This is a genomic window from Sneathiella sp. (assembly GCF_036960985.1).
GTDB lineage: Bacteria > Pseudomonadota > Alphaproteobacteria > Sneathiellales > Sneathiellaceae > Sneathiella.
In genome coordinates this window covers 1-57,671 of the sequence record NZ_JBALWD010000007.1, presented here as the reverse complement: position 1 = coordinate 57,671, position 57,671 = coordinate 1, and the positions used below count along the sequence as shown (strand labels likewise).

Below are 57,671 nucleotides of genomic sequence, written 5' to 3'. Positions count from 1 at the left end.
CAGACGCCTGCCATCGGAATTGCTCTGATCTTCGGCACCCTCTATTAAGCCACAGCTCGTGCAAACGAAAACCGTAACCATTGCAAAAGGGTTATTGCGGCCAACCACTTCAGGAACTTTATTATTTTGAGCATCTGGTGAAGACATCAACCCTCGGCAGCTTTCTCTTGCCGTTGCCAAACAAAGCCTACGGCACATCCGGCGAACACCCAAGCAATAGCATGCAGGACAAGCGAGCTTGACGCGAAATGCGCTGCCAGTTCTGAGGGAACTTCACTGGTTAGCATCACTGGTTGAGGTGCGCCGATTAAATGCGGCAATCCGATAACACAAATGCCAAGAATAATTGCCCAAATTTTAGAAACGCGGAGTACAAGCCAAAGCCCTACCGCCGTTGCGACAACGGTGCCACCCCACCACATCTGCCGGGCTGTTAAATCTGCGGCGGCTGCGCCCGGAAGCTCCGGGCTTAAACCCAAGCTCGGTGCTAATCCTGTAGCGGTAAAACCCGCCAGCCCCCATATTAAGCCTGATCGAGGTGAAATCTTACCCTTTGCGAGGAACATCGCTGCAAGCAACATCAACGAGTATCCGATTGTCGTAATTATGGTCGCGATTGATGTGTAAAAGGTCCGCTCTAAACCGTTATCTGGCGCCCAGGCTTCTTCTTCGGTTTCGTTGATATCGCCATGCACTAAAATGACATTTGCGTTAATGACTTCAAATTGATGCGCAGCTGCGTGATGGGAGGCTTCGGAATTTTCATAAAATTCAGCGGCCAGTATGAGGGGCGTAGTCGTTACATGTTGAATAGCCGCTGTAGGCACACCTGCAAGGATGCCGGCCATGACACCGACCCACAAAAATCGCAAAAACATGCTTTAATCCCTAGTGACAAGGAAAAGACATAGTATGGCGTGAATCATGTGCCGCGTTGTGAAGAGTTGCGGATGGCGCAAAGCCTGTCAGGAAAACCAATCCAGCGCCCAAAAGAAAAACGAACGCCGCTATCGTGCGAACATTAATTTCTGCCGTTACCTGATTTTTAACAAGTGTACTCATTATATTCTCCTAAGCTGCTCCTGCGGCAGCCGATGGGCTCAAAAATTACACCGGCAGGTCTCCTGGCTTACGGGTTGCTGCTTTTGCTCTCCTTCCCAGCCAAAATAGCCAGTGGACAATGAACAATCGCTATCCGTCTACAGTCGCGAGGCGGCCTTGGTCTTAGCTCAATTTCCATCAAGCTGCACCAAGTTCCCTTTTCATACCGATGAGCAAAGTGCACAAAAGTAACCGATGTTGTCTAACTTCGAGCACTATAGCACTATTTGCGGTTTTCCTTGAAGGAAATTAGCGGCCGAATTAAAAAACGTGAAAATCTATCACGAAGCGCCCGCTTGCACTTGAGCACCCTTATCTAATAGCTAATTGTGATAGGTGTTTTTAAATTAGTTTCCAGTATTACGAAGATATTGCGACAATAATTTTCCACCGATCAGCCATGTGTTTTTCGCATTCGAAAATAATTTCAAAACCTGCTTCTTTAAGTAAATGTTCGTGATTGTGGGAAAAGCTATTTTCTTGCCCAAAAACATAGGAGTTGAATGTTGTAGATAAATCATGATCAGGCGATATTGGCTCAACCAATGCAATGCCAGTATGATACGGGCTTTCCCGTACAAAATTAAATACTTCTTTTACCGATTCCTCAGAAAAGTACTCAAGCACGCCGCCATAACTCATTACGAGGCAGTTCTTGCCCATATTTGACTTGATGCCTTCAACCGCATCGCCAGAAACAAATTTCAGTTTTGAATTTCCAGAATATGTCTTTCTATTTTCTTCAATAATTCCGCTATTAATGTCGATACCAATACCACGGTCAATACCTGGCAAGCTATTCGACAAATAATTCAATACTTGACCATCACCGCAACCAATTTCCAAAAGCGTTCTAAATTCTCTTCTGGAGTGCATCATGTTCTGAAGCTCAACTTCAAAAACCGCATGTTCGTCGCGAAACCATTCTTCGAATCGCCCATCAAAAGCACCATAAAATTTCGCACCCTGTTCGCCTTGCCAATACAGTGAATGAGCTTCCTGCAATTGACTCAAGTTTTGTTTTTTTGTCGCGTGAGCTACTCTTCCATCGATTATTTGTTTTTTTAGCCAAGTATTTTTCGTCGGATTAATGTCAGCCTTTATTTCACTCAGGATAGAAGGCGCAAGCAAGGGAATTACTCTACTGAGTTGATATTTAACAATATTTTTCAGTTTCATATTCAACGCACCTTTAATGGCGGCAATTTATTCAACTAAAAATTGCTTCAGGTTTTAGTTATCTGCCACAGAACAATATCTAATCACTAAACTATGATTCCAGAATTGAGAATTCCAAAATTTAACTTATGCTAATTAGGTCAATGTTAGATTTTCCTCCGAGAATTGTCTTAGTATCGAATAAATACGAATAATAATTTGTTAATTTAAAACAATTACCATGATTCTTCCAAATACTCGGGGTTGAATGGAGAAACAGTCGTAGCTCAAAACTAAAATCTAAATGATTTTAAATTGTGTAAGTGGCCTGTACTCGCAAATGTACCGGAAAAAAGGCGAAATAATATTATTTAATCTGGATGAAGCGATAAAGTGATTTGTGGAACATTTTTCAACCAATGCTTGAGAGCCCTTAATAATCGAAAGATACGAAGTCTTGTCAGAAGAGAAGAAAAATACTCGATCTCTAAAATCGAATAATTCAGTAGAATATAGCAATATTCTAGATGCATTTCGAAACATTGTAAAAATTTGCGGTGAAAATGTTGCTGTCAGAGCCGGTTCGAATACACTTACCTACGATGTGCTGGATCAGCGATCGTCTGCTTTAGCGGTTCTACTGAGAAAAAAGGGAGTGAAAAAGGGAGACTTTGTTGGTATTTCTTCCGAGCGGCGAGTTGAGATAGCTGTCGCTCTTCTCGGAATTCTGAAAGCCGGCGCAGCCTATGTGCCATTAGACGAATCCTACCCAGATTCACGCCTAACATTCATTGCAAAAGATACTGATATAAATCTAGTTCTCGGTCATAGTCTCGTTATGAACGAAATGGGTGTTGAAATTCTCGCATTTCAGGATTTTCCAACGGAAGTTCTTCCCGCTCCAAAAATAAAAAGCGATGAAGAAACCATTGCTTATATTATGTATACATCCGGATCAACCGGTGATCCAAAAGGCGTGATAATTCCAAATAGGGCAATATTGCGGCTTACAATTAGCCCAGATTTTGTTGACTTAAATCCAACTCATAAGATTCTCCAAAATTCACCAATAGCTTTTGACGCGTCGACGCTCGAAATTTGGGGTGCGCTTTTAAATGGTTGCGAATTGATCATACCAGAAAATACAGATCAATCACTCCGAGCTCTAGGCGACACCATTCGAGAGTATGGTGTAACAACCCTATGGCTAACAGCAGGCCTTTTCCATGCAATAGTGGACGAACGCCCAGAGGATCTTGGCACAATTCAACAATTGTTGACCGGTGGTGATGTTGTCTCCCCGATTCATGCCGCGAAGCTATTGAAACTTTTCCCATCTATCACGTTAACCAATGGATATGGCCCGACAGAGAATACAACTTTTACCTGTTGTCACCAAATTGTTGAAGGCGATTTGAAACCTGGAAAATCGATACCAATTGGCAAGCCGATAAACGGTACAGATGTTTTTATCTTAAACGAACATCTCGAGAAAGTTGAACCCGGCACTAAAGGGGAGCTTTGCGCTAGTGGCGATGGTTTAGCTCTTGGTTATTGGCAAAATCCGGGGCTAACAGCTTCTAAGTTCGTATTCGCTCCTTGGGACTCGAAACTCATACTCTATCGTACCGGTGACAATGTAAAAATGCGCACAGATGGATCAATAGAATTCATTGGACGTGTTGATACACAGGTCAAAATTCGAGGATTTCGCGTCGAACTCGGCGAAATTGAAAACGCTCTTGCCTCTTTTCCAGAAATTCTACAGTGCGCTGTCACTGCAGACTCAAAATCCGATCAGGCAAATAAAATCCTAAAAGCATATTTTTCTTCTGCTTCTTCGAAAATCGAAAATACGCAGCTGCGCAATTATCTCTCAACTCTTCTACCTTCATATGCAATTCCCAATTTGTATTATCAATTGGAAAAACTTCCATTAACACCGAACGGTAAAATTGACCGCAAAGAATTAAGGAGCACTACTAAAGAAAATATAACTAAAGGTGTGCAAAAAAACGTAAATAAAATCAAAACTACGGAGAATATGACATCACTTCTGACAAGGTTTTTTGAAGAAATACTGGACGCGGAAAATATTGATCTATCTTCAAATTTCTTTGATCTCGGCGCGACTTCACTTCACATTGCCAGAGTCCATGAAAAGCTGCAATCCACGTTGGGGAAAACATTCCCCATTACATCTTTTTTTGAATACACAACAATCAATGGATTAGCTCAGCATTTAGAAGAACCGGTTTCGACTAAAGAGGAATTTATTGCAGAACCAGTAAAAGCATCTCAAGCCAATAACGACCATATAGCTATTATAGGTATGGCCGGAAAATTCCCTGGCGCGCCCGATGTAGCGACATTTTGGCAAAACCTGCTCGATGGCAAAGAAACCATATCGCATTTTTCATCTGATGAATTGGATTTTGAAAACGGTAAATCGCCAATTGCCGATGATACTGATTTATTCGTTAAGGCAAGAGGCATTGTTGAAGGTTCGGATCTATTCGATGCACACCATTTTGGCATCCCTCCGAAAGAAGCGGAGCAGATGGACCCTCAGCACCGGATCTTGCTGGAATGCGCGCAAACCGCGTTAGAAGATGCAGGATACGATCCGGACCGATTTGACGGAAAAATTGGTATCTTTTCAGGCTCGAGCCAAAATTCTTACCTTCTATACAATTTGGTTTCCGACAGAAATTTTGCACAGCAACTGGCGGCTGGATACCCTGTAAACAATTTTCCGATCATGTTCGGGAATGACAAGGACTTTCTTCCGTCACGCATTGCTTACAAACTAAACTTAAAGGGCCCCGCAGTCGCTGTTCAATGCGCCTGCTCGACTTCATTGGTCGCTGTTGCGCAAGCTGCCGAAAGCCTGAAGTCAGGACATAGTGATATGGTTCTGGCAGGCGGCGTGTCTCTAACATTTCCACAAAAGCGCGATTATTTGTATACACCCGACGGCATGGCTTCATCAGATGGGCATTGCCGGACATTCGATGAAAAAGCAACCGGCACGGTTTTTGGGGAAGGTGCCGGTCTGGTCGTTCTAAGAAGGTTAAGCGACGCCATCGAAAATGGCGATAATATCATTGCCGTAATTAGAGGTTTTGCCATTAACAACGACGGTTCTGCTAAGGCGGGCTATGCCGCACCAAGCGTAAAAGGTCAGGTCGACGTTATCGTTGAGGCTCAAAAGGCTGCGGGGGTAACAGCTAGAAGTATTGGTTATATTGAAGCACATGGAACAGGTACTCCTCTAGGAGACCCCATTGAAGTCGCAGCTCTAAATGAAGCTTTTTCCCGTTCGACTAATGACGAGCAGTTCTGCGCTCTTGGCACTGCCAAAACAAATGTTGGACATCTGGATATTGCTGCCGGCGTTACAGGGTTAATTAAGGCGGCACTGACGGTAAAAAACGGAGAGATTCCACCTCTGCTCCATTACCATTCACCAAACAAAAATATCAATTTCCAGAAAAGCGCTTTTTTCCCAGTAAGCAATCGGCAGCATTGGCACACAGATAATCAGCCACGCCGCGCGGGTGTCAGCGCCTTTGGCGTGGGCGGAACAAATATTCATATGATATTGGAGCAGTCTCCAGAACCAAAGAAAATTGAAGATCAGGCGAAAAGCTGCAAAATAAAGGTTTTTCCCATTTCTGCTTCAAGCCCAGATGCAGTTAAAGATGCCATAAAAGACCTAGGGGCTTTCGTTAAGAAAAATAGCAGTTTTTCTATTGACGATATTGCGGAAGCCCTCAAATATCATCGACGTCAATATCCTCAACGCACCGTAATCAGTGCTGTATCTGCAGAGGATTTCACGCGTCAGTGTTTGGAATACAAGGGCAAAATTGCATCTGCCAAAAAATATTCAAAAATAGCATTTTTGTTTCCGGGGCAAGGTTCTCAACATGTTGATATGGGGAAAGATCTTTTTCAATCGGAAAAAGTCTTTTGTGATGCTTTAACAGAATGCGCAGCCCTGCTTGAACCACACCTAAATGAAAATTTGTTGGATATTATTTATCCTGACGACGCGGTGCGCGCGGCAATGGTGGATAAGCTTAAAAATACGCGTTATGCCCAGCCCGCTATTTTCTCCATCGGCTATGCCTTAGCAAAACAGTGGGCAAGCTGGGGCATTGAACCAGAATGTCTTGCCGGACATAGTATTGGAGAATTCGCTGCGGCCTGCCTCGCCGGAGTTTTTACGCTGGAAGAGGGGCTTAAATTAATTGCTTTACGCGGACAGTTGATGTCAGATTTGCCGGAAGGCGCAATGCTATCCGTTCGTGCTTCAGAAGAAGAACTAAAGCCCTTTTTGAACAAAGGGCTTGATCTAGCCGCAATTAATGGATCGAAAGCGTGCGTCCTTTCAGGCTCTTTTGAAGCTGCGGAAAAAGTAGAAAAAGAGCTAGAGGAAGCAGGGTTTCCCATAAAGCGTTTACACACCTCTCATGCCTTCCATTCATCTATGATGGAGCCAATTGTAGATGTCTTTGCACAAGAAGTTGGTACGCTCTCGTTAAATGCCCCGAAAATACCAATACTTTCTACTGTATCAGCTGAATGGTTAACGGATAAGCAAGCCTGTGATCCAAATTATTGGGCCTCTCACCTTCGCCAAACGGTTCGGTTCTATGATACCATTCGTAATTTCTGGGAAGCGCCAGAACATATTTTGGTGGAAGTTGGGCCTGGTCAAACATTGACTGCGCTCGCCAGTCAGAATCCTAACCGTAGAACTGCGCAACCGGTCATCGCAAGCCTGCCAAGCCCGACCGACGAAACACCCTCTGACCTTTTTGCACACTCCGCTTTCGGAAATCTATGGTGCCATGGGTTCAACGTTGATTGGTCAAAAATATCTCCTAGACGTGAGCGCACCCACATAAAGCTGCCGAGCTATCCCTACCAAAGAAAACGCTTTTGGGTCGAACCAAATATTGTAAGTGGTTCTTTAGGTGAAACGAACAGCACCCAGGAAATTACCCAAATCAGCAGTTTAGTCGTTGATTCAACGCAGAAAACTGACGTCGGCGCGACACTAAAAGACCTGTTGAGTGAATTGTCTGGATTGGATACTGCAGACCTAGACAGCTCTGCCTCATTCCTCGAACTTGGTTTTGATTCATTGCTCTTAACACAAGTTGGTAAGGAAATACGAGACACCTTTGGCGTAACGGTTACCTTGCGAGAGTTAATAGATGGATTCCAGTCACTCAACGATCTGATTGCCCATATAGAAGCAAATGCATCGTCCGAGAAAACAGCTCCGCTTGCCGGAAAAGATACTGACATAGATTCAACACCAGTTGTTGAGGGCGTCAAATTATCTCTCACTTCTCTTCCTACTTCTTCACTGAGCGCACCGGTTGTTGCAGGCGTTGAGCTTACCGCACGACAAACTTCCCATATTGAAAACCTTATCGGTCGTTATGTCGAAAAAACTTCAGAGTCAAAGAAATTAACCGCAGAGCACCGACCATACTATGCGGATCCACGAACAGCCTCAGGTTTTAACCGCCTATGGAAAGAAATGGTTTATCAGATAATTACCGTTAAATCTAAGGGCTCTCGGCTTCTGGATATCGACGGAAATGAGTATATCGATATTTTGAATGGTTTCGGCCCTGGTTTCCTGGGTCATTCACCGGATATTATTGTTGACGCCATAACTGAGCAACTAGGACATGGTTACGAGGTTGGTCCTCAGAGCCTTGTGGCCATGGAAGCCGCCCAACTTTTCTGCGAAGTCACTGGTAACGATAGAACTAGTTTTGTCAGCACAGGTTCGGAAGCTGTCCAGGCCGCCATGCGGATTGCTCGAACAATTACCGGACGCGATAAGATCGTTATGTTTGCACGTGATTATCATGGTAATTTTGACGAAGTTCTCGTCCGTGGAGTAAATACCAATGGGACATTGAAGTCCATACCGATGGCACCAGGCATTCCAAAAAAAGCAGCCGCGGACATGATTGTGCTTCCTTATGGTATGCCACAATCGTTGGAAATTATCCGGGAAATTGCGGACGATCTAGCAGCAGTAATTGTTGAACCTGTACAAAGCCGGCGGCCAGACTTTCAACCAAGACAATTCATTCGGGATGTCCGGCGGATTACGGAAAAATCTGGTAGTCTGTTCATCTTTGACGAAGTTGTCACCGGCTTTCGATTTGGTTTGAGAGGTGCCCAAGACTTCTATGGTGTCGATGCCGATTTGATTACGTACGGGAAGGTTGTTGGCGGCGGTATGCCTATTGGTGTGGTTTCCGGTAAATCGAAATACATGGATACCTTTGACGGCGGTCAATGGCAATATGGTGACGGTTCCTTCCCCGACAAACCGGTTACCTTTTTCGCTGGCACGTTTGTTCGCCATCCTCTTGCCATGGCAAGCGTCAAAGCTATGCTGACTTTCTTAAAAGACCAGCCCCCGTTTTTTTGGAAAGTACTCGGGGCGAAAGGAGACCGTCTTACCACAACTGTTGATAATTACTTTAAGGAACATGATTTACCGTTTAGTATGACCAATTGTGGTTCGCTGATGTATGTAAAAATTGAGGAAGGCAATACCTACGGTAGTTTGCTATTCGCTCACATGCGAGAGAAAGGGGTTTTTCTGTTAGAAGAATTCCCCAGCTATCTCACAGCGGCACACACAGACGAAGATATTGACTACGTGATAGCCGCGTTCAAGGAATCTGCTGACGAACTTATGGCAGCGGGATTTTTTGGCAACCAAGCGTTGGCAGATAACGTATATCCACCGCTACTATCTGGCCCAACTCCTACGCCAATTGGACAATCACCGCAGGTAGATCTTAGCGATCTAACTACCATCGAAATACCAACGACGGAATCGCAAAAAGAAATCTGGATGGCTACTCTGATTAATCCAGAAGCGTCAACTGCTTACAATGAATCAGTGCGTCTTCATCTCACAGGTAAGCTTAATGTTATCGCGCTCGTTGAAGCGGTCAAACAGGTTTTTAATCGCCACGATGCGCTGCGCAGCCGGTTTAGTACCGATGGTATGACTATGTTTATAGGCCCCGAAATAGACTTCGATGTACCAATTGTTGACTTGAGAAAATTTGGGAGTAAAGAAGCAACGCAGAAAATTGAAAGTATCTTGCTCAAGGAAGTTGACAAGCCTTTTGATCAAAAAGGTGAGCCATATATCAGAGCTCAAATTCTTGCTCTCAACGATACCCAGCATATACTAGTGATCACTGCGCATCACATCGTTTGTGACGGTTGGTCGATAGATGTCGTCATGCATGATATTGGTGATTTATATACGGCAATCAGTACCAATAAATCTGCCAATTTTGGACCATTGGAAAGCATTGTAGATTATGCTCGAGTTGAAAGACAATGGCAGGATAGTGAAGGATTTAAAAAAGCTGAAAATTTTTGGCTTACCCAATTCAGTGATTTTGTACCGACACTCAATTTTCCGACCGATCGACCGCATCCACCTTTAAAAACGACAAACGGTGCACGTATTGATGGTTTAATTAATCAAAAAATTGTCACAGCACTACGGGCTTCTAGCGCAAAATCTGGTGGCACATTTGTCAATATACTTTTTGCGGCCTTTAATCTTTATCTTTATCGTCTAACCGGACAGCATGATCTCGTTGTCGGGCTAACCTCAGCGGGGCAACCAGCTCGGGAAATGGAGAGAGTTGTTGGCCATTGTGTAAATTTGCTCCCCATTCGGAGCTATATTGACGATGAAATAAGGTTCAGTTCTTATATGAAATCCGTCAGAGGGAAAATGCTAGATGCTTTTGATCAGCAGCATTACACATATGGAACTCTCATTAAGAACTTAAAAACACTGCGTGACCCCTCGCGCGTTATGCTTACTCCCATATTATTCAACTTCGACAATGGTATTGATTTAAGTTCAATGAAATTTGAGGGGCTTTCTGTAGATTTTGCGTCAAATCCCCGCACCCATGAGCACTTCGAGATTTTCCTAAATATAATGGAAGACGAGAATAACGTAACTATGGAATGGAGTTACAATACAGACTTGTTTGATGCGTCTACAATCAAACATCACATGAAAAATTTCGAATCCTTACTGGCAGAAGTTTCTGAAAATCCGAACTTGCCTATAAGAGAATTGGCTTCTGTTGCAGATCCAAATGAAATCAGCACACTGGATTTCGGAAAAACTGAACCATCGAAATTTCCAAGCCAACTCGGCCTTCATCAATTATTTGAAGAAATGGTCGAGAAAATGCCCGCGGCTACCGCGATAACCTATTTGGCGCGCCGCACTAATAAAGAGCATGTGTTAGATTATCGCACACTAAATAGTCGAGCCAATCAGCTTGCACATCATTTGAAAGATAATGGCGTTGTTCCAGGTGATTTCGTCGCATTTTGTTTGGAGCGCACTCCCGATATTCTTGTCAGTATGTTGGGGATCTTAAAAACGGGCGCCGCATACGTCCCGCTTGACCCTGAATTTCCTTCTGAACGTATTGATTATATGATCAGAGACAGTGGCACGAAAGTGATTGTGACACATCGGTCTTTGCAGCCAAAGGCTTCGGATACAGGCCCAAAGACAATATCATTGGATTTCGATGAAATTATCTTGTCGCAAACAAGCACAGAAAACCTGAACGTTTCAATTAGCGAAGAGGCACTTGCTTACGTAATATATACATCGGGCTCAACTGGAAAGCCAAAAGGCGTCCAAATACGGCACCGCTCAGTTATCAATTTTCTGAATTCAATGGCGACTCTCCCTGGCTTCACCTCAGAAGATACTCTTCTTGCTGTAACCACTGTATCATTCGACATAGCGGTCCTTGAATTATTTTTACCGCTCTTTGCTGGTGGAAGCTTGGTGTTGGCTGATAAAGATGACACTTATGACGGTAACCGCCTCATAGATCTTATAGACGCTTACGATATCAACGTCATGCAAGCCACGCCCGCGACCTGGAGATTACTTCTTGATGCAGAGTGGCAAGGATCTTCAAATATGAAGATTTTATGCGGCGGCGAAGCTTTACCTCAAGAATTGGCTACCCGATTGGCACCAAATTGCAAATCCTTATGGAATATGTACGGACCAACAGAAACCACAATCTGGTCAACTGTTGCTGAAATAGGTATTGAAGATATTAAAGTAACCATCGGTCATCCAATTGAAAACACAGATATTTTTATTTTGGATAGTAATCACAATTCTGTCGCTATTGGCGTTCCCGGAGAGCTTTATATTGGCGGTGTAGGGTTGGCACTTGGATATTTGGGTAAACCTGAATTGACAAAACAACAATTTATACCTCATCCGTTTTCGAACAAGAAAGGCGCTCGTCTCTATCGTACAGGCGACTTGGCACGTTGGACGGCAGACGGACTACTTGAGTGCCTAGGTCGCGTTGACCGGCAGGTCAAAATTCGCGGTTACAGAATTGAGCTCGGAGAAATTGAAGCGTCCTTGGAAAGCTTCGATGAGATTCAACAAGCAGCTGTTGTGCGTCAAGAAGACGGCCTTGGGAATGAGCATCTGGTTGCTCATGTTGTCGCCTCTACATTGGATGAAAATTCGAATGCTGAATTACGGAAGAAACTGACACACATCCTACCGGAATACATGATACCTTCAGTTTTTCAGGAAATAGATGAAATACCACTTACACCGAACCGGAAAGTTGACTATCGCGTTCTTCCGAAAGTAGATTTTGGCGCAAAAATTGTTGACTCAACATCGGCAAATACAAAAATTGAAAAAGAATTAGCCGATATTTGGAAGAAAACCCTCAATGTAGAATCTATAGGTGTCAATGCAAATTTCTTTGAACTCGGCGGGCATTCGTTAATTGCCGTTAGAGTGTTTGGCTTAATTCGGCAGAAGTTTTCACTGGATTTGCCGATTTCTACCCTCTTTTTAAATCCAACAGTCCGCGAACTCGCGACGGTAATCGACTTGGGTATTGATCAGCAATCAAACTCAAAACCTGAAAAGAATAGGATCCTAACATCAGGCTATTTGCCAAATTCCAAAACGGAAACTAAAGCATCTACCGATAATTGGGATACAACAACTACAATTCATACTGGCGGAATTGAGAAGCCTATATTCTTCGTGGGCGGTATTGGCGGAAACGTAAACAATCTTCTTCAATTGGGCCAGCTGATTGGCGCTAATAGGCCTGTAATTGGCATACAGACACGAGGAATACTTGGCCACAAACCACATGATTCTATTGAAGAAGCCGCTGCCGATCACATTCGCTATATTCGTAATCATCAAAAAGAAGGAGCTTACCTTATCGCCGGTTATAGTGGCGGCGGTCTAATTGCGCTCGAAATTGCGCGCCAGTTAATACAATCTGGAGAACAGGTCGATTTTTTGGGAATTATTGATACATGGAGTCCGCAGTTTAAATCAAATTGCAAAATCAATGTTTATGATCGTTTGAAGCACGAGCTTTTGCGTCTTCGAAGAGACGATCTACATAAAACTCTATTTCGGATGGGGGCCATTGCCAGAAATAATATTCTAAACGTAAGATTAACTAAGTTACTTGCAAAAGCGTTTCCATATAGATATCGCCTAACACTTCTTGAATATTATACTAAAAATATATCCGACAAATACACTGGCGGGCCGTACGATGGTGTACTCACATTGTTTAAGAGCACACCGCAATCACTGAAAGACTTGCTAGTTGATACCCAAAATCCCAGTTATGGGTGGATTAAATTTGCTACAAAAGGCGTGAATTGTATTAAGATTCCCGGTGATCATCTTGACATGGTTGAGGGATCAAACGCTGCAAAACTTGCTGATGCAATTGAGAGTGAAATAAACAAGTCCGCTTAGTCTTATCTTGAAGAAAGGTTTTTCAAAATTTTTCAAGTAACCGTTGTCGATTCCAAAGGCTTTCGAAATAGGGGCTTGGGACCAAAAAAGCCGAACAATAGAATTGCGAAAATGAATTTTCCAAAAATAAATGCCAAATATGTGTTGAAATCAGATAAATGGGGCAAGATGGGAACGATTAACGACAAAGCATTTGTCAACATCTGCATTATTGCCACGACTAATCCACTTTTAGTAAAATAATAAACCCAAGCGCAAGTCGCCGCAATCCCAAGATAATGAAACCACAAAACCGACAGCGGAAGGTCGGGTATCACTGAACGCCCATATAGGACTATTGGAACCCACCAAAGGAACCAAAAAATAGCTAATATTTGACTTGAAACAAATACTGAAAACTGTTTTTGAAGTAATGTCAGGACAAGTCCCACCCATACAATTTCTTCAATAATGGAATTTAAAACGATACCTTTTAATAACCCAAAATTACCAAACAGAGAAAAAGTGAAGGGAATTTCTTTAAAACTTTCGCCCCTTAAAATATTACTAACAAACAAAACACCGATTGCAAAAACTGCGAGCCAGAAAAGTGCAAATAAATACCACCTTATGGGCACACGCCAAACCAGCATTGGTCGTAGCAAATCCAATACACCTGGGATACCCAATCGCAATAAAGTAAAAGAAAATGCAAGCAACAACAAAACGTAAAATCGACCCATGTTGTAGTATTGGTCAAAAAAGAAGCCGTTTGCCGCACAGTAGACAAAGGCGGCCTGAATTGTTACCGCACTTGCTAGAAACACCCAAATTCCATTGTCCGATTTTATTACTTGTTTAAGCTTTCTTAAAATCGTCATTTGTGGACTACCTTTACCTGCAAACAAATTCGGTTGGCCGTTAATCAGAGTATGAGCTCAGCCTTCAAGCCACATTAATCTTTTTGTGCTATCTTACCGTAAATTATACCTTATCATATTATTAATAACAAATTTGGTAGGTTATAAGACTAACTCCAAGAAGCAGTAGGGCTTAGAGATGTCAACAACCTATGATCGCACCGAACTGATTTCCAGCATTTCTTTTACCGATATTGAGCGAGACAATGGAAGTTTTTCAGAAGACAAGCTTGTTGAAGCTATGGACCTCTTTGAACAATACGGTTTTATCCGTCTGGTCAATGTCTTTTCCCACAAGAGAATGGCAAATCTTAATTCGCATTATCGTCATCGTTATCGCCATCTACTGCAGGGAACGAACAAAGATGACCTCCGCCCACTTTTTACGGTAGATGTAGAAGGCCCTTTCAACGACGAAACGTTTTATGCTAATCCTCACATACACTCTTTCGTTTGCAATATTTTAGGCCGCAAATGTATTTTGGGAGCTATGAGCTCAGTGGCTTCGTACCCTGGGGCCCCCGACCAACGCCTGCATCGTGACACCCAAGCTATCTTTGGGGATGGTCCCGACGACTATACAATTGATAAAAACGTACCCGTTTACGCGATGACTGTGCTGATTCCACTTGTAGATTGCACGTTGGAGACGGGCTGTACAAAAGTTTGGCCCAAGAGCCATCTTACACCCAACGATAGTGAAGCGTTAAGAATTGACAGTCTGGATCCAGAGGTTTTCGTCGGTTCTGCACTTATCACCAATTCAAAGCTTTTACACCGAGGTGGCGCTAACTTATCCGATCGACTTAGGCCTTTGCTTTACATGACATATCATCGTAGCTGGTTCCGCGATTTTTACGGATACGAAGATCGTCCGCCAGTTAATGTTACAAATTTTGAATATCGCAAAATTCCGGATAATCACAAGCACATGTTCAGTTGGACAAAAAATACCTACAAATACATTCGCTATAAGGCGATGGTAAAGCGGTTATTACCAAGGTTTGTAAAAAAGCAGGCCGGGAAAATTGTTCGGCGTTAAAAATGCCTTTTTTTTCCAGCAAATCGCATCAATCTATCAAAAGCGATAAATATTATAAGGCCTTTTATGACGTGGAGTTAAGAGTTAGAATCTATACTAAAACAAAATATAGCCAGTAAAATTACTCGGATTAAGGATCAAAAATATCGGAATTTTTGGGATATGGATGAAATAAAAAAAATTAACGCAATTTCTTCAAAGGCATTTTATGAAGAATATTTGATACCGAGAGTACCGGTTGTAATTCGAAATGTAGCGCCTTGGGCGGCACTAACCACGTGGTCTTTAGAAATGTTTCGTCAGCGTTTCGCCGATCGTACAATACCTTTACTCGGCGAACTAAAGAACATGGGTGAATTTATAAATGAAGTGGAATGTTCGACAGAGGAAAACCCGGTCCCTTATTTGAAGGAATTACCTCTTGCTGAGTATTTTCCTGAACTAATGAAAGACTTGGAACCAACAGCAACGGCGATGACACCTAATTGGCTAGCGAATAATTTGATTCCTAAGAAAATGGGAACACGCGATGGATTTTGTGAACTTTTTATAGGTGGACCAGGCAGCGGGTTCTTTATGCTCCACTATGATGCTCACTACGTGAATACCTTTATTACACAAATCCAGGGCGCAAAAGATTTCACGATAGTTGCTCCCGACGATACACCAAATGTCTACCCAAGGGAAGATCGGCCGAATATGTCTCAATTGAAAGATCTTTCAAATGTAAATCTGCAGCAATTCCCTTTATACGAGAACGCCAATCCCACGAACGTTCGTGTCGAGCCAGGTGAAACTATTTTTGTACCATGGGGCTACTGGCATGCGTCACGCATCGTAGCACCATCAATCGCAGTCGCGATTAGCACAGCAAATGCAGAAAACTGGGGTTTGTTTTTGGAAGACCGATCCTATTCAGAAAATACGATCAAGAAAATTGTTAAAAAATCAATCTTTAAGCTTGCTGGCGTTTCTGAAAAGATTTCTGCACCTTTCTCGCAATGATTTCCCAAAAATCGGATAAATAGTCCCCCTGACAACCAATAATTCGCATCCATCAAAAAGCTGGAAGTGCCTTCTACAGAACACTCCAATTTTGTTAGCACGCTTGCGAGTTGGAAATTTCCGGAGCCCTGTAGACAAGTCGAGAGTGAGATTACTATTAGGACGCAAATTTTATATGACGCGCTGCGTAATGCGACGGAAGGCTGTAAATATCGGACAAAGTGCTGGCGGATATAACGTCTTTGCTAGCCCCACAAATTTTGATAACGCCGTTTTGCATGAAATAGCTCATGTCTGTATTTTGATAAGCAATGTTTAGATCATGCATAACGATGATAACAGTGAGAGCTTTTTCCTCACATTGATTACGAATGAGGTCCATCACTTGATATTGGTGCTTTAGATCTAAAGCCGATGTCGGCTCATCTAGGAAGAGATATGCCTCTCTTTGATCCCAGATCTGGGAGAGCACTCTTGCGAATTGGACTCGTTGCTGCTCTCCCCCGGATAATGTTGGAAAAGAACGGTCTCGAAGATGCCAAGCATCCATCAGAACCAAGGTTTCCTGAGCAATCTCCATATCGATAACATTATTGTTATTCAGAGCATATGGATTCCTGCCCATGAGGACTATTTCTTGGGCTGTAAAAGGGAAACTCACAGGAGTATTCTGGGACAACACGGCCCGTCTTTTTGAAAGCTCTGCGAGAGAATAATCTTCCAGATTACGTTCCTTGAGCGAAATACATCCGCTGTCAGGTATGAGAGAGCCGGTCATACATTTCAATAACGTCGATTTTCCCGCGCCGTTAGGCCCCAAGATAGCGCTGACTTTTCCAACATTGAATGTCTCATTGATATCATCAAGTATTTTCTGCCGAGCGACCGTGTAACTGACATTGGTAACGGAGATCATATTCCAAATCTTCCAGAATATTGCTTAACGAGAAGCCAGAGGAAAAAGGGGCCGCCAATCAGGCTTGTCAAAATACCCACTGGCATTTCTGAGGGGGCAACAATTGTTCGGGCAAGAGTATCTGCGACCAAAAGCAGGGATGCTCCCAATATGGCTGAAGAAGGAATCAATAATCTATGATCAGGCCCCAACAGTAATCGCACCAGATGAGGAACAACTAGCCCGACGAAACCTATGATTCCACTGACGGCGATCCCAGCGCCTACCGTCAAGGCAGTCGCGATAATAATTCTCCGCTTCAGTTTATCCTCGTCAACACCCAAATATCGTGCCTCATTTTCCCCCAGTAATAGAAGGTTCAACTCACGGGCGCTTCGAATAAGAATAAAACTGGCGGGTAGTACAATGGTAGATGCGACGATGACAGACGGCCATAACGCACCGCCAAGGCTGCCCATTGTCCAGAAAGTCAACGCCCTTAGTTGTTCATCGTTGCTTAGAAACGTCAAAAACCCGACACCCGCGGCACAGAGCGCGTTGAGTGCAATACCGGTTAGCAGCAAATAAGTTACGGAAAATTTCCCGGTAAGCTTGGCAAAACGGAAAATAACAAGGCAGGCGATCGTTGCTCCCAGAAATGCGGCGACGCTCAAACTGTAAAGCCCCAGCAGGCCAGTCAGAGGACCAGCGAAAACAATGACAATTGCAACCGCGAGCGCGGAGCTGGTCGAAATACCTATCAAGCCAGGGTCTGCCAACGGATTTCGAAAAAGCCCCTGTAAAGCTGCACCTGAAACAGCAAGAGCAACGCCAACAATCAGGGCGAGCAGTATTCTTGGGAGCCGTATTGAAAAAAGGACTGCCTGTTGCTGTGCCGTGAGATCAGAAGTAATTAGCTTTGAAAATGCAATGGGCACGGCACCAATGGAAATGGCCAGAACTAAAGCCAATAAGAGCAAAAAGCTTAGGAGCAACAAGGCCGGGAATTTAACCCGTAAAAAAGGCAGCGAAACAGTTACCTGTTTGGTCAAGAGGCTCATAGGTCTTTAGTCCGACGATTAAGCTCCTTTGCGGCTTCAGCTGTACGCGGGCCAAATCCGAGCAGTAACAATGCGTCCATTGCAATTACCTTGCCTTGCTTTGCAGCCGGCGTCAGATTAAGGCCCGGTTTATTCAAAAGTGACATTTTACCACCTGCCTGCTCAAGACCTTGCGTTGTGACCAAAATGACATCGGGGGCAATTGCTATCGCTGATTCTGGAGACAATGGCTTGTATCCACGATATCCCTTTACGGCATTCTCAGCTCCGGAAAGCTCAATTACGCTGCTGGCGGCAGTACCCATGCCCGCAACCATTGGCGCTCCACCGCTATGCTGGAGGATAAACATGATGCGTTTTTTGTCTTTTTGCTCCGCGATTGCGTTGTCCAGCTGAGTAGAGGACAACTCTAGATCTGATATTAAAGCACTCGACTGCTCAGATTTATCCAATGCGGTGCCAATTATATTAATGCTCTCTTTTACATCAGACAGAGAACGCCCAGCTTGGATTTGCAATATACTGACCCCAGCTGTCTTTAACTGCGCCAGAACCGCAGGCGGTCCCGCTTCATCAGACAATATTACGATATCTGGTGTTAGTGATAAAATGCCTTCGGCCGACAACGTCCGCTGATAGCCGACTTTTGGAAGCTGCCCAGCTTGTTCCGGGAAGTAGCTTGTGGTGTCGGCCCCGACAAGAAGGTCACCGGCGCCAAGACCATAGATAATTTCCGTTAACGCGCCACCAACAGAAACGATGCGTTTTGGGCTTTCAGCTAGTGCCGCCGAGGATATAAGAACAAGTACCAGGCTAAACAGAACTTTGATCATTCCTGTATTTCCTTCTGCATAAGAATATTCGCTGCTTCAATCCCTTGAGATTGCAGATATGTCAGCACTTTGAGTAATTCTTCGATCGCAATACGCTTATCGCCAGCGACGATCAACTCATGGTCGGGTTTGTCTGTTAACGCGGTCCTAAGCGCAAATTTAAGCCCCTCAAAGCCACGGATAGCCTCACCATCAACAGCGTAGGAGCCCCTGCGGATTTCGAGCATGATGTGTCGAGGGGCATTAACCAAATTGACTTCATCTGCAACGCTAGACGGCAGTTTAAGGTCCAATGACTGGAATACAGCACCAGCGGTGAGAAGAAAAAACACGAGCAGAATAAAGAGAATGTCCAGCATTGGCGTTAAATCGGGTGCCAAGTCCCGTAACGTCCCACTATGTAAATCCTCCGTTTGCAACCTAATCATTTGCGCCGCACTCCCACATCAAAGTCAACGACGTCAGATGGCTGGTCTATTTTTTCCAACTCAAAGGATAGGGAGAGTCTATTCAATTCAAGGCAGAATTTTCCCAGTTTCAGCTCGCTAAACCCGCTAAAAAAATGGGCCATTATCAATGCCGGAAGTGCGATCAGCAAACCAACGGCCGTCGTCAGCATGGCCTCCCACAAACCATCCGCGATGAGAGCAGGGGATACTGGCCCCGTCTGCACGGCAATTACCTGAAAAGCAGCGATAATACCAAGGATTGTACCAAGAAGTCCAAGGATTGGGCTGATAGTTCCGATCATCCTCAGCAGCTTTAATCCACTGAAATATGGCCGATGCAACTCATTCAACATAATCCCGGCCAGTTCATCTCGCACGGCTTTTGATTGGTTTCTGTTTGCTCGCAGAACATCAGTGAGACGCGCAAGTTCAGCTTTCGATTTCACCATCGCCTTCAAAACAAAACCCAGTCTTTCAAATCCGATGGTAAGAGCAATTAGAGAGCAAGCGGCAAGCGGCCATCCCATGAGACCAAGCTGGGAGAACCAGCTCGGCAGCACCGGTAATTCAATACCATCAAGAGACATTAGTAACTTCCTTGGGAGATAATTTAGCGGCAATCTCGCGCCAGAGCTCCAGTTCAGGATCTCCAGGCTTGCGTTTGCCAAAGAATGTGACAATCAGTTCACCTGCGGAATCGAATATTTCAACGGCCGTCACAATGCCATCATCCGTTGGTTTACGCGTGACCCAGCTTCGCCCGATATCTTCTTCATTCAGATGCAAATTGAATTTGGGATCTAATACATTGTACCAGGAACCATGTTCCACTAGTTTTTTGACAGTCCCTGTATGTATCTGGATACATCCGCGATTACCGACAAAGACCATAATTTCACAGTCTGACGTCATCGCGAGTTCGAGTACCTTTCGGGCCGCGCTGTTGTCCAGTTCTAACGCCAGATGGGACCCGACATTCCGAAAGGCCTGCTCGCGATCGACTTTAAATTTCCTAAGCAATGGGAAGAAGTCGTGGGTATCTTTAAGTCCTTCCCAAGCCGCTCTGAATTTATCCCAATCAATTTCTGTATCCGGTTTTTCTGCCGCCTTTGGCACATAAGGCTCAACTTCAATTGTTGTTGTTTGTACAGCATTTCTATGCTTTGCAACCAGATCATCATAAGCCGCCTCATTAGATTTATTGGTTATATAAATTTTGTGGATTGCCTGCCCAGCTTTATCAAAAAACTGGAGGCTTTTTCGCAGACCGATTTTACTTGGTTCGCTTACGGCAAAACTGTACTTCCAATGAGACATGAACAGGCGAAGGTCAATGTCAGGGTTCACGAAAAGCCCCGTTTTCATGGGTCCATGTTGGAAAAAGCTCGGATTTTCATAGATACCCTTGCGCTCATGCACACAGTGTTCATTGCGGGTTAGTGCCATAACTTCGCCCAGCGTCACTATTTCTTTCAAAATAGCTTCCGGATCATCGGACAGCCGGATGGCGTCAGTGCCCACTTTCGCGGCCAACAATGCTCCTTCAGAAATGCCAATTTCAGCCGCGGCGTTACGAGCCCGAATTTCAGGTTGTTCCTCCTTCAAGAGAGAGAACTGTGTAATTATTTCCTCTGCGGACAGAGATGGTCTTATAGGTAGAGCTTCGTTCATCTGACTTTCCATCTAATTACTGTATGACAAAATTCACGGGCACACGGACCCAACTGACAATAGCCGCTCCATCCACACTTGAGGGCTCGAACTTCCATTTCTTAACTGCCGATATCGCGGCAAGGTCAAGCAACCGATGTCCTGAAGATTTGGCGACCTTTAATTCAGCCGGACTGCCGTTCGGAAGTACCTTTGCGTGCAGCGTTACAGTACCCTGCTGCCCGAGATCTAGCGCCCGCCGCGGATACATCGGCGCCGTTTGGTGCCTGTAATTCGCTTCGCTAACAACGGTTGATGCGTCTTGCCCGGTCATGCCACTATTTTCCGAAAAAGCGACCTCATCTTTATGAGTCTGCTCCACCTTTTTGGTGTCTGGCCAAGCTTTCGCTATTTCTTTTTTCTGGACTTGCTGTTCGGCTACAATTACTAGAGGTTTTTCGGGCTCAACAATCGGCTTTTGAGAAGTAGTCTTGGTTTGCAGAAGCGGCAACAAAATTGGTTTCTGACGCGGCATCGGAACTATGGCAGCAGTAACAATTTTCTCCGCCGCCTTTTGCTGAGTAATAACTGTTATCGATTTTAACGGAATAGGCGCCGGAGCAGCGGTTTCACTAACTGGCTCAATTTTCGGCATAACGGTTGGCTTCGCCAATGTCATTAAGTTAACCTGCAAGATAGGAATTTCAAACGTAGGGACATCTGCCGTATTGAGAGTAACTTGCGAGACCATGAACCCGTTTACACAGACGGCCAAGAGGAGGTAGACAAACCACCTCCCCCCGGCGTCTGTTCTGTGTTGTAGGGTTACTGCTACCATTTATAGGCGACCCTAATGTTATAGCTGCGCCCTTCTTCGAGCAGGCTGGCAAATCGCGTCGTATAGGCTTTATCCAGAATATTCGATATACCAAGATCTACTGTCAGGGTATCGAGGCTGACCTGTGTCGGTGCCCATTGATAGTAAACGTCATAAACTGAGTAACCAGCAGTCTCTGCATCACCACTACCAACTTTATCGTTTGCTGCGGCAAATCGACCGCGCACTCCGAAAATGCTATCAATTTCATTGGCCTGATATCCTAAATCCGCAATAAATGTCAGCGGAACATTGTTCGAAAGATATTCCCCGGTATCTCTGTTTTCAGCTTCGACATAGGACAGGCCTACTTTTGCAGTAACCGGGTGAAGCCGATACTCACCATCAATTTCAAACCCACTCAACCGAGCATTTGGAATATTGATAAATTCTGTTGTTCCGGCGGCAATATCGACATCTTGAGATATAAAATTATCGCCTTCACTTAGAAACCACGCCCCCTTAACTTGAACTTTGTCTTTTTTTGCAAGAACGCCATCGAAATTGAGCCCTGCCCCAATTTCAAACGTTGTTACTGTTTCTGGGCTGAGGTCGGGGTTTGGCACAAAGAAATTATCCGGAAAGACGAAGGGTATACCCGGAAAATGTTGGCCAGACGCATAAATCTCGGTCAGGTTTGGCGCCCGAAATGCATTTGCAATGCTACCAAAGAACATGATGTTCTCCGTCGGCAAATAGCTCACGGCAAGTTTGGGCGACACCTGATGTTCGTTTTGGGAATTTCCCGCATCGTCACTACTGCGATAAGAATCAAAGCGAGCCGCCGGAATGACGAGAAATTTTCCGGCGGATGTCTCAACCGAAATTTCATCTTGCAAGTAGAAACCGTAATTGGTCGCGTCGGCATTTGGAACACCTGGCCGGGTTCCCCCTCCCGTGATACTTCCTGTCTGTTGATCATGGTAAATCTCAAAGCCATAGGAAAGCATATGCCCTTGGGTATCGTTAATGGTCAACGCGGCTTGGTTATCAAGTGTAAACCCGAGTGTGCTCAGATCTCTATCTTGTATCCTTCCTGCATTGGTACCGGTCAGATCTTCTTCGCGAACATTGGTATCATTATAGTAAAGATGCAGCTTCGGGTTCAGCCAGCTATTGCTTGGATCCTCGAATTCGTACTTTAAGCCGAATTGGTTGTCTTTGACTTTCTTATCAACGATAGGATTTGAGGCGGAAACGAGGCCTGCGCCATTATTAGGTTCTTTTCCGCCGTTGTTGAGGCCTTGGTAGATAAACTTAACCGTGTTAAAATCGTTGAAATTATAACCGATCTTAAACGTTCCAGAGATCAGGTTATCCTCTGTCAGCAGCTCGTTGCCATCACCCTGATGGATATCACCAGAGTTACGGAGGGCGGCGATGCCAATTATGTCAAACTCTCCTGTTCGGCCATACGTCGATATGACCGGAGCGTATTCCTTGTTAGCAGTCCGGTATCCCATAGAAGTGTAGACACCAAAGTCTTCGCCCGGCTTTAACATATCCGCCGCATCTTTAGTCTCAAAGGCAACCACCCCCCCAACGGCACCACCGCCATATATCGATGATGAGGAGCCTTTGACAATCTCAATTCTATTGAGCAGGGATGGGTCCACAAAAAACCGACCGTCATGGGCTGATTCAAAGTTTTGGCGCCGCCCGTCCATTAAAGTAATGATCGCCTCATCGTCAAACCCACGAATGGAAACCGTCTGTCCGTTGCGTCGCGGGCCATTTTCAACTTCAACACCAGGAGTAAACACCAATAGGTCGCCCGTGTTTCCAGCTGTCGCGTTACCGGGCACATCCGGGTTTATATTTGATGTCATCGCCGGCACCTCAAAAGAGGATTGCGGTGTTCTGGTCGCGTAAACCGTTATTGAATCCAATGAAACAGAGGGAGGAACTTCTTTCTCCTGCCCAAATGCAAATGGAGAAAACATCGTCGTTGAGAGAAGAACACCCATGCAGGCGCTCGGCAGCATCTGTCGCATAACAAACAACTTTCTTTGAGACTAGTCGCGTTTGCTTGCTGCCTGGCTACCATTAAGAGGTTGGCTGGGTGGCGGGCTATTTGCTTACTTTGTTAAAATTAATTTCCCGTTTCCAGTGAGGCGTAGCTTATATTCTTCGCTTTCATGGGTGATCTTCAGTTCTCGGCTCTGCCGAAATAGCTCAGTACTGAGCAGCGTATTATCCACAAGGGAAATCATTCGCTTACTGCCCTGCCCGTTACCGCTATTATTCAACATTCGTTAATCATTCCACTAACTAAAAGAGATTCAAGAAGTGTGGCTTTTACTTAGGAATGATTATCAATTGCGGAAACTGAAGTCAAGCACTTTTGCGAATGACTATTAACAAAGTGTTGAATGATGGCAAATGACATCGTAGGCATATATGAGCAGGGCCCAGGTTTTAGAGTTATTATAATCCGTCCTCCCTCGCACACCCCCGCGACATTTTTGGATACAAGTGGATTAATGCGGCCAAGTCTGATCAACGTGTGTCAAAAAACCCTTGTTATCTGGACAATTTGGATTTTATCGAATGATTTAAAGTGAAGAGATGGCTGGGGTGGCAGGATTCGAACCTGCGCATGACGAGATCAAAACCCGTTGCCTTACCGCTTGGCGACACCCCAATAAGGAGCCTCTTTCTATCCAAGTCGTCGACCAAGCTCAAGTCAAATTTTCAAAAAAAACTAAAATCTGTATTTCTGCGAAAAAAAAAGCCCTAATCGAAGAAGAATTCGGTCAATCCTTTCCCCTTTCGTTAGACAGACATTGCCTTAACCCACCACTCGGGAAAGTCATATGCAATCTTGCTCGCCGCCGTATCTGCGTCAGCGCTCGTTTCAAACAACCCAAAACATGTTGCTCCGCTGCCGCTCATGCGAGCCAGGTCGCACCCGGCCTGCGCTTTAAGGACAGAAAGAACCTGAGAGATGTCAGGAGCGATGTTCAGTGCCACAGGCTGCAAATCATTTCTGCATACTTTTAGCGACGATATTAAACGATTAGCTGTTGAGAAGTCGGATTTCTCAACAATCGGCGTCTCATTTGGAATCGTAAGATTTTGAAAAACTTCTGGCGTCGAAACCTTTGAATTCGAATTGATCAGCAACATATTCAAATCTGGGAATTTCTCGACTTCCTGGATCTTTTCCCCGATTCCAGACATGAAAAGCGGCTTTTCCAGAAGGCACGCCGGGACATCGGCGCCGAGAGATACCCCAATATCCAGCAGCACGTCTTCACTCAATTTGCATTTCCACAGCCTTACCAAAAGATTGAGAGCCGTTGCGGCATCGGCAGAGCCGCCGCCAATTCCCGACGCCACCGGAAGGTTTTTAACGAGCTCAATCTCCGCACCAAGAGTACAGCCTGTGCGTTGCTGCAGTTTATGCGCGGCTTTTAAAACCAGATTATCTGATATGTCGCCGATGTCGCTTGAGAAAGGCCCCGATACAGATAAGGCCAGTTCCGTACTTTCACGGACTATGAGTTCATCCCCACCATCTGGAAATACGACGAGGCTTTCAAGAAGGTGATATCCGTCATCCCGCTTACCCGTCACATGCAAAAACAAATTGACCTTAGGCTTAGCTATTTTCTTTATCATTGATAACCCAAGTCATGTAGGCGCTGGCCGGCCCTAGTTTTCCGCTTTGATTTTGTTTGGTAGGCCTTTTTTGAGTTTCTGCTCAATTTCGCTGGCTTGCTCTTCTGTGGGTTCCAGCCAAAGAGCCCGCTGCCATTGATACCGGGCCTCGTCAGACCTTCCCACGCGCCAATACGCATCTCCAAGATGATCATTGATCGTTGGGTCTGCAGCTTGCAAGGAAACGGCTTTCTCAAGCTGCGCGACCGCATCTTCAAAATCTCCTAGACGATAATATAGCCACCCCAAACTATCGATTATGTATCCGTCCCGTGGACGTAACGAGACCGCCTTGATCAGCATATCTTTCGCTTGGTCCAAGTTTTCATCCCGGTCCACCCAGGAATACGCTAAATAATTTAAAACCTGCGGGTGATCCGGGCGAAGCTCAAGTGCCTTAAGGAGATCCGTTTCCGCCAGTGGCCATTGTTTCGACTGCTCGTAGGCGATACCTCTGGCGTAAAATAACGACCAGTGCCGATTTTCAAAAGCTGGCAACCGACTGACTGCACGTCCATATTGCAGTGCGGCTTCATTCCAATTCTTCGCATCCCGGTTCATATCAGCGAGCACAACAAGCGCCTCTATGTCATTTGGGTAGGCTTCAATCACTTCTTCCAGAATACGGGAGGCCTCGTTCTGATCACCTAACTTGTAGGTGGACCAGGCTTGCCGGGTTCTAGCATTCTTATAATACGCCGAGTTCTCATCAATCTGACTATAGAGATCCAAGGCCTCTGACCATCGATCACGATCTTCCGCAGCTTCAGCCAGCAAAATGCGGGCAACCGGAAAGTCCGGCTTCAGCATGAGTGTGAAATAAGTATACGTCGCAGCAATACCGACGGCACGCTCCCGACCAATAACTGATGCGGCGCTATAAAGCGCCTCGGCTGCGCCATCGACAGGTGAGCTTAACATTGGTTTTAGAGGCCGTCCGGCATCCAAATCTTCAATCAACAAATTTATGGTTGGGCTTAACGGGTATCGTAACAGATAGTCATCAAATAATTTGCGGGCTTCCTGCTCTCTGCCAGTCCGCACCAAATAAATGCCGTAAGCCTGAACGAGACGAACGGCCTGGCCAGCCGGGCTTTGCATGGCTTCAGCATACAGCTTATCTGCGAGATCCTGTTGACCGGACACATCCGCAAGCATAGCAGCGTGATATTGCTTTAGAGTATCGAAGCCGTCGAACTTATCCAGCGCGTCCAACTCGGCAACCGCGGCATTTACATCACCTGAACCAAGCGTAACCCATGACCTCAACAACGGTTTCACCAATACATTAAAACCAGTATTGCTCGTTTGCTTCAGATGCTCCTCGGCGACCGCAAAATTATTTTGGCGCACGGCATCAAGCGCTAGAACTAAATGCGGTGCGGAATTGTCGCCTTCTTCTTTTACGAGGGTCTTCGCCAGTTGGAGGGCTGTTTCTATATCCCCTTTGCCAAGCGCAGCCTGAAAAGCGCCCGTTAAGAGTATTATGTCGTCAGAATCTTGTAATAATGCATCCGAGAAAAACTTCGATGCGGCGTCGGCATTTTGCTCACGCATGGCGTGTCGGCCAGCTAGGTACTGTCCGGTGATGGAGGGCTGGAAGGCATCCGTTGTCCCTCCAGCATCCTGAAATACTTTTGGCAACGTATCTTGTTCGCTGGATTGACTGGGCCCTGCGCAGGCGCTTAGCGCTGCTGTCACAAAAAAACCACCGATAACTGTTTTTAGAACACTCACTCTTGTACCCGCCATTCCTGAACTAATAAGACTTTGATCTCTTCGCCAGATCATAACCGCCATAAGCTAACGTTTTATTTAGGGCAGATTGTATCAAGTTAAACAAAAATATGGTGTTTCGAATGATATTATCTACATATTCGGGTAATTCGGTCCGCCAGCACCCTCTGGAACGACCCAATTTATATTCTGTGAAGGGTCTTTGATATCACATGTTTTACAGTGAACACAGTTTTGCGCATTGATTTGCAATCGCGGATTCGACCCATCATCGTCCGTGAGGAATTCATAGACCCCTGCAGGGCAAAATCTTTGTTCCGGGCCCGCATATTCCGCATAATTAACAGCAACCGGTACTGCCGCATCTTTCAGCGTCAAATGGATAGGCTGATCTTCTTCATGATTGGTATTAGACAAGAAAACAGAGGACGGTTTATCGAATGTGTAAACCCCGTCATATTTTGGATAGGCAATTTTCTTGCTATCCTTGGCTTTTTTCAAAGCGGCATAATCTTCATGATGGTTGAAAGTCCAGGGCGTTTTACCTTTAAACAGTTTCAAATCCAGCCCGGTGTAAATTGTGCCTGCAAGCAAACCCCATTTAAACGCCGGGCGACTATTGCGCACGCGATATAATTCATCATAAACCCAAGAGGATTTGTAGAGTTCGGGGTACTGGCTCAGAGTTTTGGCCGGTGCTTCGGCGTTTTCCTGTATTGCGAAAACAATCGCTTCTGCGGCCATCATACCCGATTTCATGGCGGTATGTGTTCCCTTGATCTTGGGAACGTTCAAAAAGCCGGCGGAACATCCAATCAAAGCCCCGCCTGGAAAGGCCAGTTCAGGGACAGATTGAAACCCGCCTTCATTAATAGCACGGGCACCATATGAAATACGCTTACCGCCTTTGAGCATTTCCTGCATCATTGGATGCGTTTTGAATTTTTGAAATTCATCATAGGGTGACAAGTATGGATTTTCGTAATCCAGAGCCACAACATAGCCTACATAGGCTTGATTATTCTCGAAATGATAGACAAAAGATCCACCATAAGTATTTCTATCCAGCGGCCAGCCGAAGCTATGGAAGATTTGTCCTTCGTGATGCTGAGACGGATCAAGTTCCCAGAGTTCTTTGATGCCAATCCCAAAGGTCTGTGGATCACAATTTTCACGTAACCCAAATTTCTCGAATAATACTTTTGTCAGCGACCCTCTTACACCTTCTGCGAACAGGGTGTATTTAGCGTGGAGTTCCATGCCCGGTTCGTACGCCGATTTTTGTTCGCCATCGCGACCAACACCCATGTCCCCTGTTGCGACGCCTTTGACACTCCCATCGTCGTGATAGAGTATTTCAGCAGCAGCAAATCCGGGATATACTTCAACACCCAGCTCTTCGGCCTGCTCTGCGAGCCAACGGCAAAGATTTCCCAAGCTGATGATATAATTTCCGTGGTTACGCAATTGTCCCGGTAGCAGGAAATTAGGAAACTGCAGCTCGCTGGCTTCCGTCATGAAATAGAATTTTTCTGATTTCACTGGCGTATTAAGCGGCGCACCTTTTTCCTTCCAGTCTGGAATGAGCTCATCCAAAGCCCGGGTTTCAAAGACATTTCCCGAAAGAATATGAGCCCCTATTTCCGATCCCTTTTCAAGGACGCAGACGTTGATTTCTGTCCCTGTCTCCATGCTAAGCTGGCGCAATTTAATTGCCGCTGACAATCCTGCAGGACCACCGCCAACAATTACAACATCAAACTCCATAGATTCGCGTTCCATCTCGGCCTCTTCTTAATTTATTGCGAATTGGCCCCCCTAAATTTCTCTCATTTGCCAAAAAACAAAATAGATATCGGGTGACCAAATACTGTCGAATTTCTTTATGACACTATATTTTTTTTGCGGTGCGTCAATCCTGTTTCAACGGCGTTTTGGCAGTTTCCAGCCCTTCCCCAACGTTATCCGCCTGTTAGATTAGGGAACACACAAATATCAAAATCTGAAATGAGTTGTAATTTCAGGACAGACTTTGAATCAGAGCAAGGAATTTTCTCACATTCCCTATCTTCTATCGCAGTTCTTTTCTCTGTAATATCGGAGCGATGGAACAAACTTCCGAAATAAATGCGCTTATAAGATTTTACCTTGAAGCTGGTGTCGACGAGACAATTGGCACAGAACCTGTTGACCGGTTTAAGACTGTCGAGCGCGCCGCTGTCGCGCCCCTGCAACCGCCGCCCCGATCACCAAATACAAAACAAAAAACAACGCAACCTGTTCCTGTCGCCAACCTTACTGAAGGGATTCAGTCCGCTGTTGAAAGCGCCAAGCACTGTAAATCTATTGATCAATTGTTAGAGACGATTAAGGGCTTTGAGGGATGTTCCCTCAAAAAAATGGCGACAAGTACTGTCTTTGCCAGTGGCAATCCGGACTCCAATTTGATGATAATCGATCGTCCCCCTTCCGTTGACGAAGATCGCAGCGGTATTCCGTTTTCCGGTGAAGCCGGGGTACTTCTTGAAAAAATGTTGGCGGCAATCGGACTTGATGTAAATGAAGTTTACCGAACAAGTATCCTTCCGTGGCGGCCACCTGGTGGACGATTACCTACAGCCGAAGAGCTCGCCCTGTGCCTGCCTTTCATTGAACGACATATTGAATTGGCCAAGCCCGATTTTATCCTGCTTTGCGGTGAAGCCGCAGCTTATCTCCATCGGCAACAATCGGGTATTAACAAACTCCGTGGCCGCTGGACCGATTATCGACGAGCAGACGGCGTATCAGCGACCCTCGGCATTTTTCACCCCGCCTTTTTGCTTGACCATCCAACCTCAAAAAAGTACGCGTGGTCCGACTTGCAGTCTTTGAAGGCCGCTATGGAGAAAGTAAAATGACCATTCTTCGAACCCATTGTCTTGAGTTTTCCTCAGTTTAAAGTGTTGATCACCCTATGATTTTCCTTGAAAAAAGACTTGTCTCGCCATCTCGCATAGCATCCCGGATACATTTATTCCTGCTTGGCATCTGCTGTTTCCTATCATTCACGCATTGGGCGGCGGCGAATGACATTGCACCGGTTTTGTCGCTTGAAGACAGAGACAATTATTCTGAAGTCTTCATTTTGCAAGAGGCTGGAAAATGGAAACAGGCAGATAAAATTATAAAATCCATCTCGAACCCCAGCCTACTGGGCCATGTCAAATTCCAGCGCTATATGCATCCAACGAAATACCGGGCAAACTACGAAGAGCTGCATCTGTGGATGAAAGCCTATTACGATCATCCCGGGGCGCATCGATTGCACAAGTTGGCGAAAAGCCGCCGCAAACCGGGTTGGAAACCGTTACCGCCGCCATTGCAAAGTCGCTATTTGGGAGGAACAGGGCCCGGACAACCTGCTTATCTGTCGAGATCCTATAAGAGTTCACGGAAGAGATCCGTTCAGACCCGGAATGATGTGGCCCATGCCAAACGCGTTGTTCGCCGATACCTGTACGGAGACGAAGCGACGAATGCGGTAAAATATCTCGAGCAGAAAAAGATCAAAAAGCTGTTGGATCAAGTCGAATATGATCAGCTTCTTGAAAAGGTCGCCCAAAGATATTTTCTTTATGCAAAAGATGAAAAAGCAATCAAATATGCTGAAACTGCTTTGAAAAAATCCCGAAAGCACGTCCCGTTAGCGGATTGGACCGCTGGCCTTGCGGCCTGGCGGTTGGGCGATATTGAGAAAGCTGCCCGTCACTTTTTCCAATTGGCAGAAGCCAGTAGAATATCAGATTGGAACTACACGGCGGCAAACTGGTGGGCCTCTCGCGCTTATCTCAAGCTTGGAGATCCTGAAAAAGCCATTTACTACCTGCAGAGAACGGCTGAGCAACCGAGAACATTTTATGGCCTTTTGGCACTCCGCCAGTTAGGCGTGGAGAAGCCTTTCAATTGGGACCTCCCCGTGCTCAGTCAAACGGACCTTGAATGGCTGCTCAAAATCCCTTCGGCGAAACGGGCCGTTGCCCTCAGTGAAATCGGACAATTTGACCTGGCCGCACAGGAATTGAGATCGGCTTTTCCCAGCGCCAATCCGCGTCTGGCCCCGCTCCTCCTGACCTTATCTGAGAAAATTGGCACCCCATCGGTAGCCATGCGAATGGGATTGTATCTTTGGGAGTCAGAAAACATCACCTGGGATGCCGCAATATATCCACTCCCAAAATGGCAGCCGCAGGACGGTTTTAAAGTAGATCGCGCCTTGATTTACGCCTTTATGCGGCAAGAGTCTGGATTTTATGCACGGGCAAAAAGTGGTGTAGGCGCAAAAGGCCTGATGCAGCTCATGCCGTCCACTGCAAGCTATTTGTCCGGGGACAAATCTTTGCGAAACCGGAGCAACAAAAAACTATTTGATCCGGCCTATAATCTAGAATTGGGACAACAATATCTATCCTATTTGATGAATATCAAGGATGTGGATACAAACCTGTTTCATATGACAGCTGCCTATAACGGCGGGCCTGGAAATTTAAAAAAATGGAAGGCCAGAACACAGTTCATGGATGATCCATTGTTTTTTATTGAAGCGATGCCGAGCAAAGAAACTCGAAATTTTATAAAAAGAGTTCTCACAAATTTCTGGATATATCGCCATCGATTGGGGCAAGATCTTCCAGGACTGGATCAAATGGCCATCGGTGAATGGCCCCAATATATGCATCTGGACATAAACGAAGAAAAGGTTGCTGACAATGCCCGGAATTGACATGACACGAGATTTCATTGCGGTTCGAATTGCGGTTCTAACAGTTTCCGATACGCGCGGTCTTGCGGAAGATCGATCCGGTCAGACTCTCGTGGATCGAATTGAAGCGGCCGGTCATTCGGTTGCCGATCGCAAAATCATCAAAGACGAGATCCCGGATATACAAGCAATCGTCAAAGACTGGATTGAGAACGAGGAAGTCGATGTCGTCATCTCAACCGGCGGAACCGGAGTAACCGGCAGAGACGTCACGCCTGAAGCCTTTACCGCCCTATATGAAAAAGAGATTTCAGGGTTTGGCGAATTATTTCGCATGCTGAGCTATCAGAAAATTGGAACATCTACTATCCAATCCAGAGCGACGGCGGGGGTTGCAGGTGGCACCTATCTATTTGCTCTTCCCGGTTCAACGGGCGCCGTAAAAGATGCTTGGGATGATATTCTGGTCCATCAATTGGATTACAGGTTTATGCCTTGTAATTTTGTGGAGCTATTCGCCCGGCTGCAAGAAGGGCAGAAAAGGTCAAAATCGTAATTTTTTCCATTTGTTGTCGCTATCTGTGCAAACTGAAAATTAATCATTTGCGACTAAATTCTCATAAAGCAACGATCAACGATTTAGATAAAGCAGCTATATGACGAATTTTTTCACGACCGCTAAATACCGCCCCCATAGTCGCAAAGACCATCGGTATGAAATTCCAAAGCTTCATTTGAAAATTGGTGATCAGGATTTCGATACTTACGACTGGAGTTTGGGTGGTTTTCGAATTGATGATTATAGAGGGCGCCCACCCGTCGGTGAGCTGGTGACCATCAATTGCATGGCGTATGCACCGGATACTTCTGCGGATGTTAAAGCCACAGCAACTGTCACCCGGATTTTACTCGGTAGAAACCAAGTCGCATTTGCGTTCAACCAACTGGATGATAAATCCTTTGATTTGCTCGAAGTGGCGAGCATGAGACGACTGTCGAAGCTTGCTGAACGGTAAAACGAAGAAACGACGGCGTCTAAATCAGATCGCCGCCGTTGCACGCTACACACATAAAATAACTATGCTGTTATCCAGTACCCTTCCGGCGTCAGGCAGGAAACACCTGTCTGTGTATTGACCCGTCCACGATAACTGATGGTCTGTCTGTATTCTTTACAAAGATGACCGCTGGAATCTACCCCCTCTTTCGTCACGACGATGGTTCCATGACGGCCATTGTCATACCAACTTACAACCTCGCCAACGGGGGCATCCAAGGCTGAATAGACGGCTTGATGGTGTCGTTCCATTTGTCGATTTGTAAGATTGATGACAAACCGGACTTGGGCGAAGGGCCAGTAAAATCCTCTATAGGGGTAATAGCCGCGATACCGGGGAGCGTAGTATGGCTTCACATATACATATTTCGGTTTATAAAAATGCTTCTTGTAATAAGGGGTTTTATGATGGCCATAATAAACCGGATGGCGCGGCGCATAATATCTTTTTTTCCCAGGAGATTTATATATCGGCTGATGGGTTTTTAATTTCTTGTTGTGGGTATGGGCATTGCCCTGTTTCCAGGAAATTTTTGCTTTAGAGCTCGAAGATTTTCTCTCCTTATAGTTGGTATTTTGGTCCCCATGTGATTTCCCATGCGCCATAACTGCTGGCGTAGCTAGCCCACCGCAAAGTATAGTGACAACCAAATAGATCGCTATTTTTCTCATGTCGGCATCCCTTCAACACTTGTTACTAACTTATGAAACGATATCAGGCATACTATTCCGTCGAAGATATTTGTTCTTGTTTTGTTCTTATATCGTGATAAAATGTCTTCATGTATAATGATCAGGTCATTCCATTCGTAAAAAATCTGAGGCGAGGACGCGGATCGACAGCGAACCCGGATGGGCGCTTTGAAACAACGCAACGCGAGGCTATCTATGATGGATGGACGGATCCGGAAATTACGGGACAGCCACTCAAAACAACAGTAACCATCGAAACCCCGAAATCGATTATCAGCCGCAATAGCTCGCCAGATTTGCCTTTTGACAGATCCATCAATGCCTACAGGGGGTGTGAACATGGGTGCATCTATTGTTTTGCGCGCCCGACCCATTCCTATATGAACTTGTCTCCTGGACTGGATTTTGAAAGCCGATTATTCGCTAAACCGAATGCGGCTGAATTACTGGCGAAGGAAATTTCCAAACCGTCCTATAAATGCCGTCCCATTGCCCTTGGAACCAATACGGATCCGTATCAACCAATTGAGAGGGACTACGGGATTACCCGAGAGATTATCCAGGTGCTATCCGACGCCAGACACCCTTTTACTATCACGACAAAATCTGACCTTGTGCTGCGGGATATTGATCTTCTCGCCCCCCTCGCCCAGGGAAATTTGGTTTCTGTGGGCATATCCGTCACAACGCTTGACCGTCGTTTGGCCCGAACCATGGAACCCAGAGCAAGTGCGCCGGGCAAAAGATTGTCGGCGATACAGGAATTGGCGCGGGCAGGCATTCCAACCCTGGTCCAGATTGCCCCCATTATTCCCGGTCTCAATGATCCGGAACTGGAACATATTATGGAAGAAGCGCATCAAAGAGGCGCGACCAGTGCCATATATTTGCTTTTACGACTTCCGTATGAAGTTTCTGCCCTGTTCCAGCAATGGCTGCAGGAGAATTATCCGGACCGGGCCTCCCGTGTGATGAAGCTTGTGCGGTCAACCCGCGGCGGCAAAGACTATGATGCGGAATTTGGAACCCGCATGATCGGAAAAGGGCCTTATGCGGCGCTGATCAATCATCGCTTCAACCTTGCTTGCCGTCATCTTGGCTTTAGCAGGCAGAAATACGATCTGGCGACTGACCTGTTCAAACGGCCGATGCCCGCAACAAAACAAATGTCTCTCTTTTAACCGACCAGGTCTGCAGATCGATATTTGTGAAAACATGAAAATTCTTTATGCTTTAGCCGTCTTTCATAAATAAATGGCATGTAATGACTTTCCCCGATCTTTCTCTTGAGCAAGCAGAAGCTGGAATAGTAGCGGGCGTCGATGAGGTGGGTCGCGGCCCCTTTGCCGGTCCGGTAGTTGCCGCCGCAGTCATCTTGAATAATGACCATGTTCCGATCGGTATCCACGACAGCAAGAAACTGTCCAAGGCAATCCGCGAAAGACTTTTTACTGAAATCATGGATACAGCTCTCGTCGGGTTCGGCGAATCTACTGTCGAGGAAATTGACGAAATAAATATTCTGCAAGCTAGTTTGCTGGCGATGAGGCGTGCCGTTGCAGACTTAAAAACCAAACCTGATTTCGTTCTCGTGGATGGCAATAAGGATCCGAATTTCGGTATCAAGAGCCGAACAATTATCAAAGGAGATACGATTTCATTGTCAATTGCGGCCGCTTCTATTGTGGCAAAAGTAACACGAGATCGGAAAATGTGCGCCTTGGCTGAAGACTATCCGCACTATGGATGGGAGCGGAATGCCGGTTACGGGACAGCTGAACATCGCAAGGGATTGCGTGAATTCGGCGTGACACCACTACATAGGCGAAGCTTTGCGCCGATCCGCGCTCTTCTTCAATCCCGTTAAGTGAAACTTTAGAACTATTCCATAAGATACTGATTCAACAAATGTATTGACGCGGCGAATCGGTCAAATCAGTATTGTCACAACATAAATGATTTGAATGGTTCTTATGACTGACACAAAAAAGCTGCCGCTGAATAAAATCCTCAAAGGGGATTGCATTGAGTTAATGAACGCGTTGCCCGAAAAATCTGTTGATATGATTTTCGCCGACCCGCCATATAATATGCAATTGTCCGGAGAGCTTCGCCGGCCTGATGACAGCCATGTGGATGCCGTGACCGATCACTGGGATCAGTTCGATAACTTCAAAGCCTATGACGATTTTACACATGATTGGCTAAAGGCGGCGCGCCGGGTTTTGAAAGATAGCGGCACCCTTTGGGTCATTGGATCATACCATAACATTTTCCGGGTTGGGGCAACGTTACAGGATCTCGGGTACTGGATGCTGAATGATGTTATCTGGCGCAAGACCAATCCCATGCCGAATTTCCGCGGCACCCGATTTACCAATGCACATGAGACTCTCATCTGGTGTTCGAAAAGCCAGACATCCCGCAATATGACCTTTAATTATGACGCTTTGAAAGTCATGAATGACGATATTCAGATGCGTTCTGACTGGCACCTGCCCATTTGTAGCGGCGGTGAAAGGCTCAAAATCGACGGTGAAAAAGCCCACACAACGCAGAAACCGGAAGCATTGCTCTACCGGGTCCTGACAGCCGCATCAAACCCGGGCGATATCATCCTGGATCCGTTCTTCGGAACCGGAACAACCGGTGCAGTGGCCAAGAAATTGGGACGGCACTATATCGGCATGGAACGCGAAGACAAATATATTGCTGTTGCGAAAAGCCGCATCAAAAAAGCACAAGCTTTGTCACCGGCGGATTTGGAAGCGACAAGAAGCAAACGCCAAGAACCAAGAATTCCTTTTGGCTCTGTCGTTGAAAGAGGCTTATTATCTGCCGGTCAGGTGCTTTTTGACTCGCGCAAACGATACAAGGCAAAAGTCAGGCCGGATGGCAGTTTAGTTGCCTCAGACGTAACGGGCTCAATTCATAAGGTGGGCGCGCAGCTTCAGGGGGCGAGCACCTGCAATGGTTGGACATTCTGGCATTTTGACGCTGAAGGAAAATCTGTTTCCATAGACGTCCTTCGTCAACAAGTCCGGGCGGAAATGAACTAAAATACAAGCTGGTCGGGAGAAAATCATGATCAAATTGATTTGTGCAGTTATCGTCGGAGCAGTCATTGCGCTCCTGTCAACGAACATGTCCGAAGCTTCCGACGAATCACAGTTTCTCGGTATTGATCGTGACGGCAATCAACTCATTTCCCAGGAAGAGGCCATCAATTACAGGCGTAACCTGTTCAAAGAGTATGACCTTAATCAAGACAATACAGTCAATTTTGAAGAATATGTTCAGGCCAACCGGTTACGTCCGAGTACAGCGGTTGAAAATTCAGATGTTCCTGTGCCTGATGAATATCGCGAAATGGATCTGGATGGAGATACCAATATCTCCATGGATGAATCAGATCAAATGGGCATGAGCCGCTTTAATACGCTTGACGAAGACGGCGATGGTCAGGTGTCTAAAGACGAATTTCAGAGCCCCGGCCTTTAGGCGTTTATAATAAAGTTTTCTGGTCCTGTTGCACGGAATTCGCCACCTTGATCATCAATGTGGGTAACGCATAGTTCGAAAACTCTTCCGGTTTTACCCAAATTGTGTCTGGCATGGTTGCAAACATCTCTTTTGATACGGGCAGCCGCAAGGGCCTGAGATGAAGATGGAAATGCGTAAAAGTGTGCCGAACCAAATCTTTCTCAAAGAAAGATGATTTTGGAGACACGTAGTCAGAGAACCGGGCCAAAGCGGCGTCCGCCGTCACTTCTTCCGTTTGCCAGTGGGTTGACGGAAATTCCATCATACCGCCCAAAAGGCCTTTTTCACCGCGCCGTCTGAGCAAGACATTGCCGTCTTCCGATTCAAACCAGAGAATAAATGCCCGCCGTGTCGGCTTTACTTTTTTCGGCGCCTTGACTGGAAATTGCTCAATGTCCAATTTGCCATAAGAAGCACAAAAACTGGATATGGGACAGACGTCGCATTTCGGACGGCGCGGCGTACAAATCATGGCCCCGATATCCATCAGCGCTTGCGCATAATCCCCTGCACGCCGGGCCGGAGTTAATTTATCAGCCTTTTGGGTTAAGACTTTCTTTGCGCCGGGTAACGGCTCCTCAATGCGATAGACACGCGCCAATATGCGCTCGATATTTCCGTCAACGACCGCCTCCGGTATATCAAAGGCAATGGAAGATATAGCCGCCGCCGTATAGGGCCCGATGCCTGGAAGGCCAAGCAACTCTGCTCTTGAGCGCGGAAAAATGCCGGCGAAATTCTCCTGTACTGCAATTGCGCATTTATGCAGGTTGCGCGCACGCGCATAATAACCCAGTCCGGCCCAGGCAGTCAGAATACCATCGAGCGGGGCGGCCGCCATATGCCCTACTGTCGGCCAGGCATCCAGAAATTTTTCGAAATACGGGCCGACTGTGGCAACGGTTGTTTGCTGTAACATTATTTCGCTCAGCCATACGTGATACGGCTCGGCGCGAACGCCCGGGGTGCTCCGCCAGGGCAGTGTCCGGGCATGTATATCGTACCAAGAAAGCACCTGGTCTGAAAAACTAAGTTGTGGTTGCTTTTGATTGATCATAGTAAGTTTAGGTATATGGCCGAGATTTGACGGACAATCAATAGAGGGAAGAGAGCTAGATTGCGAAAGGTACGAAAAACCGCAGGTCCACGTGCGATCGGAAGCTTCGTTGGAAAGTCCGCCCGGGCGGCTCTTGTAAAACGTGGCTTCGCGCAAGCCGACATCCTGTCAAATTGGGCAACCATTGTCGGCCCTAGTCTCGCAAACCACTCCAGTCCGGAAAAGCTCAATTATTCAGGCAAAACGAATAAGGATGCAACATTGCGGGTTCGGGTTGCTTCTGGCTGGGCTCCGGAATTTACGCATTTTGAACCGTTGATTCTTGAAAGAATAAATAGTTTCTTCGGTTATCGAGCCGTTTTGAAGCTGAAATTAATCCAGGCCCCCATTCTCAGAACAATTGTTCCGAAGAAGTTGCCACCAATCCCATTAACGGAAAAGCAACAGCAATGGATTACGGATACTACCAGCAATGTCGCGGATTCTGAGCTAAAAGAACGGCTGGAGGCCTTGGCCGTCAGCATGCTTGGTTCACGCAACCGTGACCAGTCTTAAGACGTAAAAGGTTGGAATCTGGCCCTAAGCGCCTACAAAATACAAAAATAATCATTATCTAGCAAAAACAGCAAATGAATCGTTTGAGGAATTACCAATGAGAAGATATAATAGCACCACATATAGTATGGATGACCGTAAATTGAACCTGACACGTCGACATTTTGTAGCTGCTGGCAGCGCCCTCCCCATCGTAGCGGCGGCAACGACTGGCCTCTTCTCAGCCTCTACCGCTCAAGCGGCCGAGCCTGCCCTGTTGGAAACTGATCATGTTTTGGGCGATCGTAATGCCCCCATTGTCATAATCGAATACGCGTCCATGACCTGCCCCCATTGTGCACATTTTCATGAAACCGCCTTTCCGGGGTTGAAGGAAAACTATTTTGACACAGGCAAAGCAGCCCTTGCTTTTCGCCATTTCCCTTTTGACCGCTATGCCTTCCAGGCAGCTGTAATGGCCGAATGTGGAGGGCCAGAGAAGTTTTTTGCAATTACAGATATTCTGTTTAAGCGACAGGCTGAATGGACCCGCGCGGAAAATATTACCGAAGCACTCATTAAAATAGGCAAGCAATCTGGCATTAGCCAAAAGAAATTCGAAGCCTGTCTCGCCGACGAGAAATTAGGCGAATCAATTCTGACGCAACGCTTGGTCGGCTCAACTGATTACGGCGTTAATTCGACACCAACGTTATTCATCGAAGGCGAAATATACGAGGATGATCGATCCTTCACCGCGCTGGATGAATTTCTAAAATCTAAAATGTGATGTAATGATTATGGAGCAGCTGTGAAGTTTACACAATTACGACTGTCTGGTTTTAAATCATTTGTGGAACCTACAGAGCTCCTAATCAAGGACGGTCTCACCGGAATTGTCGGCCCGAATGGCTGCGGAAAATCCAACCTTGTTGAGGCCCTGACATGGGTTATGGGGGAAACGTCAGCCCGGAATATGCGGGGCGGCGCGATGGACGACGTCATCTTCGCCGGGACGACCTCTCGTCCAGCCCGCAACGCTGCCGAAGTCACACTCGGCCTCGACAATAACGAACGCAAGGCCCCCGCAAGCTATAACGATTCTGCGGAGCTTGACATAACGCGGCGTATTCGGCGCGAAAGCGGGTCGGATTACCGGATCAACGGGAAAATTGCGCGGGCGCGCGATGTCCAACTCCTGTTTGCAGATTTGGCGACTGGCGCACATTCCACAGCCATCGTCAGTCAGGGGCGCGTTGGCGCCCTTATCAATGCGAAACCAAAAGATCGTCGGCATCTTCTCGAGGAAGCTGCCGGAATCTCAGGTCTTCATTCACGCCGCCACGAGGCAGAACTCAGATTACGGTCGGCCGAAACAAACCTGGAACGGGTGGATGATGTAGCGGAGCAGCTGGAAGGCCAGCTCAATAGCCTCAAGAGGCAAGCGCGGCAAGCAAACCGGTATCGGAATATCTCCGGCCATATTCGTAAAGCTGAAGCCATGCTTCTCTATCGGAAATATAGCCAAGCAACCGAGAGAGCAGCAGACGCCAAATCAAAATTTAATGAAGCCCTTGCAGCCGTCAATGAATTGACGCGTCAGTCTGCCATTGCTGAAACCGCAACACTGAAGGCAAATGAAGCCTTGAAACCACTCCGCGATGCGGAAAGTGCGGCAGCGGCAGCGGTTCACCGGTTGACCCTTGCACGAGAGAACCTTGATGCAGAAGAAGAGCGGGCGAAACAAACCAGGAAGCAACTGGAAGATCGCAAGACGCAAATTTCCAGCGATATGATCCGGGAAAAAAACCTGGAAAAAGATGCTGCAGAAGCCGTCACCAATCTGGAAGAAGAAAAAGCGGTCCTCACTATCGAAAGCGAGAATGATACGCCCTCTATTGAGAAGTTGCAGGAGGAAGTAAATAGGCTTCAAGGTAATGTTCAAAAACTCCAGTCAGAATTTGATAAAAAGACAGAAGCCGCAGCGATCGAAACCGCAGAGAGAAATAGCCTAACCCAGCAAAGTAATGCGGCAGCAGCACAACTCGACCGCCTAACGATGCGCCTCGCGGAATTCGAAAAAGAAAAACTTGTTCTGGAAACCGCATTGAGTGCAATTGGCGACGGACCGCAATCAAATCATGCCTTGAATGAAGGTATCGCAGCGCTGGAGCAACTGACCAAGGAATTTGATGAGGCCGAAGCCGGGCGGCAAATTGCCGATCAATCGGAGCGGCAGCAACGGGATTTCCATAAACAAGCAGAGAATGAAGCCACTCGGCTGGAAGCGGAAGAACAAGCGCTTAAAAATTTGCTGGCAAATACCGAGAACGGTGAGTGGCCCGGCATAATTGAAGGCATGTCCGTTAGCAAAGGGTATGAGAATGCGCTTGGGGCAGCTTTAGGCGACGAATTGGAAGCACCTCTGGATGATGCGGCGTCCGCCTTCTGGAGTGAGAATGCCATTACGCCTGAGCAGACTTTTGCTGCCGAGGTCAAGACATTAGATAAATATGTAACTGGTCCATCAGCTCTGGGTCCCCGGTTATCGCAAATCGGCCTGGTAACAGCAGAACAGGCGCAGAAACTTCAGTCTTCGCTTAAAGCCGGTCAACGACTGGTTTCCAAGGACGGAGATCTGTGGCGCTGGGATGGCTTTATCCGGCGAGCTGGCGCCAAGACTGCCGCGGCTGCACGGCTGGAGCAGCGCAATCGGCTTGAAGAAATTCAGGCTGAACTTTCTCTCAAGCAAAAAGCAGTGGCAGAAACCCTCGTTAAACTCGAGGCGGCTGCGACCAATCTTTCAGCGGCGACAACAGCGGAAAAACAGCTACGGGCGCAACAAAGAGAGCAAGAACAAAGCTTGTCCAAGATGCGAGCACTTCACGCTGAGGAAATCCGCGTCGCAGCAGCGAAGCAATCTCGTCTGGCTTCCTTGGGCGAAAGTGAAAATGACCTTCGTCTTGAAACTGACAGTGTTAAAAAGGCACTCACGGAGCACAAGAGCCTTCTGCAAAAATTGCCAGACACTCAAGACAGCCGCGCCACTGTCGATGAGATTCGCGCCACCCTGCTAAACGCCCGAGAAGAATTGGCGACCCAAAGAAGCGAATCAGATCAAAAGCAACGGGAAGCGGCGGCACGGAGAGACCGCCTAAATACAATCGATCGCGAAATCGCCGGATGGATAGATCGCAATAACAATATGGCCGCTCATTTTGTCCAGCTCGAAATGCGATTTAAGGATACCCATCAGGAACTCCAGGAAATTCAAGACAAACCCGACGAGATTGCGGCGACACGAAATAATCTGATGGATGAGGTCGCACGAGCCGAAGGGGCTCGTACCAGCACCTCCGACAGGCTGGCGGAAGCTGAGTCAATATTGGCCGATTGCGACATAGCCCTACGCAAATGCCAGGAAGCGCTCGCAGCTTGCCGTGAAGAACGTGTCCGCCATCAGTCTGATATGGAACATTCTGCGCAAATCCTCGCTGGACTGTCAGAACAGATCCGCGAGAAGCTTGACTGCGCACCCGACGGAATTCGCGAAGCCGGAGATATCCAACACAATGAGGAAATCCCGCCCGTTGAGATCAGTGAACGCAAGCTTGAACGGTTGAAAAAGGAGCGCGATGGCATGGGCCCCGTCAATTTGCGGGCGGAAATCGAGGCAGATGAAGTAGAGGAGCAGCTGACGACACTGATCAAGGAACGAGAAGATCTGGAAGCTGCTATTGCCAGACTGCGTCAAGGCATTGCCAGCCTCAATAAAGAAGGACGGCAACGGCTCTTGGAAGCTTTTACAAAAGTTGATGAGCATTTCCGGCATCTTTTCAAGCAAGTGTTCGGTGGCGGCGAAGCTCATTTGACATTGACTGAATCCGACGACCCCCTGGCTGCCGGACTGGAAATCATGGCAAGCCCGCCCGGCAAGAAGCTCCAATTAATGTCTTTGCTATCCGGCGGTGAGCAAGCGTTGACAGCGGTTGCATTGCTTTTCGCGGTGTTTTTGACGAATCCTGCACCCATTTGTGTGCTCGATGAGGTGGACGCCCCGCTCGATGACGTTAATGTCGAGCGCCTCTGCCATTTGCTGGAGGGCATTGCCAAGAATTCCGATACCCGCTTCCTTGTGGTTACCCATCACCCCATAACCATGGCCCGCATGGATCGGCTTTTTGGTGTAACCATGGCAGAACGGGGCATTTCTCAACTTCTTTCCGTAGATTTAGAGAAAGCGAAAGAGATAACAGAGAGTGCTGCTTAGCTTAATACTTGCCTATTCTGTGGCCCATAAACAAACAATAAATACAATGTTGAAAAAGCGGCCTGTAAGGTCTTGACACTGGTTAGGTCAGACCGTATGTTTCCCGCGCTTTCTGTAGGGGGAGATCGTGGGTAAAGACCTATCCAAAAGGAGACGGAATTGACCAAAGCGACACCTCCTTCAAAAGAAGAATTTAAGGCTCGGCTTGCGAAAGCGCAAAAACAACAAGAAGAATCTTCTTGGGAAAATGCGGATTTAGAAGTTGAGCGATCCAGTGCGCATGGCCGGGCGTGGCGATTGTCAGTAGAAATTGTTGCGGCGATGGCGTTATGTGGCTGGTTTGGCTGGTTGCTCGACAAATGGTTGGACACAAAGCCTTGGTTGTTGTTGGCGTTTTTGATACTTGGTGCTGGTGTTGGGTTATACAACACGATAAAAGTAGCGAAGCAAATGAACGCCGGTAACTTTGATGAATAGGATACTGCCGGTTTTGGTAAGATCTTGATAGTTTTGAAACAGTAAAAGCGGGAACAGCAAAGTGTCGGCAGATCATAGCCCCCTCGCCCAGTTCGAGATTAAACGGTTGGTTCCGATGGAAATCGGCGGCCTCGACGTTTCTTTCACGAACGCCTCACTTTTCATGGTTGTTGCCATCGCGGCGATTACGTTGTTTCTGACTTTAAGCATGCGCGGTCGGTCAATGGTACCCACCAGAATGCAATCGATGGCAGAGCTCAGCTATGAATTTATTGCCAACATGATCAAAGACAATGTGGGTTCTGAAGGGCGGAAATACTTCCCCTTTATTTTCACGCTCTTCATGTTCGTGCTGTTCTGTAATCTGCTGGGTATGATCCCGTACACCTTTACGGTTACCAGTCAGATCATTGTGACATTTGCCCTTGCTGCTGTGGTGTTTGTCGGCGTTACAATCATTGGAATATTGAAACATGGGTTCAAATTTCTGACATTCTTTGTTCCCAGCGGCGTCCCGTTTGTATTGCTGATTATCTTGGTCCCGATTGAAGTAATCTCCTATTTTGTTCGCCCCATCAGTCTTTCTGTCCGGCTTTTTGCAAATATGCTTGCCGGTCATACGCTTCTGAAAGTGTTTGGCGGATTTGTAGTTGGACTGGGTATCTACCTCGGGTGGTTGCCGCTCGGGTTTATAGTGGTTCTGACAGGCCTGGAATTCCTTGTCGCCTTCTTGCAGGCGTATGTGTTTGCCATCTTGTCATGTCTGTATCTTAATGATGCGCTTCATTTGCATCACTGAGTAATTGTTTATTTTCAACGTTAAAGTTGTTCTTGTTTTAGAAGGAAGAATATCATGGAATTAGAAGCCGCAAAAATGATCGGTGCCGGCCTTGCTACTATCGCCCTCGCAGGTGTGGGTGTTGGAATTGGTAATATCTTTGGCTCATATGTCTCCGGCTCATTGCGCAATCCAGCTGCTGCACCAAAAGTATTTGGTAACGTTTTGCTCGGCTTCGCATTGACAGAAGCTGTTGCACTGTTTGCGTTGGTTATCGCCTTCTTGATCCTGTTCGGTTAATCGACACTTTTTCGTCGATCGATATCTGAACCCCTGGATTTGAGGACCGGTTATGCCGCAACTTACAATAGCAGATTTTCCGCCCCAGCTTATTTGGCTCGCGATTACTTTCGTCGTCTTGTATTTCTTGATGGCAAGAGTGGCTATTCCACGCATTTCTGATGTATTGGAAAACCGTCAAAATCGCATTGCCACTGACTTGGAGGAAGCGAGAAAGCTAAGCGACGATGCAGATAGTGCAAAAGCGGAATACGAAGCCGCTCTTGCCGATGCACGAAGCAAAGCACACGGCATCGTTGCTGAACTGAAAGCCACCATGGCCAAAGAACAGGATGCCAGCAAAGCCGAACTTGATGCAAAACTTGCCGTCAAGGCGAAAGAGGCAGAAGCCGGTATCAATGCCGCAAAAGACGCCGCACTTAGCCATGTTCGGGATATTGCTTCCGAGACTGCAAAAATTGCTGTTTCAAAACTCGTCTCGATCGATGTATCTGATGCAGATGCAAATGCCGCCGTCGCGTCTAGCATGAAGGGAACCGCATAATGTTCCAAGATCCCGCCTTTTGGGTGGCCATTGCCTTCCTTGGTTTCATTGCTCTTATCACATACCTCAAGGTCCCTGCTATGGTGACCAAGCAATTAGATGAGAGAGCTGTCAAAATCAAAGCGGACCTTGACGAAGCACGGAAACTCCGTGAAGACGCCCAGGCTTTGTTCGCCGATTTCCAACGCCGGCAGCGTGAGGCCCTTACTACGGCGGATGAAATCGTCGCACGGGCGAAAGAAGATGCGGAAATTCTCAAGAAAGAAAGCATCGCTGAGCTCGAAGTTTCTCTGAAACGCCGTCAGGAATTAGCTGAATCTAAAATTCGTCAAGCTGAAGAAAAAGCTGTATCTGAGGTCCAGAGCATAGCCGTTGATGTTGCCATCGCGGCTGCATCCAAGCTTATGCAAGATGGTCTCAAGGATCAAAAATCCGATGCGTTAGTTGACCAGTCCATAAAAGATTTGGGATCGCAGCTAAATTAATCGAAACGAATTCGAATATTAACGGCCTCGCTCTTGCGAGGCTTTTTTTATGCGTAAAAAAGCCCCGCTAAAACTAGCGGGGCTTAAGTTTGCAGCATTTCCAGGGAGGTTAGGAGGCTGCAGAAAGAGTTTGAGAATCTTCTTCTGGAATCCAACGTAGGATGGGGTTACGTGCGGCACCCGTTTCATCGAGCCGACGACGGGGTGCGAAAAGAGGCGCCTGCGCAAAATACGCGTCCTCTCCATTATGGGCCTTGTTCAGTAAATGACGCATCGCCCCGATAAACTGGTCAAGAGTCTCACGAGATTCACTTTCCGTCGGTTCAATCAACATTGCGCCATGAACAACCAATGGGAAATACATCGTCATCGGATGATACCCTTCGTCGATCATCGCTTTTGCCAAATCGAGAGTTGTCACGCCAGTATCTTTTAAACTGCTGTCGTCGAACAAAGCTTCATGCATACAGATACCATCAAACGGAGAATGCAGCATGTCATTCAAACCAACACGAATATAGTTGGCATTGAGGACAGCATCTTCGGCTATCTGGCGCAATCCATCTGCACCATGGCTTTGCATATAAGCCAAGGCCCGAATAAACATTCCCATTTGCCCATGGTATGTTTTCATCCGGCCAAAACTCTTTGAGGCTTCTCCTTCAACATGTTCAACAAAATCAAATCCATTCTCTCCATGTGTCACAAACGGTATTGGAGCAAAAGCCGCCAAAGCTTCTGACAAAACAACCGGCCCGGAGCCCGGACCGCCTCCGCCATGAGGCGTTGAGAAGGTTTTATGAAGGTTTATATGCATTGCATCTACGCCAAGATCACCAGGACGTACACGCCCCAAAATGGCATTCAGGTTCGCGCCATCACAATAGAAGTAGGCACCGACTTCATGCACCATATCCGCGATCTTTTTCACATCAGTTTCGAAAAGCCCACAAGTATTTGGATTGGTCAGCATAACACCAGCAACGTCCGGTCCTAACTTCTCGGCGAACGCCTCCATGTCCATCCGGCCATCTTCTCGCGCCGGCACAGACTCAACTTTATACCCGCAGAGCGCCGCGGTCGCTGGGTTCGTACCATGCGCCGATTCAGGAACGAGTATCCGCTTGCGGGCCTCTCCTTTCGCTTCGTGGGCAGCCCGAATGGCCATAACACCACACAGCTCACCATGGGCACCCGCTGCCGGGGACATGGCCACGGCAGGCATTCCCGTGATGGTCTTCAGCCAATGGGCCAGATCATCAATCAGTTCGAGCGCGCCTTGGACAGTACTTACCGGCTGCATCGGGTGAAGATCACCCAATCCGGCTAACCGGGCCACTTTTTCATTAATCCGTGGGTTATGTTTCATTGTACAAGATCCAAGCGGATAGAAACCAGAATCGATAGAGTAATTCTGCCGACTCAACCTCACGAAATGACGAAGTACTTGTGGTTCCGATAAATCAGGAAGTCCGATCGGTTTGTTTCGAGCAGTATTTCCCAATCTGCTTTTCACCTGTTTTGGCTCAGCCATATCAACGCCAAGTCGCCCTGGAACACCTTGTTCGAAGATTAGTGGTGTTTCCAGATCTAATGCCTTGTTACCAGTAAAAGTATCCGTTGCCGAATTATCCTGCTCAGTAGTATTCGGACGTGTCGGTCTGCCTTGATTGTTCAGCATCAGAGAATCTCCTTCAACGCAGAGATGAGTTTTTCTATGTCACTGGCAGCGCAGGTTTCCGTGACAGCGACCAATAGTAAATTATCGACATCGGCATTGGGAAGAAGCCTTGCGACCGGCACGCCTCCCAAAATGCCTTTGTCCGCCAGTTTCTCGACAACATCGCTCGCATTGGCAGACAACCGGAGTGTAAACTCGTTGAAAAAGGTATCATTAATAACTTCCACACCCTCCAACGCATCAAGCAATTCTGCGGCTGCCACTGCTTCACCATGATTAATCTCCGCCAGTTTTGCAAAACCGGTTTCGCCCAGCAAGCTCATATGGACAGTAAATGCCAAGGAGCACAAACCTGCATTCGTACATATATTGCTTGTCGCCTTTTCTCGTCTGATATGTTGCTCCCGAGTGGACAGCGTCAGAACAAATCCACGCTTTCCATCCTGATCGACAGTTTCCCCGCATAACCTGCCGGGCATTTGACGGACATATTTCTGACGCGTTGCCAGCAAACCAACATAAGGTCCGCCAAAAGACAGAGGAACACCGATTGACTGTCCCTCGCCTGCAACAATATCAGCCCCCATTTCACCAGGAGACATCATAGCACCCAAGGAGACAACTTCATTGACGACGACGACAAGCAGAGCGCCCGCGGCGTGGCATTTCTCAGCTAGGGCCGTTAAATCTTGCACCCGGCCAAAAAAGTCCGGGTTCTGCACGACAACACAAGCAATGTCTTTTCCAATATGAGCCTCGAAGTCTTCGGGGCCTTCTAAAACAGGCGAAAGTTCCATCGCTTCAAATTCTGTAAACTGCAAGGTTGTTCGAGTTACATCACGATAATGAGGGTGCAAATTGCCTGACAAAATCGCTTTTTTACGCCGCGTTACGCGGCAGGCCATTAAGACTGATTCAGCACAAGACGTCGCACCATCATACATTGACGCGTTCGCCACTTCCATTCCGGTGATGAGAGCCACCTGCGTTTGGAATTCGAACAAGGCCTGAAGCGTTCCTTGACTAATTTCCGGCTGATAAGGTGTATAAGCCGTTAAAAACTCAGACCGCTGGATAACGTGATCCGCGACGGACGGGACGTGATGTTGATAAGCGCCAGCACCCAAAAAGCACGGGGCTGAATAAGGCGATAGATTCTTACCTGCAAGCGTACGGAAGTTTTTCTCAACATCCATTTCACTGGCATGTAATGGTAAATCCAGCAGTCCATTTAAACGCGCTTCCGCAGGTATATCAACGAAGAGATCATCTACAGAACCAACGCCAATTTCTCCCAGCATTTTTACCCGTTCTTCAGCGGTATGCGGCATATACCTCATCAATCGAGTCCTTCAATATATGTTTTATAGGCGTTTTCATCCATCAGTCCGTCAATTTCCGTCGGATCAGAAACCTCGATTTTTGCGAACCATCCGCCGCCATTTGGATCCTCGTTGACAAGTGTTGGCGCATCCTCCAATTCGCTATTGACGGCGACAACAGTACCGCTCACGGGTGAGTATACTTCCGACGCAGCTTTCACACTTTCAACGACAGCTAATTCGTCTCCCTTGCTTAAATCACTCCCGACTTCCGGGACTTCAACAAAGACGACATCGCCCAACTGCTCCTGTGCATAGTCGCTGACGCCAATCGTCGCCACTTTGCCCTCTAGTAAAATCCATTCGTGATCTTCAGTATATTTAAGTGCCATAATTCCATTACTCCAGTGCTAGTTAATCTCTGTAATATCGTTGTTCGATAAATGGCATTTTGACGACTTTTGCAAGTCGTGCTTTGCCGCGGACAATCAGGTTAATTTCTGTACCAATGGCGGCAAAACCAAGCGGGACATACCCCATAGCTATCGGCATCTGCAACGACGGAGAAAATCCACCCGATGTTACTTCGCCAATAATATTGCCGTCCAAGTCAGCTATTTCAGTATGCTCTCGTGCCGGAGCTCGACCTTCGGGAACGAGGCCAACACGTTTCATTTCCGGTTTGTTGGCGATTTCCGCTTGCATGACAGCCGCACCCGGAAAGCCACCTTCCAGCCGCCGACGTTTGCTAATAGCCCAGATCAGTCCTGCGGAAATAGGCGTCGTGCTTTCGGTCAAATCATGTCCGTATAGACAAAGGCCGGCCTCGAGCCGCAACGAATCCCGGGCTCCGAGTCCCACTGCAGATACACCATCATGGTCCAGCAATTTACGTGTCAATTGAACAGCCTGCTCATTGGGAATGGAAATTTCATAACCGTCCTCCCCCGTGTATCCCGAGCGCGTCACGAAACATGGAACACCGTCAATGTTAATTTCTTGATAGCTCATAAAGGACATAGAGGCGACTTCTGGCGCCATACTGGATAATATTTCTGCGGCTTTGGGTCCTTGAAGAGCAATGAGCGCTCGATCTTTCAGTTCCGTCACGGTGGCTTTCCCGGCGAGACCGTCTGTTAACAACTTGATGTCTTGCTCTTTACAGGCCGCATTTACCACAACGAAAAGATCATGCTCTCGCCGAGTGACGATGAGGTCATCAAGTATGCCGCCTTCTTCATTCGTCAAGAAGCTATAGCGCATATCGCCGGCCCCTAATGCCTGAATATCTCCAGGAATCAAGGCTTCGAGTGCGGCAGCTGGATTTTCGCCCGTAATGACCACTTGCCCCATATGAGAGACATCAAACAGGCCCGCAGATTCTCGAGTCGCAAGATGTTCTTTCAATATACCGTCAGGATATTGGACCGGCATATCATAACCAGCAAACGGGACCATTTTGGCGCCGAGTTCCACATGTAAATCGTAAAGGATTGTTTTTTCAGTCGCCGAAGTATCACTCATAATTCAATCTCAGTTCAGGTCAAGGGTTGCTACGCACCGGCATTTCCTATGCTGGCAGCAGCCCCCTCTGTCCTATAACCTGAGAGATTTGACGAAAGACGACTAACATTTGTAGTGCCGTCCTACGCTTACCCCTTCGGTGAAACCGCAACCGCGATTTGCTTTCCAGAGTTTCATCCCCCTGCGGTCCGGTTGCCTGAGAGTTTCCGGGGTGGTTGCTCCTTCGGCGACAGTTTATGCACTGTCTCTCCCGCTGGGATCGTCTGAATGTATCAAGGATAATAGAGATCGAATACTAAGAGTCAACTACCTTGAAATTCGCCTTTAAATAACCGGTGGCGTTATATCTTTCCGGAGAAAGTCAGTTGACTGACGACCTCTGCTTCAACTTCAGTTGCTCTTCCGTAAGCTGGAACCCCAGGATAATAACATAATCACCGCCCGTTTTAATTCCCGTAAGCGGAATCCGTTGCTCCATTTCTTCCTGGACCGCGCCCCGTCGCTTACCTTCTGCTATCTCAATAGGACTGTAGAAAATTTCCTTTGCAATGATTTCTCCTGTTTTTTCTGCAATTGCGATAAAGAACGGAAACTCTTCGATCTGGCTTTCCGCTGCGGGCCCCTTGATTGCGCCTATCCGCAGGATGAGCTCCACGACAACAGCGGTTTCATCATCTACATACTGACAAAGACCGCTCACCGGCGCTAAAACGCCTTCAAAACGAACATCTACCAGGTCGCGCCCCTCACCTTCTCGGAAAATCGTTATGCTATCTGTACCAGGCAAGACCTCCAATCGGGGGCACGGTAAAGGAGGTTTCGACTTGCCGAAAACATCAAAGACACTGGTCTCAACCGACCCGCTGCATGAAATTATAGAAAGAGACATGACTGAAATAATTAGCCATCGACATTTTCGGAAAATTTTGAGCATGAAAAAATATGTCACCAAGAAAGATCTTCACTAAATTTTGTTGTGGGTACCATCGCAAAGCGGATTTGATCCACTCTTTTTACAGCCGCAAAAATATATGGTTTTTGCCGTGTCAGATGAAAAGGGAAAAGGCTTAAAATCAGTCGTGCTGTGGGATCCATCGCAAAATGGTTGCTTGGTACTTAGTCCGCATGAGCACCAAAAGTACTTTTTTCCCTCTTCCACATCAACTTTAAAAGGGGCCTTTTGCGCTATCTTCGGCTCGGTCATAATAAAATTCCTCGTCCCAAACTGGCATTCTGCCTTAAACTATTGTAATACTCCGGCAAATCTAAGATGTACCGTTGTATTTAGCAAGCGACGGTATTTAAGTAATTGTCTACTTGATCAGCTCCGACACCTTTTGAACCAAGTAGTAAAAGCAGAGAGCACCTTATGGAACGAGCTAAACGAACTTTACTACTCGCTGCCCCAAGGGGCTTTTGCGCGGGGGTCGATCGTGCCATTCAGATTGTCGAGCGTGCTTTGGAAAAATACGGCGCGCCTGTTTATGTACGGCATGAAATTGTTCATAATCGTTTCGTCGTCGAGAGCTTGGAGCACAAAGGGGCTGTTTTTGTAGATGAACTCTCAGATGTTCCCAAAGACGTCCCGGTCATTTTTTCTGCACATGGTGTCGCAAAATCTGTCCCGCAAGAGGCTGAAGGCCGCCAAATGTTCTATATCGATGCGACGTGCCCGTTAGTGAGCAAAGTCCACCGTGAGGCAGAACGTCATGAAAAAGATAATCTAGAAGTAATATTGATTGGTCATCGCGGCCATCCAGAAGTCATCGGCACAATGGGCCAATTGAAAGAAGGCAAAATTACCCTGGTAGAAACCGCTGAAGAAGCTGCGGCTTTCACGCCAAGGCAAAAAGATAAAGGGTTGGCATATCTGACACAAACGACGCTTTCCGTAGATGAAACCAAAGATATTGTCGATATATTGAAAGCCCGATTTCCGGAAATTCAGAGCCCTAAAAAAGAAGATATCTGTTACGCGACGACAAACAGACAAGCGGCAGTAAAAGTGCTTGCCCAAAAATGTGATGGCTTGCTCGTTATCGGTGCACCGAATTCTTCAAATTCCATGCGGCTTGTTGAAGTCGGCCAAAAATCTGGCTGTTCGACAGTTGCTCTTGTCCAAAGAGCGACCGATATTCCTTGGAACAAACTGGTGGACTGTGAAACCGTTGGAATTACCGCAGGCGCGTCCGCACCGGAAACGCTTGTTGAAGAAGTCGTCGCCGCTTTCGCTGAGCGATACACCATTCAGGTGGAAGAAATAGTGACGCAAAAAGAACAAGTCGTTTTTAAAATGCCACGCGTTCTGGAGAACTAAATGGCGGTCTATACTGAAATTTCCGATGAAGATTTGGACGGTTTGCTCGATCAATATGATATTGGTCAAGCTTTGTCTTGCAAGGGAATTGCTGAAGGCGTGGAAAACTCGAATTACCTGCTGCATACGGAAAAAGGCTTCTATATCCTGACTTTATATGAAAAGCGGGTTCATAAGGAAGATCTACCGTTTTTTCTTGGTCTTATGCAACATTTGGCCTCAAGTGGTTTTATGTCCCCAAAGCCCATCCAGGCGAAAAATGGAGAATTCCTACAAGAGGCCGCGGACCGACCTGCCGCAATCATTGAATTTCTTGATGGTCGTTCCGTCAAGCGAGCCTCCCCACAACATTGCGGACTGTTAGGCTCTGCCTTAGCGCAATTGCATACAGCTGGTAGTGATTTTAAGCTTTCACGTAAAAATACGCTTTCGATAGAAAGTTGGCGGCCGTTATTTGACGGCTGCCAATCCGAAAATCCGGTTGAACTAACACCACAATTACTTTTAGAAATAGAATGCGAACTGCAATATCTTGAAGAAAATTGGCCGTCAGATCTTCCGAGCGGCGTTATTCACGCTGATTTGTTTCCTGACAATATCTTCTTTCTCAATGACAATGTCAGCGGTGTCATTGACTACTACTTCGCCTGTAATGATTTTTTCGCTTTCGATCTTGCCATCTGCCTGAACGCCTGGTGTTTTGAAACTGACGGCAGTTTCAATATTACTAAGGCCCGTAAACTGCTCAATGGCTATCGATCTATCCGCCCGTTCTCCAAAGAAGAACTAAGTTACCTACCGCTTCTATGCCGCGGTGCCTCGATCCGTTTTTTCCTGACACGTTTATATGATTGGCTGAACCAAGTGGATGGCGCGTTGGTGAAACCAAAAGATCCTTTTGAATATTTGAAGAAATCTCAGTTTCACAGACTGGTAAAGACGGTTTCAGCCTACGGTTTGGATTAGTAATTTTCCAGGTGACAAGACTCAGTCAAAAAGTGAATCGATTTCATCTTGCGAAATCTCGTGCCCCTCGGGCCGTGGACCATTAAGTTCTATATCATCATCGAGTTGCACTGCCTGCTTGACGATGTCAACTTCTTCCAGTTCGCCTTCCCCGCCAAGAATGCCGATCATGGCGCCGACCCGTTCTTCAACAAAGGCCAGAGTACCAACAACTTTAGAAATACGCTGTCCTGTGATGTCCTGGAAACTACAGGCTTCGTATATTTTCAAAATTGCGCCATTAATGCCTTCAACGATTTCCGCTTCTTCCGGTGTACTCGCGTTCACCTCCAGGCTTTCGTTTTTATTCTCAATGGTTTCAACCGCCTCAAGGATAGAATTTGTTGCAGTTTCCGTATCAATTACAACGGCGCCCAATTGATCAGACATCGCATTCAACTTCTGGCCGGAAGCTGAGGATTGAAGGGAGGCAATTTCTCGCTTCGTCTCCAAAATTACTTCGGACAGCTGTTGTAGCTCCTGTCGTAAATTAACAAATTCACCTATTTCCATAGAGCCATCTTCCGCCGGAGCCTCCTCAACATACTCTTCTTCTGCACCGAGCTGTTTTCGAAACGCCTTGATTTCCGCCATAATTTCTTCGTAATGATGCGCGCTCAGCCCTCCTTCAGAAACAGTTGGGATTGGTTGGTTTCCGTTGGAAAATTGTTTTATTTCTGCAGAGAATTTTTTCTTTTGCATCCGTTTTACTCAAACCTCACAAATCGATTAGAAATTATTATGTGTCGCACTTGTCAGGCCACTATTGACGAAAGGAACTAATTTTCAGTTAAACATATATATATAGTTCAAGAATTGCCGCGCCGGAAAAGGCATGCTATTAGCCGACACGGGCATTCAGACAAAATCTTCCATCCTTCTTCAAGTCGCTATTTCCAAAGGAATTATTATGAGTAACGATGCTGTTATAATTTACACCGATGGCGCGTGCTCAGGAAATCCGGGGCCCGGTGGCTGGGGGGCCCTTTTAACCCACAAGGACAGATCCAAAGAATTATGCGGCGGTGAAACAGAAACCACCAATAACCGAATGGAGCTTATGGCCGCCATTCAGGCGTTAAATTCACTTAAGAATAGCTCAAATGTCGAACTCCATACGGATAGTACGTATGTGAAGGATGGAATCACGAAATGGATGACCAATTGGAAACGCAACGGCTGGAAAACGGCGGCTAAGAAACCTGTCAAGAACAAGGATCTCTGGCTCCTGCTGGATGACGCCATTGGCCGCCATGAAATTGTCTGGAAATGGGTCAAAGGTCATGCGGGTAACCCCGGAAACGAGAAGGCGGATCAGCTCGCGAACACAGGGATGGAAAAGTTCAAGCCCTCGGGCAGCAGAGGTTACTTATAACCCGCAAGCCGTTTATCTATGAACTGCAGATCCTCAGACCCAAGTTGCGTAATAAGGCTCTCTTTACGGACAAGAGCCCATTCGCGCCCCTGACGTGCGGCAAGGCTATACCATATTACTGCTTCCTTTAAATCAGTATCTACGCCATGGCCATATTCGTAGAAAGTACCCAGGTTAAGCTGGGCTGTAGCATCTCCGCTTTTCGCGGCTTTTTGGTAAAATTCGAACGCCTTTGAATAATTCTGCGCCACCCCTTCGCCACGTTCAAGAAAACTGGCATAGGCAACCTGACAACGGGTTTCCCCTTCGTTAGCGCATCGCTTGAAATGAGTGAGAGCCCCGATAGAATCCCCGCTATCCAAGATACGGACGCCTTCGTGGAAATCATTCGGTTGGGCGTAACTGATAGAGCCGAGAGGCATCATGAGGAAGAACAAACAAATGAAGTATTTCATATTCTGCTCCGTTAAATAAAAAAGGGGAAAGTTATACCCTTCCCCCTTTGAAAGTGTCTTTTAAAGCTGACCGAGCAAAGTTTCTGCATCAGAAACTTCAAATCCACCAGTTTCTTCCAGATTGAGCTGCGTTACAGTGCCGTCATCGACAACCATGGAGTAACGGCGCGACCGAATTCCAAGGCCAGCACCAGAGGCGTCAAACTCGACATTCATTGCTTTCGTAAAGGCGGCATCGGGATCAGCAACCATCTTGACACTTCCCGCATTATGATCTTTACCCCATGCACCCATAACAAAAGGATCATTAACAGAAAGGCAAACGATCTCATCAACACCCTTGCCGGACAGGTTCGACGCATTATCGACAAATCCGGGAAGATGTTTGGCGGAACAAGTTGGTGTATAGGCACCAGGAACCGCAAACAATGCCACTTTCTTTCCACCGAATAAATCAGCTACGGACATTTTAGTCGGTCCTGTTTCGGTCATCATCATCAAATCGACATTTGGAAGTTTATCGCCAACTTGTATCGTCATATCTACATTCCTATGATTGGTTTTCAAGATTAGAAAAATTAAGTGCCTATAACATAATCATGTGGGCAGAAATAAAAAGCCTTCAATTCAATATCAGCCACTTCTCTAATTTATAGCCAACATACCTTCACTGGCAAAATCCTGATCAAACACTGTTACCGTGACCGTTTGACCTTTCAGGTGGTCTTTTTTCGTCGGAAAATCCGCCTCAACGTCAAAAATCGCGGAGCGCCCATCCGAGGAAATACGGCTGGAAAGGACAGCGAAAAAAACACCTTCTTTTCCTTCCAGCGCTATTTTCGGATCCTTGAAAGTGCCATTGGCCACAGCAGTTACGGAAAATTGCGTTTCTCCGGTCAACTTGGCGGTAACCAGTGAGATGGTTGAAAGATCATCTCCAACTGTATGGGGGATAAGATCGACAAATTCTTCAATAATCGGTGCTTGCAACGAAAGTTCACCAGTATCCGCCGGCAGGCTCAGAGAAAATTCATGTTGATAGGGAATACAAACTTGCTCGCAAATGCCATAGAAAAGTTTAAGCTTCAAGTCGAGGGGCTGGGACGAATCTTCGATATCTACTGTAATCGGATACACGACTTCATCATGATAACCCCAGGTCGTCAGGCCAAAAACGTCAAACTGTTCCGGCGCCGGCCAATGGATGGTGCTTTGCTTAAAATTCATCGATCCAGACCAATCAAATTGAGGCGGGATCCCGGCGTCCCCTGGGCTGCGCCAATAGATTTTCCAGCCCTTCTGTAACTGAACCTGCAACCCGATACGAATGGATTCATGGCCTTTGACCCCGTCTACTTCAGAAATCAATCGGATCTTCGACTGTTCTGTCTCTTCCCAGTCAGTGGCTGATCCCGCCCGTGCCGTGTGTGTGGCAAAAGCAAAAAAAGCCAACAGATATAAAGGACTTTGAAAAAGTATCGCTGATTTCATCAATTTATGCTCGCCGCTAAAAAAAAGACATTTTCATTCTATATAAAGCAATATTAAGAGATTATGTGTCACAATCTCATCAACAATAGTTCAACTTGTGGGAATTCCTGTAAAGCGGGTGTATATTTAGAGTATGACAGAAGAATCCATAGAAACAGGATATTTGGATGGAAAATTGTTGGTTGCCATGCCAACCATGTCTGATCCTCGCTTCGAGCGAGCGGTCATTCTGCTCTGTGCGCATTCGGAATCAGGCGCCATGGGCATTCTCCTAAACAAGACCCTGGATGCCCTTTCTTTCGCGGAGCTGCTGGAACAGCTCGATATTCCGGAAGTTGGCGACGCCAGCCAAATCAAAGTTCATTTTGGCGGCCCCGTTGATACGGAACGCGGGTTTGTCGTTCATTCAACAGATTTGCTTCATGAAACGACATTGGTTATCGGTGAGGACATGGCCCTCACCGCGACCATTGATATGCTAAAATCCATTGCCAAAGGCACCGGACCGGACAACAGCTTTCTGGCGCTTGGCTACGCGGGGTGGGGCCCTGGGCAGTTGGAACAGGAAATTCAGCAAAATGGTTGGCTTGTTGTTTCCTCTGACAGGGACATTGTATTTGGGGCTGCGTTAGACCAGAAATGGCAGGCCGCCGTCACCAAACTTGGCGTCGATCCGGCGTTGCTCTCCGGAGATATCGGACACGCGTAATTCACGTCCGCGTTGGTGCGATCGTATCCCCGTTCAAAAAAGCGTAGAGTAAATG

At 46.7% G+C, this 57,671-nt stretch carries 52 protein-coding genes, 1 tRNA gene and 3 riboswitches (1 of these 56 running past the window's edge); of the genes, 23 read left to right on the top strand and 30 right to left on the bottom strand.

The window, feature by feature from the left end:
* The 4 genes from V7723_RS05665 to V7723_RS05650 form a co-directional block, all read right to left on the bottom strand.
* Positions 1 to 147, bottom strand: the 5' portion of a protein-coding gene (locus V7723_RS05665) for a DUF1636 domain-containing protein (protein ID WP_335683468.1). The gene continues 282 nt to the left of window position 1, outside the view; the window shows 147 of its 429 coding nt (coding positions 1-147); its start codon is at positions 145 to 147; its stop codon lies beyond the left edge, outside the window.
* On the bottom strand, positions 147 to 878 hold the full coding sequence (locus tag V7723_RS05660) for a CbtA family protein (protein ID WP_335683467.1): 732 nt from the start codon (positions 876 to 878) through the stop codon (positions 147 to 149). The genes V7723_RS05665 and V7723_RS05660 overlap by 1 nt, the downstream gene beginning before the upstream one ends.
* A gap of 10 nt (positions 879 to 888) precedes the next feature.
* Positions 889 to 1,062, bottom strand: a complete 174-nt coding sequence (locus V7723_RS05655; protein ID WP_335683466.1) for a CbtB domain-containing protein — start codon at positions 1,060 to 1,062, stop codon at positions 889 to 891.
* A 35-nt stretch (positions 1,063 to 1,097) separates the two neighbouring features.
* Positions 1,098 to 1,313, bottom strand: a riboswitch (cobalamin riboswitch).
* A gap of 148 nt (positions 1,314 to 1,461) precedes the next feature.
* Positions 1,462 to 2,280 carry a class I SAM-dependent methyltransferase gene (locus tag V7723_RS05650; RefSeq protein ID WP_335683465.1) on the bottom strand — a complete coding sequence of 273 codons (819 nt, stop codon included), beginning with the start codon at positions 2,278 to 2,280 and terminating at the stop codon, positions 1,462 to 1,464.
* A gap of 436 nt (positions 2,281 to 2,716) precedes the next feature.
* Here V7723_RS05650 and V7723_RS05645 point away from each other — a divergent pair, with 436 nt between their 5' ends.
* On the top strand, positions 2,717 to 13,147 hold the full coding sequence (locus tag V7723_RS05645) for a non-ribosomal peptide synthetase/type I polyketide synthase (RefSeq protein ID WP_335683464.1): 10,431 nt from the start codon (positions 2,717 to 2,719) through the stop codon (positions 13,145 to 13,147).
* Between the two features lie 32 nt (positions 13,148 to 13,179).
* Here V7723_RS05645 and V7723_RS05640 read toward each other — a convergent pair whose 3' ends face one another.
* Complete coding sequence (locus tag V7723_RS05640) at positions 13,180 to 14,007, bottom strand: CPBP family glutamic-type intramembrane protease (protein WP_335683463.1); 828 nt, start codon at positions 14,005 to 14,007, stop codon at positions 13,180 to 13,182.
* A 178-nt stretch (positions 14,008 to 14,185) separates the two neighbouring features.
* Here V7723_RS05640 and V7723_RS05635 point away from each other — a divergent pair, with 178 nt between their 5' ends.
* Complete coding sequence (locus tag V7723_RS05635) at positions 14,186 to 15,088, top strand: phytanoyl-CoA dioxygenase family protein (protein ID WP_335683462.1); 903 nt, start codon at positions 14,186 to 14,188, stop codon at positions 15,086 to 15,088.
* Positions 15,089 to 15,250: 162 nt separating this feature from the next.
* Positions 15,251 to 16,093: a cupin-like domain-containing protein gene (locus V7723_RS05630; RefSeq protein ID WP_335683461.1), complete on the top strand. Its 843-nt coding sequence runs from the start codon at positions 15,251 to 15,253 to the stop codon at positions 16,091 to 16,093.
* A 157-nt stretch (positions 16,094 to 16,250) separates the two neighbouring features.
* Here the strand turns inward: V7723_RS05630 and V7723_RS05625 are convergent, their stop codons facing one another.
* The 13 genes from V7723_RS05625 to V7723_RS05565 form a co-directional block, all read right to left on the bottom strand.
* Positions 16,251 to 17,009 carry a heme ABC transporter ATP-binding protein gene (locus V7723_RS05625; RefSeq protein ID WP_335683460.1) on the bottom strand — a complete coding sequence of 253 codons (759 nt, stop codon included), beginning with the start codon at positions 17,007 to 17,009 and terminating at the stop codon, positions 16,251 to 16,253.
* On the bottom strand, positions 17,006 to 18,049 hold the full coding sequence (locus V7723_RS05620; protein ID WP_335683459.1) for a FecCD family ABC transporter permease: 1,044 nt from the start codon (positions 18,047 to 18,049) through the stop codon (positions 17,006 to 17,008). The genes V7723_RS05625 and V7723_RS05620 overlap by 4 nt, the downstream gene beginning before the upstream one ends.
* Entirely contained in the window at positions 18,046 to 18,882 is an 837-nt protein-coding gene (locus tag V7723_RS05615; protein ID WP_335683458.1) for a heme/hemin ABC transporter substrate-binding protein, read from the bottom strand. Before V7723_RS05615 ends, V7723_RS05620 begins: the two co-directional genes overlap by 4 nt.
* Positions 18,879 to 19,310, bottom strand: coding sequence for an ExbD/TolR family protein (locus V7723_RS05610; protein ID WP_335683457.1), 432 nt, complete (start codon positions 19,308 to 19,310; stop codon positions 18,879 to 18,881). The genes V7723_RS05615 and V7723_RS05610 overlap by 4 nt, the downstream gene beginning before the upstream one ends.
* Positions 19,307 to 19,918 carry a MotA/TolQ/ExbB proton channel family protein gene (locus V7723_RS05605; protein WP_335683456.1) on the bottom strand — a complete coding sequence of 204 codons (612 nt, stop codon included), beginning with the start codon at positions 19,916 to 19,918 and terminating at the stop codon, positions 19,307 to 19,309. Before V7723_RS05605 ends, V7723_RS05610 begins: the two co-directional genes overlap by 4 nt.
* Positions 19,908 to 21,002 (bottom strand): hemin-degrading factor, encoded by a 1,095-nt coding sequence (locus V7723_RS05600; RefSeq protein WP_335683455.1) that lies wholly within the window; start codon positions 21,000 to 21,002, stop codon positions 19,908 to 19,910. Before V7723_RS05600 ends, V7723_RS05605 begins: the two co-directional genes overlap by 11 nt.
* Positions 21,003 to 21,018: 16 nt before the next feature.
* Complete coding sequence (locus V7723_RS05595) at positions 21,019 to 21,819, bottom strand: energy transducer TonB (RefSeq protein ID WP_335683454.1); 801 nt, start codon at positions 21,817 to 21,819, stop codon at positions 21,019 to 21,021.
* A complete protein-coding gene (locus V7723_RS05590; protein WP_335683453.1) occupies positions 21,813 to 23,852 on the bottom strand; it encodes a TonB-dependent hemoglobin/transferrin/lactoferrin family receptor in 2,040 nt (679 codons plus the stop codon). The genes V7723_RS05595 and V7723_RS05590 overlap by 7 nt, the downstream gene beginning before the upstream one ends.
* 84 nt (positions 23,853 to 23,936) lie before the next feature.
* The gene (gene hemP / locus V7723_RS05585; RefSeq protein ID WP_335683452.1) at positions 23,937 to 24,110 is read right to left on the bottom strand and encodes a hemin uptake protein HemP; all 174 of its coding nucleotides are present in this window, start codon (positions 24,108 to 24,110) and stop codon (positions 23,937 to 23,939) included.
* A 317-nt stretch (positions 24,111 to 24,427) separates the two neighbouring features.
* Positions 24,428 to 24,502, bottom strand: a tRNA-Gln gene (locus V7723_RS05580).
* 131 nt (positions 24,503 to 24,633) lie between these two features.
* A complete protein-coding gene (locus V7723_RS05575) occupies positions 24,634 to 25,482 on the bottom strand; it encodes a 4-(cytidine 5'-diphospho)-2-C-methyl-D-erythritol kinase (protein ID WP_335683451.1) in 849 nt (282 codons plus the stop codon).
* Positions 25,483 to 25,515: 33 nt separating this feature from the next.
* Positions 25,516 to 27,258 (bottom strand): tetratricopeptide repeat protein, encoded by a 1,743-nt coding sequence (locus tag V7723_RS05570; protein ID WP_335683450.1) that lies wholly within the window; start codon positions 27,256 to 27,258, stop codon positions 25,516 to 25,518.
* Between the two features lie 132 nt (positions 27,259 to 27,390).
* Positions 27,391 to 29,040: an electron transfer flavoprotein-ubiquinone oxidoreductase gene (locus tag V7723_RS05565; protein WP_335683449.1), complete on the bottom strand. Its 1,650-nt coding sequence runs from the start codon at positions 29,038 to 29,040 to the stop codon at positions 27,391 to 27,393.
* A 323-nt stretch (positions 29,041 to 29,363) separates the two neighbouring features.
* Here V7723_RS05565 and V7723_RS05560 point away from each other — a divergent pair, with 323 nt between their 5' ends.
* The 4 genes from V7723_RS05560 to V7723_RS05545 all read left to right on the top strand — a co-directional run bounded on the left by V7723_RS05560 (position 29,364) and on the right by V7723_RS05545 (position 33,015).
* On the top strand, positions 29,364 to 30,158 hold the full coding sequence (locus tag V7723_RS05560; RefSeq protein ID WP_335683448.1) for a uracil-DNA glycosylase: 795 nt from the start codon (positions 29,364 to 29,366) through the stop codon (positions 30,156 to 30,158).
* A gap of 56 nt (positions 30,159 to 30,214) precedes the next feature.
* The gene (locus tag V7723_RS05555; protein ID WP_335683447.1) at positions 30,215 to 32,020 is read left to right on the top strand and encodes a lytic transglycosylase domain-containing protein; all 1,806 of its coding nucleotides are present in this window, start codon (positions 30,215 to 30,217) and stop codon (positions 32,018 to 32,020) included.
* The gene (gene moaB, locus V7723_RS05550; protein WP_335683446.1) at positions 32,007 to 32,555 is read left to right on the top strand and encodes a molybdenum cofactor biosynthesis protein B; all 549 of its coding nucleotides are present in this window, start codon (positions 32,007 to 32,009) and stop codon (positions 32,553 to 32,555) included. Before V7723_RS05555 ends, moaB begins: the two co-directional genes overlap by 14 nt.
* Positions 32,556 to 32,655: 100 nt before the next feature.
* On the top strand, positions 32,656 to 33,015 hold the full coding sequence (locus V7723_RS05545) for a PilZ domain-containing protein (RefSeq protein ID WP_335683445.1): 360 nt from the start codon (positions 32,656 to 32,658) through the stop codon (positions 33,013 to 33,015).
* A gap of 62 nt (positions 33,016 to 33,077) precedes the next feature.
* Here the strand turns inward: V7723_RS05545 and V7723_RS05540 are convergent, their stop codons facing one another.
* Positions 33,078 to 33,728, bottom strand: coding sequence for a hypothetical protein (locus V7723_RS05540; RefSeq protein ID WP_335683444.1), 651 nt, complete (start codon positions 33,726 to 33,728; stop codon positions 33,078 to 33,080).
* A gap of 110 nt (positions 33,729 to 33,838) precedes the next feature.
* Here V7723_RS05540 and V7723_RS05535 point away from each other — a divergent pair, with 110 nt between their 5' ends.
* The 4 genes from V7723_RS05535 to V7723_RS05520 all read left to right on the top strand — a co-directional run bounded on the left by V7723_RS05535 (position 33,839) and on the right by V7723_RS05520 (position 37,250).
* A complete protein-coding gene (locus tag V7723_RS05535) occupies positions 33,839 to 34,930 on the top strand; it encodes a PA0069 family radical SAM protein (protein WP_335683443.1) in 1,092 nt (363 codons plus the stop codon).
* Positions 34,931 to 35,013: 83 nt separating this feature from the next.
* Complete coding sequence (locus V7723_RS05530) at positions 35,014 to 35,616, top strand: ribonuclease HII (protein ID WP_335683442.1); 603 nt, start codon at positions 35,014 to 35,016, stop codon at positions 35,614 to 35,616.
* 106 nt (positions 35,617 to 35,722) lie between these two features.
* Positions 35,723 to 36,808, top strand: coding sequence for a site-specific DNA-methyltransferase (locus tag V7723_RS05525; protein WP_335683441.1), 1,086 nt, complete (start codon positions 35,723 to 35,725; stop codon positions 36,806 to 36,808).
* A gap of 25 nt (positions 36,809 to 36,833) precedes the next feature.
* Positions 36,834 to 37,250 (top strand): EF-hand domain-containing protein, encoded by a 417-nt coding sequence (locus V7723_RS05520; RefSeq protein WP_335683440.1) that lies wholly within the window; start codon positions 36,834 to 36,836, stop codon positions 37,248 to 37,250.
* Positions 37,251 to 37,254: 4 nt separating this feature from the next.
* Here the strand turns inward: V7723_RS05520 and mutY are convergent, their stop codons facing one another.
* Positions 37,255 to 38,349: an A/G-specific adenine glycosylase gene (gene mutY, locus V7723_RS05515; RefSeq protein WP_335683439.1), complete on the bottom strand. Its 1,095-nt coding sequence runs from the start codon at positions 38,347 to 38,349 to the stop codon at positions 37,255 to 37,257.
* Between the two features lie 60 nt (positions 38,350 to 38,409).
* Here mutY and V7723_RS05510 point away from each other — a divergent pair, with 60 nt between their 5' ends.
* The 8 genes from V7723_RS05510 (at position 38,410) to V7723_RS05475 (ending at position 45,737) form a co-directional block, all read left to right on the top strand.
* Positions 38,410 to 38,904 carry a DUF721 domain-containing protein gene (locus V7723_RS05510; protein ID WP_335683438.1) on the top strand — a complete coding sequence of 165 codons (495 nt, stop codon included), beginning with the start codon at positions 38,410 to 38,412 and terminating at the stop codon, positions 38,902 to 38,904.
* 97 nt (positions 38,905 to 39,001) lie between these two features.
* Positions 39,002 to 39,673 carry a DsbA family protein gene (locus V7723_RS05505; RefSeq protein WP_335683437.1) on the top strand — a complete coding sequence of 224 codons (672 nt, stop codon included), beginning with the start codon at positions 39,002 to 39,004 and terminating at the stop codon, positions 39,671 to 39,673.
* Positions 39,674 to 39,694: 21 nt separating this feature from the next.
* The gene (smc, locus tag V7723_RS05500) at positions 39,695 to 43,153 is read left to right on the top strand and encodes a chromosome segregation protein SMC (RefSeq protein ID WP_335683436.1); all 3,459 of its coding nucleotides are present in this window, start codon (positions 39,695 to 39,697) and stop codon (positions 43,151 to 43,153) included.
* 159 nt (positions 43,154 to 43,312) lie between these two features.
* On the top strand, positions 43,313 to 43,630 hold the full coding sequence (locus V7723_RS05495; RefSeq protein ID WP_335683435.1) for an AtpZ/AtpI family protein: 318 nt from the start codon (positions 43,313 to 43,315) through the stop codon (positions 43,628 to 43,630).
* A 61-nt stretch (positions 43,631 to 43,691) separates the two neighbouring features.
* The gene (locus tag V7723_RS05490; RefSeq protein ID WP_335683434.1) at positions 43,692 to 44,429 is read left to right on the top strand and encodes a F0F1 ATP synthase subunit A; all 738 of its coding nucleotides are present in this window, start codon (positions 43,692 to 43,694) and stop codon (positions 44,427 to 44,429) included.
* Positions 44,430 to 44,483: 54 nt separating this feature from the next.
* Positions 44,484 to 44,708: a F0F1 ATP synthase subunit C gene (locus V7723_RS05485; RefSeq protein WP_161313699.1), complete on the top strand. Its 225-nt coding sequence runs from the start codon at positions 44,484 to 44,486 to the stop codon at positions 44,706 to 44,708.
* A 52-nt stretch (positions 44,709 to 44,760) separates the two neighbouring features.
* Positions 44,761 to 45,252, top strand: coding sequence for a F0F1 ATP synthase subunit B family protein (locus V7723_RS05480; protein WP_335683433.1), 492 nt, complete (start codon positions 44,761 to 44,763; stop codon positions 45,250 to 45,252).
* Positions 45,252 to 45,737, top strand: a complete 486-nt coding sequence (locus V7723_RS05475) for a F0F1 ATP synthase subunit B family protein (protein WP_335683432.1) — start codon at positions 45,252 to 45,254, stop codon at positions 45,735 to 45,737. Before V7723_RS05480 ends, V7723_RS05475 begins: the two co-directional genes overlap by 1 nt.
* A 109-nt stretch (positions 45,738 to 45,846) precedes the next feature.
* Here the strand turns inward: V7723_RS05475 and gcvPB are convergent, their stop codons facing one another.
* The 6 genes from gcvPB to V7723_RS19755 form a co-directional block, all read right to left on the bottom strand.
* Positions 45,847 to 47,421 carry an aminomethyl-transferring glycine dehydrogenase subunit GcvPB gene (gcvPB, locus tag V7723_RS05470; RefSeq protein WP_443024194.1) on the bottom strand — a complete coding sequence of 525 codons (1,575 nt, stop codon included), beginning with the start codon at positions 47,419 to 47,421 and terminating at the stop codon, positions 45,847 to 45,849.
* Complete coding sequence (gcvPA, locus tag V7723_RS05465; protein ID WP_335683430.1) at positions 47,418 to 48,758, bottom strand: aminomethyl-transferring glycine dehydrogenase subunit GcvPA; 1,341 nt, start codon at positions 48,756 to 48,758, stop codon at positions 47,418 to 47,420. Before gcvPA ends, gcvPB begins: the two co-directional genes overlap by 4 nt.
* The gene (gcvH, locus tag V7723_RS05460; protein ID WP_335683429.1) at positions 48,758 to 49,132 is read right to left on the bottom strand and encodes a glycine cleavage system protein GcvH; all 375 of its coding nucleotides are present in this window, start codon (positions 49,130 to 49,132) and stop codon (positions 48,758 to 48,760) included. Before gcvH ends, gcvPA begins: the two co-directional genes overlap by 1 nt.
* 22 nt (positions 49,133 to 49,154) lie before the next feature.
* A complete protein-coding gene (gene gcvT, locus V7723_RS05455; protein ID WP_335683428.1) occupies positions 49,155 to 50,264 on the bottom strand; it encodes a glycine cleavage system aminomethyltransferase GcvT in 1,110 nt (369 codons plus the stop codon).
* Between the two features lie 65 nt (positions 50,265 to 50,329).
* Positions 50,330 to 50,435: riboswitch (glycine riboswitch) on the bottom strand.
* 3 nt (positions 50,436 to 50,438) lie between these two features.
* Positions 50,439 to 50,527, bottom strand: a riboswitch (glycine riboswitch).
* Positions 50,528 to 50,625: 98 nt separating this feature from the next.
* Positions 50,626 to 51,051, bottom strand: a complete 426-nt coding sequence (locus V7723_RS05450) for a hypothetical protein (protein WP_335683427.1) — start codon at positions 51,049 to 51,051, stop codon at positions 50,626 to 50,628.
* Between the two features lie 177 nt (positions 51,052 to 51,228).
* Positions 51,229 to 51,468: a CDGSH iron-sulfur domain-containing protein gene (locus V7723_RS19755; protein WP_443024192.1), complete on the bottom strand. Its 240-nt coding sequence runs from the start codon at positions 51,466 to 51,468 to the stop codon at positions 51,229 to 51,231.
* A gap of 165 nt (positions 51,469 to 51,633) precedes the next feature.
* Between V7723_RS19755 and ispH the strand changes: the two genes are divergently transcribed.
* Together ispH and thrB are read left to right on the top strand one after the other, a co-directional pair.
* Positions 51,634 to 52,581, top strand: coding sequence for a 4-hydroxy-3-methylbut-2-enyl diphosphate reductase (gene ispH / locus V7723_RS05445; protein WP_335683426.1), 948 nt, complete (start codon positions 51,634 to 51,636; stop codon positions 52,579 to 52,581).
* Positions 52,582 to 53,547 carry a homoserine kinase gene (gene thrB, locus V7723_RS05440; protein WP_335683425.1) on the top strand — a complete coding sequence of 322 codons (966 nt, stop codon included), beginning with the start codon at positions 52,582 to 52,584 and terminating at the stop codon, positions 53,545 to 53,547.
* Between the two features lie 21 nt (positions 53,548 to 53,568).
* Here the strand turns inward: thrB and V7723_RS05435 are convergent, their stop codons facing one another.
* On the bottom strand, positions 53,569 to 54,288 hold the full coding sequence (locus V7723_RS05435; protein WP_335683424.1) for a hypothetical protein: 720 nt from the start codon (positions 54,286 to 54,288) through the stop codon (positions 53,569 to 53,571).
* 208 nt (positions 54,289 to 54,496) lie between these two features.
* Here V7723_RS05435 and rnhA point away from each other — a divergent pair, with 208 nt between their 5' ends.
* Positions 54,497 to 54,961, top strand: a complete 465-nt coding sequence (gene rnhA, locus V7723_RS05430; RefSeq protein ID WP_443024193.1) for a ribonuclease HI — start codon at positions 54,497 to 54,499, stop codon at positions 54,959 to 54,961.
* On the opposite strand, the gene V7723_RS05425 is transcribed toward rnhA, so the two are convergent.
* From V7723_RS05425 to V7723_RS05415, 3 genes are all read right to left on the bottom strand, one after another.
* Positions 54,952 to 55,416, bottom strand: coding sequence for a tetratricopeptide repeat protein (locus V7723_RS05425; protein WP_335683422.1), 465 nt, complete (start codon positions 55,414 to 55,416; stop codon positions 54,952 to 54,954). The two genes, rnhA and V7723_RS05425, sit on opposite strands and share 10 nt — an antisense overlap.
* 60 nt (positions 55,417 to 55,476) lie before the next feature.
* The gene (locus V7723_RS05420; protein WP_335683421.1) at positions 55,477 to 55,956 is read right to left on the bottom strand and encodes a peroxiredoxin; all 480 of its coding nucleotides are present in this window, start codon (positions 55,954 to 55,956) and stop codon (positions 55,477 to 55,479) included.
* 105 nt (positions 55,957 to 56,061) lie between these two features.
* On the bottom strand, positions 56,062 to 56,907 hold the full coding sequence (locus V7723_RS05415; protein WP_335683420.1) for a protein-disulfide reductase DsbD domain-containing protein: 846 nt from the start codon (positions 56,905 to 56,907) through the stop codon (positions 56,062 to 56,064).
* 133 nt (positions 56,908 to 57,040) lie between these two features.
* Between V7723_RS05415 and V7723_RS05410 the strand changes: the two genes are divergently transcribed.
* Positions 57,041 to 57,616 (top strand): YqgE/AlgH family protein, encoded by a 576-nt coding sequence (locus tag V7723_RS05410; RefSeq protein WP_335683419.1) that lies wholly within the window; start codon positions 57,041 to 57,043, stop codon positions 57,614 to 57,616.
* Positions 57,617 to 57,671: the final 55 nt, after the last annotated feature.

What these genes read in the sequence shown, in the direction of transcription:
- V7723_RS05660 (WP_335683467.1), bottom strand. Translation starts at nt 878, where the DNA reads ATGTTTTTGCGATTTTTGTGGGTCGGTGTCATGGCCGGCATCCTTGCA.
- V7723_RS05655 (WP_335683466.1), bottom strand. Translation starts at nt 1,062, where the DNA reads ATGAGTACACTTGTTAAAAATCAGGTAACGGCAGAAATTAATGTTCGC.
- V7723_RS05650 (WP_335683465.1), bottom strand. Translation starts at nt 2,280, where the DNA reads ATGAAACTGAAAAATATTGTTAAATATCAACTCAGTAGAGTAATTCCC.
- V7723_RS05640 (WP_335683463.1), bottom strand. Translation starts at nt 14,007, where the DNA reads ATGACGATTTTAAGAAAGCTTAAACAAGTAATAAAATCGGACAATGGA.
- V7723_RS05635 (WP_335683462.1), top strand. Translation starts at nt 14,186, where the DNA reads ATGTCAACAACCTATGATCGCACCGAACTGATTTCCAGCATTTCTTTT.
- V7723_RS05630 (WP_335683461.1), top strand. Translation starts at nt 15,251, where the DNA reads ATGGATGAAATAAAAAAAATTAACGCAATTTCTTCAAAGGCATTTTAT.
- V7723_RS05625 (WP_335683460.1), bottom strand. Translation starts at nt 17,009, where the DNA reads ATGATCTCCGTTACCAATGTCAGTTACACGGTCGCTCGGCAGAAAATA.
- V7723_RS05620 (WP_335683459.1), bottom strand. Translation starts at nt 18,049, where the DNA reads ATGAGCCTCTTGACCAAACAGGTAACTGTTTCGCTGCCTTTTTTACGG.
- V7723_RS05615 (WP_335683458.1), bottom strand. Translation starts at nt 18,882, where the DNA reads ATGATCAAAGTTCTGTTTAGCCTGGTACTTGTTCTTATATCCTCGGCG.
- V7723_RS05610 (WP_335683457.1), bottom strand. Translation starts at nt 19,310, where the DNA reads ATGATTAGGTTGCAAACGGAGGATTTACATAGTGGGACGTTACGGGAC.
- V7723_RS05605 (WP_335683456.1), bottom strand. Translation starts at nt 19,918, where the DNA reads ATGTCTCTTGATGGTATTGAATTACCGGTGCTGCCGAGCTGGTTCTCC.
- V7723_RS05600 (WP_335683455.1), bottom strand. Translation starts at nt 21,002, where the DNA reads ATGAACGAAGCTCTACCTATAAGACCATCTCTGTCCGCAGAGGAAATA.
- V7723_RS05595 (WP_335683454.1), bottom strand. Translation starts at nt 21,819, where the DNA reads ATGGTAGCAGTAACCCTACAACACAGAACAGACGCCGGGGGGAGGTGG.
- V7723_RS05590 (WP_335683453.1), bottom strand. Translation starts at nt 23,852, where the DNA reads ATGCGACAGATGCTGCCGAGCGCCTGCATGGGTGTTCTTCTCTCAACG.
- hemP (WP_335683452.1), bottom strand. Translation starts at nt 24,110, where the DNA reads ATGTTGAATAATAGCGGTAACGGGCAGGGCAGTAAGCGAATGATTTCC.
- V7723_RS05575 (WP_335683451.1), bottom strand. Translation starts at nt 25,482, where the DNA reads ATGATAAAGAAAATAGCTAAGCCTAAGGTCAATTTGTTTTTGCATGTG.
- V7723_RS05565 (WP_335683449.1), bottom strand. Translation starts at nt 29,040, where the DNA reads ATGGAACGCGAATCTATGGAGTTTGATGTTGTAATTGTTGGCGGTGGT.
- V7723_RS05560 (WP_335683448.1), top strand. Translation starts at nt 29,364, where the DNA reads ATGGAACAAACTTCCGAAATAAATGCGCTTATAAGATTTTACCTTGAA.
- V7723_RS05555 (WP_335683447.1), top strand. Translation starts at nt 30,215, where the DNA reads ATGATTTTCCTTGAAAAAAGACTTGTCTCGCCATCTCGCATAGCATCC.
- moaB (WP_335683446.1), top strand. Translation starts at nt 32,007, where the DNA reads ATGCCCGGAATTGACATGACACGAGATTTCATTGCGGTTCGAATTGCG.
- V7723_RS05545 (WP_335683445.1), top strand. Translation starts at nt 32,656, where the DNA reads ATGACGAATTTTTTCACGACCGCTAAATACCGCCCCCATAGTCGCAAA.
- V7723_RS05540 (WP_335683444.1), bottom strand. Translation starts at nt 33,728, where the DNA reads ATGAGAAAAATAGCGATCTATTTGGTTGTCACTATACTTTGCGGTGGG.
- V7723_RS05535 (WP_335683443.1), top strand. Translation starts at nt 33,839, where the DNA reads ATGTATAATGATCAGGTCATTCCATTCGTAAAAAATCTGAGGCGAGGA.
- V7723_RS05530 (WP_335683442.1), top strand. Translation starts at nt 35,014, where the DNA reads ATGACTTTCCCCGATCTTTCTCTTGAGCAAGCAGAAGCTGGAATAGTA.
- V7723_RS05525 (WP_335683441.1), top strand. Translation starts at nt 35,723, where the DNA reads ATGACTGACACAAAAAAGCTGCCGCTGAATAAAATCCTCAAAGGGGAT.
- V7723_RS05520 (WP_335683440.1), top strand. Translation starts at nt 36,834, where the DNA reads ATGATCAAATTGATTTGTGCAGTTATCGTCGGAGCAGTCATTGCGCTC.
- mutY (WP_335683439.1), bottom strand. Translation starts at nt 38,349, where the DNA reads ATGATCAATCAAAAGCAACCACAACTTAGTTTTTCAGACCAGGTGCTT.
- V7723_RS05505 (WP_335683437.1), top strand. Translation starts at nt 39,002, where the DNA reads ATGAGAAGATATAATAGCACCACATATAGTATGGATGACCGTAAATTG.
- V7723_RS05485 (WP_161313699.1), top strand. Translation starts at nt 44,484, where the DNA reads ATGGAATTAGAAGCCGCAAAAATGATCGGTGCCGGCCTTGCTACTATC.
- V7723_RS05480 (WP_335683433.1), top strand. Translation starts at nt 44,761, where the DNA reads ATGCCGCAACTTACAATAGCAGATTTTCCGCCCCAGCTTATTTGGCTC.
- V7723_RS05475 (WP_335683432.1), top strand. Translation starts at nt 45,252, where the DNA reads ATGTTCCAAGATCCCGCCTTTTGGGTGGCCATTGCCTTCCTTGGTTTC.
- gcvPA (WP_335683430.1), bottom strand. Translation starts at nt 48,758, where the DNA reads ATGAGGTATATGCCGCATACCGCTGAAGAACGGGTAAAAATGCTGGGA.
- gcvH (WP_335683429.1), bottom strand. Translation starts at nt 49,132, where the DNA reads ATGGCACTTAAATATACTGAAGATCACGAATGGATTTTACTAGAGGGC.
- gcvT (WP_335683428.1), bottom strand. Translation starts at nt 50,264, where the DNA reads ATGAGTGATACTTCGGCGACTGAAAAAACAATCCTTTACGATTTACAT.
- V7723_RS19755 (WP_443024192.1), bottom strand. Translation starts at nt 51,468, where the DNA reads ATGACCGAGCCGAAGATAGCGCAAAAGGCCCCTTTTAAAGTTGATGTG.
- ispH (WP_335683426.1), top strand. Translation starts at nt 51,634, where the DNA reads ATGGAACGAGCTAAACGAACTTTACTACTCGCTGCCCCAAGGGGCTTT.
- thrB (WP_335683425.1), top strand. Translation starts at nt 52,582, where the DNA reads ATGGCGGTCTATACTGAAATTTCCGATGAAGATTTGGACGGTTTGCTC.
- V7723_RS05435 (WP_335683424.1), bottom strand. Translation starts at nt 54,288, where the DNA reads ATGCAAAAGAAAAAATTCTCTGCAGAAATAAAACAATTTTCCAACGGA.
- rnhA (WP_443024193.1), top strand. Translation starts at nt 54,497, where the DNA reads ATGAGTAACGATGCTGTTATAATTTACACCGATGGCGCGTGCTCAGGA.
- V7723_RS05425 (WP_335683422.1), bottom strand. Translation starts at nt 55,416, where the DNA reads ATGAAATACTTCATTTGTTTGTTCTTCCTCATGATGCCTCTCGGCTCT.
- V7723_RS05420 (WP_335683421.1), bottom strand. Translation starts at nt 55,956, where the DNA reads ATGACGATACAAGTTGGCGATAAACTTCCAAATGTCGATTTGATGATG.
- V7723_RS05415 (WP_335683420.1), bottom strand. Translation starts at nt 56,907, where the DNA reads ATGAAATCAGCGATACTTTTTCAAAGTCCTTTATATCTGTTGGCTTTT.
- V7723_RS05410 (WP_335683419.1), top strand. Translation starts at nt 57,041, where the DNA reads ATGACAGAAGAATCCATAGAAACAGGATATTTGGATGGAAAATTGTTG.